The following is a 57,671-nucleotide window of genomic DNA, read 5'->3' on the forward strand; positions in this document are numbered from 1 at the left end:
TAATGGGTTTTTGGAATAAATTATTTTCTTCAAAAAAAGAGGAGGAACAAACAATGGCAGAATTAAATATCGGTATTATTATTGGATCAACACGTGAGGGACGTGTAAGTCCTCAGGTAGCACAATGGGTAAAGGAAATTGCAGATCAACGAGGCGATGCAAACTATACAGTGATTGATATCGCTGATTATAAATTGCCATTATTAGGAGAGCCAGGGCACGATGCTTCAGGTGCACAGGCTTGGTCTGAAATTATCGCTAAACAAGATGGCTTTGTGTTCATCGTACAAGAATACAATCACTCTATTACAGGCGCTCTAAAAAATGCACTAGATTATTTACGTGTTGAGTGGAATAACAAAGCAGCAGGCATCGTTTCATATGGTTCTGTAGGTGGTGCTCGTGCAGCAGAACATTTACGTGGCATCATGGGTGAGCTTTTAATCGCAGATGTACGTGTTCACCCTGCATTATCATTATTCACAGATTTTGAAAATGGTTCAGACTTTAAACCGCAAGCTGTACAAACAGATTCAGTCAATCAAATGTTAGATCAAGTAATCCCATGGTCAAAAGCTTTATACACTATTCGTTAAGCTTACGTGTTTGAGATAAGACGAAGTTGGATAAAGTGTGGGAGAGAAAAATAAGTCAGGAAAGGGCATGTTAACATGAAAAAACATACAGCAGGTATTCACCATATCACAGCTATTGTAGGCCACCCACAAGAGAATATTGATTTTTATGCAGGTGTGTTAGGTTTGCGTTTAGTGAAACAAACAGTCAACTTTGATGATCCTGGCACATATCATTTATATTTCGGTGATGCAGGTGGGAAACCTGGAACAATCATTACGTTCTTCCCTTGGGCCAATGCATATCAAGGGCGTATTGGTGACGGTCAAGTTGGTGTCACAACGTATGTTGTACCAGAGGGGGCACTATCATTTTGGATTAATCGTTTGGCAAAATTTTCAATTCCTTTCCAAAAAACTGAACGCTTTGGTGAGCAAGTCATTCAGTTTGATGACCCGCATGGTCTGCATATTGAACTCGTTGCGCGTGCTGCAGGCGAATTAAATAACTGGACATTTGGAGAAGTAACGCCAGAGGTTGCCATTAAAGGATTTGGTGGAGCTACTTTATATTCTAGCCACCCTGAAGAAACTGCTAAAGTTTTAACAGAGGTAATGGGTCTTGAACGAGTAGCGACAGAGGGTGACTATACTCGTTTTAAATCTAATGCGGAGATTGGCAATACAGTTGATTTAAAAATGGTTGTAGGCCAACGTGGACAAATGGGTGTAGGAACGGTTCACCATATTGCATGGAGAGCTCAAGATAATACGGATCATTTAGAATGGCAAGAGTATGTTATGAATCATGGACAACATGTAACGGAAGTCAAAGATCGTAATTATTTTAATGCGATTTATTTCCGTGAACCTGGTGAAGTTTTATTTGAAATTGCTACGGATCCTCCGGGATTTGCTCATGACGAAACAATGGAGACGATGGGAAGCCAATTAATGTTACCATCTCAATATGAGCAACAACGAGAGCAATTAGAAAGAACACTAATTCCAATTAAAGTCCGTGAGCTTGACTAAGAGGGGTGAGTCGCTTGATTTCGATTGATCCTACAAAAAATTCAGAACGTGAAAACTATAAATTATTGATTGGAAGTATTATTCCAAGGCCAATTGCTTTTGTGACAACAAAATCAGAGCAAGGTGTCATCAATGGCGCACCATTTAGTTATTTTAATATCGTGTCATCAAATCCGCCAATGATTTCTTTAGCGATTCAAAGACCTAATGGACATTTAAAAGATACAGCTAGACATATCCATTATCAGGAGCAATTTGTTGTGCATATTGTCGATGAGGATAATGTTGAACAGGTGAATGAAACAGCGGCTTCCTTACCTGTTACAGAAAGCGAAATTGATAGAGCGCAATTTACACTAATAGAGAGTCAACAAATTGCAGTTCCGGGAATTCAAGAGGCAAAGGTACGTATGGAGTGTCGATTAGTGCAGACAATTCCATTGATGAATGGTGAGGAGCAGACAGGCGATTTATTCATTGGTGAAGTCGTACAATATCATATAGATGAAACCATTTATAATGAAGGGCGAATTGATCCAAGAAAACTAAAAGCAATTAGCAGACTAGCTGGCTCAAATTATGCAAAAATTGGTGATATATTTGCGTTAGAACGTCCTGTTTAAAAATTAAATGCGAAAATGTTGATTTAACAGCATTTTCGCATTTTTTTTGGTTTCAAACTTATATTAAAATTCTCTCTATATTCATTAAATCTTCGTTTGTTAATAGGATATCAGTTGCTTTCACATTGTTAGCCACTTGTTTTTTATGTTTCCCACCTGGGATAACGGCATCAACGCCATCTTGAGCTAATAACCAGGCAAGCGCTAGATTTGGTAATGTCGTTTGCTTTTCCTCTGCAAGTCCCTTTAACGCTTCTATTTTTACTAATGTTTGTTCAAATAATTCGCCTTGAAATAAAGGGTTCGAAATTCGCCAGTCTCCAGTCCCAAGCTTAAAGTCTTTTGTATACTTGCCACCAAGTAGACCATATGCAAGTGGACCGTATGGAATAAATGAAATTTCATTTTTTATACAGTATGGCAATAAATCCTGTTCTCCTGAACGATTTAACATATTGTAAGGAGATTGTAGGACAGTAATATCATTATGCACATTTGCCTCTATAAGCTGCTCTAATGTTACGTTTGAAATGCCTATTGCTCGGATCTTTCCTTCTTCCTTTAATCGTGACAATTCACCAATTGACTCCGCAAGAGGAGTTTCGTTATCAGGGAAGTGTAGATAGTAAAGATCTACATAATCCATTTGTAGCCGTTTCAAGCTATTTTCGAATGCACCACGTAGATATTGCGGATGATTATCTGTTTTTACTGAACCGTCCTCAAGCCAATGTCTGCCGCCCTTTGTTGCTAAAGCGAAATCTCCCCTTGAGTATTTTTTTAATACTTCTCCAACAAGTTCTTCTGAACGGCCTTTTCCATAAATGTCTGCTGTATCAATAAAAGTTATCCCTAAATCAAGTGCAGCTGAGACTAGTTCCTTCCCATCTTGTTCATTTAAGTTTTCAAATAAATTATGTCCACCCACAGCATTCGTCCCAAGACCAATTTCAGAAATCTTGATAGTTGTTTTTTTAAAAGTATGAAATTTCATATTCCTACCTCCTCGTTATTCTGTAATCAGAATAGAGTAAAAAGGATGTTTTACCAACATACATCGTTATAGTTTCATATATAGAAACAATTTCATTTTAATTGCCAAGGGCCTTAACTTATGCTAAAAGATAATGAATTTCTTCCGTCAATTGCTGACTTGCCACTTCTAACTTTTTGACAAATGACCGAATGGCAGTTTTTTTTATTTGATTCGTCGAACCATACAAAGCAATGGAACCGATTACTTCCCCACTCACATAAATCGGAACGGCAATACAACATTTACCTTCATTCGTTTCTTCATTATCAACAGCATATCCTTGAGCTTTAATAACCTGTAAATGAGGAATCAATAAACCATAATCATAGAAGGTTTTTGCTGTAAAGGTATGGAGTTCAATACTATTTAAAAGTTCACGTTGTTTTGTAGGGGACAGATGAGCTAACACTACTTTTCCTAGCGCGCTTGAATGCATAGGTGTCCGAGTATCGATAGCATGAAAAGCAGGCTGTTCAAAAGGCTCTCTAATTACATTTTTTATTACCATCTCACAATTTTCTAAAATACCAATATAAGTAGTTATTTCTTCTTGGCGGGCTAATTGGTAGGGCGCTACGAGAGACGCCCATTGAATATCTTTATGCCAATATAAGTGCTCATCTCTGAAAATATGCGGATTTAATTGATAGTACTTATTATATTTAAGAACATAATTCATTTTTTCTAGCGTATAAAGCATGCGAAAAACCGATGTCTTATTCATTGATAATTCTTCCATAATTTCAGTTAATGTAAGAGAATGCTTTTGACGTAATATATCTAAAATCAAAAGACCTCTTTTTAATGTCGATACTTCATAGGAATCCATTTTGTCCTCTCCTAACTTCTAAAATAACTTAACCTGTACCTGTGAAATATTCATAGCTCTTTATTGATATTATAAAGACAATTTTTTATAACTTCTCAATTTTTATTTTAATAATAAACAACCTCAAATTTGTAAAATGGTAGACAATTAAAAAAATGTCAGTGTTTTTTTGTATTAAGTGCTTGATTCTCCTCTTACTGGAGGTAATACACTTTGATTTGAATCAGCAAGATCAAAAAAACAAGGAGGTTTTTATTATGAGGTTTATTGAATTGTTTTATGTCATTTTTAATATTGTTTTACTAGGTTGGTTAGTTTGTGGTAGAAATAAGTCACAGCGAGGAATGCTGATGGCTGGTAGCATGTCTATTCTATTTCTACTTGTCCATGGGATCATCGAAGGAATGCGGTGGCAAATGATGCCGACTTATTTGATGACATTATTTTTCCTCGCTATTGTTGTGATAAGGCACTTTTTTAACCCAAAAATTCAAAAAGAACAACGATCAAGTATGCGCCGATTACGCGTTGTTCTGAATTCAACATTAACTGTACTTTATTCTGCTATAGCAGTTAGTCTGCCTATTGCTCTTCCGGTATTTACCTTTGAAAAACCAGTGGGTCCGTACAAAATTGGAACGATCACCTACGATTGGAAGGATAATCAGAGAGAAGAGACTCTCACACCAGAGCCTGGCGACAAACGCGAATTAATGGTACAGATCTGGTATCCTGCTAATACAAATGCTAAGGGTAATACGGCTCCTTATATTTCCGATGCTGCTGTTTTTGCAGAGGGGTATAGTAAAATTCTAAATTTACCGAAGTTTTTATTCACAAATTTTGGTTATGTCAAGACACATGCTATTGAGAACGCTGAGATTTCTAATCAGGAAACAACCTATCCGGTACTCCTTTTCTCTCATGGCTTTAGTGGGCATAAAAATCAGAACACTTTTCAAATTGAGCAACTAGTCAGTCAAGGCTACATCGTGGTAGGTATAGATCATACTTATAGTAGCACTACTTCCGTTTTTTCTGATGGTCGTATAGCAAATTACGTCCCACAAAAAACGGAATCAATCGCATATTTAGATAAAGCAAATGAGGGTTGGGTTGAAGATGCTAAATTTGTGCTGGATCAAGTAGAGCAGTTGGCTCAAAACGATCCTGAAAACCGCTTTACAGGTCGAATGGATATGGAGAATATAGGTATGTTTGGCCATTCCTTTGGTGGGGCAACGAGCACCCAAATGCTAATGACAGATTCAAGAATAAAAGCAGCTCTTAATATGGACGGCGTTCTATATGGAAAACTCCGAGTTCCTGCAGATGGGCTGAAGAAGCCATTTATGATGATGAGTGCTGATGACTCAATCAGAGAAGCGAAGGAAACGGATGGTAAGGAGTTCATTGAGTTTGTAAACGAAACTCTACCACGGTATGAGTATGTAACTGTGGGTGGGAACTATTGGATGAAGATTAAAGATATGAAGCATATGGGCTTCTCTGATTTATATCTGTTTTCACCACTTTATGAACGGATGGAAGGGGTCGACATCCAAAAGGCTTACCGTTTGATTAACGACTATTCATTGGATTTCTTTAATCATTATTTAAAGCATCAGCCATTTAAACTATTAGAGCAAAATATTGGGGATTATCCAGAGTTTACGTTGCAGAAAGGTTGACTGCTAAAGAGAATAGTTGTGGGTGTTTAGCCCTCAATTATTCTCGTTCTGAGTTTTCCGTATGTTCAAGTCGCCATTCTATTCCTTGAAATAGTAATTGATTAGCTTTTGAGAGTTGGTAGTATTGTGGGCTTAGAATGGCACATAACGTTTCACATCGTTCGAGTCGTTTGGTTTTGGTTCTTTGAATATATTTTACAAAGTAATGGAAGTAATCTTCTTTATTGTCCAAATGCTCTGAGTTCGCATACAGCCTAGCAGTATCATCGACAATGGCCTGTACAATCGGACTGCTGGCAGGCGATTTTTGTTTCAACGCCTTATTCAATCGATCATGGATGTTTTCGAGCTTTCTGACCAGTGTCGTAGCATTGTATTTTGGCTGATGAACAATATTCATGTACAGAAATTCAGTATTTTTCAGGTCTTTTATAAACTGCGGATCATTTATGAGCTCCTGCAACTCATGCCAAGCAGCGGTTTGTTTGGCGGAGCCTTTCACCTGATTAATAATGTATTTGTCAAAATAATAAAAAAACGAATCTTTCCACTCTTTTGGAATGCCATTTAAGAATTGTATTTCTTGCACTTTTTTATCGATAAATTGTTTTTTATTTTCAGCTTTAATTGTTCGTGCATTCACTAAATCATGAATACACTGCAATGAATCCCCATTATGTTCCTTTGCTTGACGCAAAATTGATATCATATCCATAAGCGTATTAACCTGTGTTTCCATCGATTCAATCTGCCAATCAAGTGTTCTAGTGACTGATAGCTCCTCAGATATCATTTTGCTTATATCATCAATTCCAAAATCCAAATAACGCAGGTTTGTAATCATTTCAAGACGCCATATATCTTTCACCGTGTATAATCGATGTCCACCATCAGTATAACTTGTAGGTTTCAGCAACCCAATTTCATCATAGTAACGAACTGTTTTTATAGTAGAGCCTATTATTTTAGCTGTTTCACCTATAGTATATTTTTCTTCCAAATGATTACACCTCCTGATTGGATCACTTTATAGTAATTTTAACATCATAGTTCATTTGATGATAAAAAAAGTCATTATTTTATTTTACGATAAACTTGCCATAAATTGAGGAATTGGACTTGCATAGCTTTGAAGTTTTTATCAACAAAGTCATCATAACTAAATTGTTATAATTATAAAATGCGAAAATACCGTCAAAGCATTTTCGCATTTTAAATTTTCATATTCAAACATTCCAAGAGCAGCAACTTTCATTTAGAAAATTATGATCCTGCCAATTATGATTGCAACTGAACTCCTTAACGACTATGATAAGGGCTATTTCACATTCTCAGTAAGGTAGATTAAGGGTGAAGAGCGCGAGCCATTGCATCTAAATAGTTCTGACTTGCACGCTGACTTACCTCGGCTTCAGGTACAAAGACTTCAAAGCAATGAAAGCTACCAGGATAGAGATTCATCTCAACAGCTACTCCTGCTTGAGCAAGTCGTGCTACATAGTCGAGGGTTTCATCTCTGAATAAATCAAGTTGGCCTATACACGTGTAGGTAGGAGGTAGTCCTGCTAAGTTATCTGCTCTTGAAGGAACCGCATATGGAGAAAGTTCATGGGTGTCCTGTTCCTCTCCTAAGTACATACGCCAAGCGGTCAAATTATTTGTTCTATTCCATGTTGCGTGACTGTCAGTAATTTCATAGCTAGAAGGCGTTTTATTTCGGTTATCAAGCATTGGATACAGTGGCATCTGGAATATAATCGCGGGTCCTCCTTTATCACGAGCCATTAATGCGAGAGCGGCTGTTAACCCTCCCCCTCCACTTGCACCGGCAATTGCCACCCTTTTACTATCAATGCCTAGCTTAGGAGCTTCAGTTGTCATCCATACTAACCCTGCATAGCAATCTTCAATCGCAGCTGGATAGGGATGCTCGGGGGCAAGTCGATAATCAACTGATACGACAACGCAGTTAGCGGTCTGAACAAAACGTTCACATAAAAGGTCATCCATATCGGGGTGTCCCATCACGAAACCACCACCATGAATCCAAAACATAGCAGGAAGTTTATCATGGTTCCGTTTAACGGGTTCATATATTTTAACTAGCATTTCACCCCCATCACCTCTTAGGATCGTACGATTAGTAATCAATACAAGTTCTGACTCCTCTAATGGTAATTGGGCTAAGAGACGACGACTCCACTCTAAATCTTCGTCTAGGCGAAAGCCTGGAAATTGCGAGTAAGCCTGCCTTAATTCGGGTAAGATTCGTTCAATGATTGTCATATATATTCCCCCTTTAAAGTAACGAAATTTTAAATAAATGGAAGTCCTGCTACAGCCATTTCCGCCTCCCATTGAGCAACTTCTTCGCGCACACGAGGAGCCACTTCGGTTCCTAGAAGTTCTATAGCTTGCATGACTTGATCATGTGGCATTGTACTTAAAGGTACGTATAACATAAATCGCGTGATCCCTACATGTTTACGAAGATGAATGATTTTCTGAGCAACTGTCTCTGAATCACCAACATATAATGCTCCTTCAAAACTACGTGCAGCATCATAGCTAGAACGATCATAATACGGCCAACCCCGCTCTTTGCCCAGTTTATTCATGCCCGCCTGTGTAGATGGGAAAAATGTATCTGCTGCCCACTCGTTATTCGGGCCAACGAAACCTATCGAATGGGAGCCTACCCGAAGCTTAGATAAATCATGACCTGCATGAGCAGCAGCTTTTTTATAAAGTTGTACGATTGGAGCAAACTGCTTAGGACTGCCACCAATGATCGCTAGCATAAGGGGTAATCCTAAAATTCCTGCCCGAATGGCTGATTGTTGATTTCCTCCACTACCAACCCAAATTGGTAAAGACTTTTGAACAGGTCTTGGATACACACCTAAATTATTGATCGGTGGTCGATGCTTCCCTTCCCACACTACTTTTTCTTCCTCACGAATTTTAAGTAATAAATCTAAATGCTCTTCAAATAGTTCATCATAGTCATTTAAATCGTAGCCAAATAAAGGGAAAGATTCGATGAATGACCCACGACCTGCCATAATTTCCGCACGCCCATTTGAAAGTCCGTCCAAAGTAGAAAAATCTTGATAGACGCGAACCGGGTCAGCTGAAGAAAGGACAGTCACCGCACTTGTAAGTCGAATTTTTTCCGTTTGTGAAGCAGCAGCGGCTAGCACCATTGCTGGAGAAGATGCAGCATAGTCTTCTCGATGATGTTCGCCAACCCCAAATACATCCAGTCCTACTTGATCGGCAAGAATGATTTCTTCAACCACTTCACGTAAGCGTTGGGCATGACTAATCACTTCCCCATTATGAACATCTGGTTTTGTTTCTACAAAAGAGGTAATTCCTATTTCCATTTGTCATTCTCCTTGTCAATTTAATGTTTTGTAAATCGTAAAGTCGTTGCCCAAAAAAGAATTGCTATAGCACTAATTGAAGCTCCGAGGAAAGAGACCCCTTCCCAGCCAAAGTATGCATATACTTGCGTAGAAGCAATGGAGCCACTTGCACTGCCGATGGAATAAAAAATCATATATCCAGCAGTAAGTCGACTTCTTGCCTCTGTACGTAATGGAAGAATTAGCGCCTGATTCGTAACATGTACGGCCTGTACAGCTAAATCTAGCAATACGATCCCTACAATTAACGCAAATAACGATTGTTCTAGATAGCTAATAAACAACCAAGAAATTAATAATAGAGCTAATGCTATACCTGTTGTTCTTTGTGCGTATCCTCGATCAGCCAATCTCCCTGCCCGGGCCGCAGCCAACGCTCCGGCCACTCCAACAAGACCAAAAGCACCAATTACGCTATGTGAAAGGGCCAACGGGGGTGCACTAAGTGGAAGAACAAGTGATGTCCACAAAATACTGAAATCAGCAAAAATTAGCATGGCTAGAACGGCACGGATACGTAGTGTTCGTTCTTGTTTTAATAATGTGAACACAGATCTAATGAGTTGATGGTAGGGGAGTGATTTTACTTCGCGCTCTACTGTAGGTAACACTTTTAGAAACAAACAAACCATTATGAGCATTACGGCAGCAGAGACTAGATAGACAGTACGCCATCCCGCAAGGTCAGTTAATAGTCCTGCGAAGGTACGAGCGAGCAGTATGCCAATGACGATTCCGCTCGTGACAATCCCAACGACGCGACCACGCTCTGTTGGGGAAGCGATGGTTGCTGCAAATGCTACAAGCGTTTGTGTCACAACGGCAAGTAAACCTACTAAAGCCATACCTGTGAAAAGAACTATGCTATAAGAAGCGGTACCGACTATAACTAGAGCCGTTGTGGATAATAGCATCTGTCCGATAATCAAACGTCGCTGGTTAAGTAAGTCCCCAAGTGGCACTAGAAGTAATAGGCCTAACCCGTAAAAGATTTGCGTGATTGTAATGACAACACCAATAATCGATGGATCAATAGTAAACGCAATAGACAGTTGATCAAGCAGCGGCTGAGCGAAATAAATATTGGCGACTGACATTCCACAAGCTGTTGCGAATAATAATGTGACAGCACGAGGTATGGAAGGCGTTAGGTTTATCGCGGGTGCATCCCATTCTTGCTTGAGCTCTTCTTCCATCTTCTTTCCTCCATTCCATTTAGAATATCATTATAACATACCGAACGGTACAATATAATTATTGGTAAATATATCTTACTGTTATTGATAGTGTCAAGTATTTGTTTGGTATTTGTTTTAACCTTCTTACTGGAAATAGAGTGAAATTGACAATGGGACCAGCTGGATATACAATGATTACATACTGTTTGGTATTTTAATTTTTAAATGTATTCAAATGACGAACACTTATACAATGGAGGTGATTTTTATGGCAAGAACCCGTGAATTTGATGAGGAAAAAGTTTTAGAGGCTGCCATGCAGTTATTTTGGGAGAAGGGATATGAAGCTACTTCTTTAAGTGATCTTACTGCGAGAATGGGCATTCAACGTCCTAGTATTTACTCAACCTTTGGTGATAAAAAGGAGCTATTTGAAGCGGCACTGCGTAGATATACGACATCTAGAGCAGCTGATATACGGGCTAGACTTCAAAGTCATGTTTCTGTAAAGCAGGCATTTGCTACTTTTTTTGAAGAAGTGATTCAAGCTGAGTATACGAAAGACCTTAGTAACGGTTGTTTTTGTATTAATACAATGGTTGAACTCGCTCCTCATGACGAGAGATTTGAGATTTTAACGAGGGAACATCAACTTTATTTAGCAGTTATTTTTCAGGAGACCATTGAGAGAGGAGTCCAAACGGGTGAGCTTGAGGCTGATACGGATGCAAAATCACTTGCGCAGGCACTCATTGTATCGTTAATTGGATTAACCGTTATGATGAAATCACAGCCACAGCGTTCATTCGTTGATAATGCAATAGCCGCGACTCTGACATTACTTAAATAAAATTTTAAACTAGTAAAGAATAAAATATGAATGTCCATGTAACCCTTTAAAAATAATAATTTAAAGGGTTTTTTGACGTGATTTTTTATGATAAAAGAAAATGAATAATAATTTTGATTGATTTTTTGTGAAGGACAAATTATTCTAGGAAAAATGAATTATTATAATAATCTAATTGTTGACTATATTTAGAAAAATATATAATATACTAATTATTATTAAAAATGTATAAAAATGATAGATTATACTTTCTGTTGAAAAAGGGGGGCTAGTATGGCAAGTTTTTTACGAACAAAATCGATTGAACAAGCTAACAAAATAACTGAGGTAGAACGCTTCAAACTTAAACGTGAGCTGGGATCATGGCAATTAATGCTTTATGTTCTAGGAGCGACAATTGGGGCAGGAATATTTGTACTACCTGGAACAACAGCTGCCTTACATGCAGGTCCCGGGGTAATTGTTTCTTTCTTAATTGGTGGGATTGTGACAATTGCAGTTGGACTAGCCTATGTGGAATTTGCGGCAATGACCCCCGTCGCCGGGAGCGCCTATACCTACTCCTATATTGCATTAGGTGAAATTATTGCATGGATGATTGGGTGGGATTTATTATTAGAATTTACGGTTATAGCGAGTACCGTTGCAGTTGGTTGGAGCGGTTACGTAGATTCATTTTTACAATCTGTAGGCATTCATTTACCAGACGTTCTTACAAAGGATATAGCTCATGGAGGGATTGTTAATCTACCAGCTGTAATTGGTTGGCTTATTGTGGCCTGGATTGCGTTGAGTGGGATTAAGAATGTGGGGCGTTCGAATACATTATTTACGATTGCGAAGGTTGCAGCGATAATCTTATTCCTTGTTATTGGTACTTTCCATGTTAATCCTGTAAACTGGTCACCATTTACACCATTTGGATGGTCAGGTGTCATGGCTGGAGCAGCTTTAGTATTCTTTGCCTTTACAGGTTTTGACGGTGTGACAACAGTGCTGGAAGAAGTAAAAAATCCACAAAAAACAATACCAAAAGCTTTGATTGGTGGCTTGAGTGTTTTAACACTTATTTACGCTCTTGTGGCAGCGATTTTGACAGGAATTGTACCATTTCCTGATTTAGATGTTCCAAACCCTACAGTGTTCGCACTGCAATCTGTAGGTATTCAATGGGGAGGTGCTATCGTTGCAGTAGCAGTTATCTTTGGGTTGCTTGCTACAATGATTGCCAATACAACAAGTGCTACTCGTGTACTCTTTGCCATGAGCCGTGATGGACTTCTTCCTGAGCGTATTGCTCAAACTAATAAAAAGACAGGGGTTCCTGTCCTATCAACTATTATTGTTGTACTAACAGGTATTCTGTTGTCAGGATTCTTATCCATTGGAGAATTAGCTGAGTTTGCGAATATCGGAGGCTTAACGGCATTTGCCTTAACGACAATCAGTGTTATTGTTCTTCGTTACACACGACCAGATCAACCACGAGCGTTTAAAGTTCCAGCTATATGGCTGGTAGGAATCGTTGGTGTAGGAGGTTCATTAGCATTAATCTTTAGCCTGCCATTATTTACGATTCTACGCTTTTTCATTTGGTTGCTAATTGGGTTAGTTATCTATATATTGTATGGATACAAACATGCAAAAATTGGCTCTACCCATGAGAAGCAATAATGAAAGATTCCATCCCCCTTTAGTGCATCTAGAGGGGGATTTTCTATGTTTAAATTCAAATCACATATTTATAAAGCTCTACATAAAATAAATTTATACTTCTTTACAAGCCCAAGCATCAATCTCGACCTTTATAGCCGGAGCAGCCAGTGCTACTACGTACAGTAAGGTTGTACATGGAAGATGTCCTTGTAAAAAATCATTAATAATTTCTTTTCGTTGTTGAGCCTCCATATCGTCTACCAAGTAAAACACGAGCTTTGTAATATCTTGAATATCCATATTGGCATGATCAAGATTTTTCCGAATATTATCTAGTGCTATCTTCAATTGGGCGACCGGATTCTTAGGTATTGATCCATCAATCTCCATGCCAATTTGTCCAGATAATGTTAACCATCTGTTTGTTCCTGTAACTTCGATCTGATGTACATAAGGGGCAACAGGTAGATGAATGTTTTCAGGATTTCTACTAATTTTCATTGAATACATCTCCTTTTCTATTATTCATTTTCATCTCTCCATTAAAATAGCATAGAGTAATCATAGATAAAAGTAATACAAATACCATTATAAATGAACTTACAAATTGGATATGTCGATTCAAAGAGTTATAATAGATTCATAAAATATAGGCTTATACGCTGATAAAGCATTCAAAATAGATAAAAGTATTAACTTTTTAATTTGACTAGACATACAATTCACTTCACACCCTTAGGTTTTATACAGATACTTCTAAAGAAACATGAATTTCGTCTTAATTTGAAGGTGGATGGCTATACTCATTAAATGAGAGGGAAATTTTTACATAAGAATGATGCGTATTGATGTAAATTAATGTTTACTACTGATGTTTAGTTATTAGTGCAACCTTAGGTGGCAAAGGCAGCGAGGCCGTTTTGTAGAAGGAGTGAATAAATGAATAATTTCTTTCGGAGTAATGGATTTAAACGTTTTATCATTCTAGTTGGAATTGCTGTTGCATTATATTTAATGCGAAGTATGATCAACTTAATTTTGCTTACGTTTATTATTACCTATTTGATGAATCAGCTTACTACGAAGACAACGAAAAGCATAAGAAAATACACACCGATGAATGAAAAAGCTGTTACTGTAACACTGTATTTGTTACTTGTCGCTGGTATTGTCGCTGTGATTTATAAATACTTGCCAATTGTCACGCAGCAAATCACACAGCTTTTTGATCTTATTGCCAGCTTTAACCTCGATCCAGATGACAATGAGATTGCGAGATATTTGGCTCCAACTTTTGAGAAGATTGAGCTTGGCAAGTATTTAGAACAGGGTGTGGATATAACTCTTAAAAATATTACGAATATTGGTAAAATCATTATGCAAATTTTGATTTCCCTAATATTGAGTTTGTTCATCTTGTTGGAGAAGAAACGAATCATTGAATTTACGGCAAAGTTTAAGGATAGTAAAATAGGACCTCTTTACGATGAACTGCATTATTTTTCAAGAATTTTCATCCGTTCATTTGGTAAAGTAATTGAGGCACAGTTCATCATTGCTGCTGTTAACTGTGTATTATCAGTGATTGCCCTTTCGATTATGGGCTTTCCACATCTAATTGCTCTTGGGATTATGCTCTTTATCCTTGGCTTAGTGCCAGTTGCGGGTGTTATTATTTCATTAATCCCCCTCAGTATTATCGCCTATAGTATTGGTGGCTTAATGTACATTGTCTACATTTTAGTAATTGTTATGGTCTTACATGCGATTGAAGCCTATTTCTTAAATCCAAAGCTTATGTCAGCCAAGACAGATTTACCGATTTTCTACACATTCATGGTCATCCTTTTCTCAGAGCATTTCCTTGGTGTATGGGGATTAATCATCGGTATCCCATTATTCATGTTCTTACTTGATATTCTAGGGGTTACTTCCTCAGAAGAATCTAAACAGAAAATGGACGTTGATGAGGATAAAAAATTAATGGAGTAAAAATAGCTTTACATAAGGGATCATCTTGTACGAAGAGATGATCCTTTTTTACTTTCAGGCTTAGCTCATTTAAGATAAGTAGGGGGGTGTTTTACAATGATGGTAAAGGGACAGAAGGTATATTTAAGGGAAATTTCTGTTAATGATAGTGAAAGCATTGAAAGATGCTTTCAAAATGAGGAAATCATGTATATGACAGGGACTCGTAACTTGCTAACAAAAGAACAAATTAAAGAGGCTATCTACCGCTTTAAAAAAGATTCTACTCGTTATGATTTTGCTATTTGTTTAGTAGATAATGATCAAGTAATTGGCGATTTAGCTATTATGGAAGTGGATTTGGAAAATAAAAAGGCAATGTTTCGTATAGCCTTACATGAGTTAGAGGATTGTGGCAGAGGTCTTGGATCAGAAGCAGTTCAACTTGCTCAAAAATTTACTTTTGAGGAGCTATGTCTGAATCGTTTGGAACTACAAGTTTATTCTCATAATATTAGAGGGATCAAATCCTATGAAAAGGTTGGCTTCAAAAAAGAAGGTGTATTGAGGCAGGCATTATTTATGAATAATACTTTTTCAGATGAAATCATTATGAGTATTCTTCTGGAAGAGTATAGGGAAATATCAAAATAGAAACTAAGCCAGCACAGAGAATATATGTGCTGGTTTTAATTTTGCTAAAAAGAAAAAAATGTTAATAATGTATAAAAAGGTATGTTATTATAGTTATGAATCTTTGTTACAGGAGGCGGTCATTATGACAAATTCATTTATTTTTATCGTTCAATACTGGGGGAAAACGCCCTATTAACAAAGTGTTTAGCGTTTCCCTAAATTAGGAAGGGGACCATATATGTCTAGCAATACTGTAAGAATTGAAGAGGTAAATAATAATAATTGGTATGATTGCTGCCTGTTAGAAATATCAGAAGAGCAAAGGGATTATGTTGAATCCAATGCTATTTCTATTGCGCAATCAAAGTTCGAACCGACTTTAAAGCCGTATGCCATTTACAATGAAGACAAAATTGTTGGGTTTTTAATGTTCAATGCTGTAAAGGAAGAGCTTGGCGGGTACTGGATCTATCGCATAATGATTGATCGGCACTTTCAAGGCAAAGGTATTGGCAAAGAAGCCACAAAGCAAATAATAAATGAAATAGCTAAGTTACCGGATGCTACAAAGGTTGTAGTAGGCTATCATCCAGAAAATAAAGCCGCGCATCATTTGTATGCAAGTTTAGGCTTTGTCGATTATGGTGATCGTTTCGGTAAAGAAATGGCTGTTATTCAATATTTAACTGAATAAGTTGAGGAAAGGGACCTGTATAAGTACAAGGTCCCTTTCCATTTAAGCATCGCCAGAAGAGGCAATTATTCGTGGGTTTTTTTTAATATATCCGTAAATAAGCAAGGCTGTAATACCCTCTGCCACTGGGAAGGTCCACCAAATTGCCTGAGAGCCAAACACTTTAGGCAGGAGAATAAGTGTTGGGATAAATAAAATAATACTCCGAAGTAACATAATAGTTGTGGCAATACGAATTTTTTCGATAGATTGAAAGAATTCGGCAAGTACCATATTGATACCTAAAAATACATAGCCTATAGCAAAATGAACAAAGCCCTGAGTTGCCATATGACGAATTTCGAATGAGCTATCTCCGAATAAAGCCATAAGCTGTGAAGGGAAAAGCATAGCTATAAGGGCTGTTGTTAATCCTAAAATAAAAGCCGTAGCTAATCCAATTTTTAGTAATGCTGTTAACCTCTCAAGTAATCTTGCCCCATGATGATAGCTAACTAATGGCTGTAGAGCCATGCCAATACCTAAGAAAATCATTAACAAGACTGTATGGATATAGTTGACCATTGCATAGGCAGTCACACCGTTTGCCCCTAAATAGTGTAAAAAGGTCACATTATATAAAATAATAATAACCGCTACAGAAGCCTCGACAATAAAACTAGGTAATCCGATAGCGAAAATTTTTCTTAAATTTGTCTTATTGAAGAATGAAGAGACAAATTTTAATTCAGACTGTGGGCGGAAAAAATGAAGACATAGTACAGCTGTACCTATAATAGTAGCTATTGCTGTTGCTAAAGCACAGCCTGTTACACCATAATCTAGAACGAAGATAAAAATATAATTTAAGATAATATTCAATACAGATGTTGTAATTAAACCCAGCATAGCTAGCTTTGGATTACCATCATTGCGAATAAAAATACTTAAAAGATTTTCAATTGTATAAAACACTCCAAATAACAAAATAACGTGTAAATACTCTTGCACATATGGATAAGTATCATCACTTGCCCCGAATATATAAGAAATATCTTTTAAATTAAGCGCAAGGAACCCGATAATTGTTAACACGACCACAAGCATTGTAGTAAACGCCAACGTAAAGAGCTGATGGGCTCGTTGCTTATTGCCTTCCCCAACAGAAATGGAATAGAGTGTAGCTCCACCCATCCCAATCCAAAGAGAAATAGACAGTAGAATAGAGAAAATCGGAACAGCAATATTAACGCCTGCTAACGCTGTAGGGCCCACGCCGTGACTGACAAAAATCCCATCCACTAAAATATTCACTGACATTAGGAGCATGCCAATCATTGCTGGGAATAAATAGGATAAAAACAATGGTTTGAGCGGCCTTGTTTCAATTGGATTAATGGTTGTCATGGACATGCACCTCCAAGACCATTACTTTTTCCCCTTTATCATCCAGTTCACCATTAAATATAAAGCCAAACTGTTTATATAGCTGAATAGCTACTACATTATTGTCATAAACACTTAAATATATTTTGTGACAGCTGAATTTTTCTGTTAAGTAATGTATAAGCTGCTGTAAAAAATGTTTACCCAAACCTTGTCCCTGATAGCGTTCATCAATTAAATAACGATCAAGCCAAACTCGTTGACTATGATCATCATGAGGAAATACGCCATACATAGCGAAGCCTGTTACGGTGCTATCCTTATACAAGCCTAAAGGTGTAAAGCGCCGATCCACCTCCGCCTCTGCTAAGCATTGGTCTGTACTTTCGATAAAATTTTGCTGATTGTCAGCAATACGTAATGCTAATATTTCTTGTTTGTTAAAAGCTGTAATGTCACGAATCTCCGTGAACATAATGTCAAAACCTTTCTATTTTTATTGTGAATAGGTACAATCTAAAGTATATAGTTACTATATAGTCAAGAGAGGATACTCAAAAAATGCTTAATAAAAATGTAAAATATTTTACAACTGGCGAATTTGCTAAAATATGTAAGGTTAATAAACAAACTTTAATTTATTACGATCAAATTGGCTTGCTATCTCCCGCTATGAAGGATAGCAAAGATTACCGGTATTATTCACTCGCACAATATGACTTTTTTGACGTCATTGAGTTATTAAAGGCTGTTGGCATGTCTTTGAAAGATATACAGCAGTATATGGCAGAGAAGTCACCTGAAAATTTTTTAGAATTGATGCATCAACAAAAGGAAATTGTCGCGAAAAAGCGGCGAGAACTGGAGATGATTGAAGGCATTATTGATGTCAAAATTAATTTAACGGAGGAGTCTCTACAACTAGATTTTGATAGCATTACAATTGAGCATTTTCCAGAGGCAACCTTGTATTTAAGTCGAAATATTGAGGACTCAACGGAAGAACAATTTGTTAAGGCTGTCTCTGATTTTATTGATGAATTGGATCGCTCTCACTTAGACACGGGTTATCCCATTGGTGGCATTACCAAAAGGGAGCAGGTATTAGCAGGTAATTATGATAATTATAGTTACTTATATATTGAGCAACCACACCCGCAGGAAGGTCATCCTTATTTTAAAGCGATTGAAGGAAAGTTTATTGTTGGATACCATATAGGAACGTCTACGACATTGGGCGAAACCTACAAGCGTTTATTCCAGGTCATGAGAGAAAAAGGTTATGAACTGGGGCAATATGTTTATGAGGAATATATTTATGATGCGGTTATTAAAAATCGTGAAGAGGAATATATAACAAAAATTATGGTAGAAATAAAAGAAGGTTGTTGATGCATCTCTGCCTATCAACAACCCCAAACATACTTAATGCAAAGTTAAGTTTATTTCCGGATGTGCCTTTTGTATTTTATTTAATTTATTGTCTTGGATTCCTTTTAAATTTTTATCGAAAAAGCCAAGTGATAATTCATTAATCAATTTATAAATTGCATTTACATCTGCCCCAGATTCATTAATAATCGGCGAAACGGCCGCTAAATCTGTAAAACTTCCGTGATTTGTTTTTGGAATAATAGCTGTGTAGACACCAGGCTTTTCTATTGTTTTATTTCGTAGATAAGCTTCTGCAAACAATTCATCACGATTACCAGGTTGCTGGTTATATGCTTCTTTCATAAAGTTAATGGATGCCTCAGCATTCATCAGCATAAAAGGCTTTTCAGGACCATTCTTTGGCATTGAATCGCCATATACCCCACCATCCATATTAATGGCTGCTTTAATACGATTATCCTTTACTAGCATTTGAGCTGAAGTAGCACCGCCAAAAGAATGACCTAGCATACCAATGCTATCATAGTCAATTAGTGAGGCTATTGCACGAAAGTTCTTATCAAAATCGCCTTTAATGACTTCATCTAAAACAAATGATGCATCCTGCTCCCAAAGATGGATTCGATTATTCAAGAATGTAATGGTGTTTTCAATTGGTGTAAAATCAACCCGATCACCATCGGGGAATATTGTTGTTGCCGCATCACCTGTAAAGTTAAGAGCAACGACAATATAGCCATGACTCACTAATTCTTCTAGTTGGAAGGTATTTTGTCGACTATATAAACTCATACCGTGTGCAAATAATAAAAGTGGAAATTTTTCTTTAGACTTTATAGCTGTCGCATCTTGATAAGAATGGGTTTTCGTCAGTCCTAAATGCGTTGTTGCGATATTGGGAAAACCCTGTGTCGCTGCTAACTGTTGTGTTAACGCATCTATATCTTTAAAGTAGGGTGAAGGTTTTCCTGTCTCTTTTTCAGCAGGATAATAAACTTGAATCATCAGTTCGCGATTCACCTGATGATTAGGTACAACAAATTCTTTGCGATTCTTATCGGTCAGGTGAAATGTCTGTGTTCCTACTGTGTATTTTCCTGTTGGTTCAGGAAAAGACATGATTGGAAATAACGTTGGTAATGTGAACATTGTAATAGTGGCCACAACAATACCTGAAGTTTTAATTATTTTCATCCTTAATTTTTTTGAAACAATTGTACTTTTTGGCTTCACAAAAACTTGCAATGTTAATAACATCAAAACAAAATAAGCAGGGATCATGCGCCAGTTAGCACCAATAGTCATAATTGTTCCTATTAACAAAACATAATTGATAGCTATCATAATAAGATTTATTGTAGTTACCCCACGTTGTCTAAAAGTTAGTGAGATACTCGATAGTATTAAAATAAGTGTAAATAGTACTTCTAAGGTTTTCATCATTTATCTCCTTTTTCATACATACGAATGTATGTATTAGATTAAACATATTTTTAAGTATATATACATACGAATGTATGCATTAGATTAAAATAATAAACTACATATAGTAGTTTATTATTCCTGCACTTTATCAAATAATGCTAAAAAAACATCTTTCAATTCATCATTCATAATTGGTATGCCAATTCCTTTGAACATCAAACTTATATGTTCAATTTTATGAATAAATTCGGCTCGGCTTACACGAAATATTTCAGGATTCATCCAAATGTCAAAAAGCATTGTAAAAGTTTCAGCTGCTTGCTTCGGGAAAGCAACTTGCAGTGAGCCGTCTTGATTACCCTCATCAATAATTTTTTGAATTCCTGGTGCAACAACCTGAATTCCTTCTGTGATGCGGCTATAAACAAACTCGGCAGAATTCATTTTCAAATGAATCGAGGATAAGTTTTCTTCCTTTCCGCTTTGAGAAATTGAGAAAGAAATGCCTTGTCTTAAACGCTCTAAAGCATTTAAGTTTTCCAAATCTGAGATGTCATTAAAATAATTATTTGCTGTTAGCATTTCCTTTGTGATGGCATCAATAACATCAGCACGCGTTTTAAAATGATGATAAAATGCTCCTCTAGTAATATCCCCTACATCATCGACAATTTCTTGAATCGTTACATTATCCCAACCATTTAAAGTAAATAATTTAACAGCTGATTCAATGATTCTTTTTCTCGTAACTTCTGGATATTTATTTCTGGCCATAAAATATCTCCTTATAGATACATTCGAATGTATTTATAATAATAGGCGCACCCTTCCAAATTGTCAACATGATACGATTTATGAGAATTGCTGAAGAAAACTAGAAAAGAACTAGTAAAGTAAGTAATTTATCATATATTTTGAATTTAAATAGAAGTAAAATCCGAGTGTTTTTAGGCAAAGTAAAACCAAACTCTAATACATAAATGACTTCTTGACGATACATTAGTAGAGAAAAAAGTAGAGCATTATCCGATATATTTTTCTAAGCTTGGAGGAATAGATATGCAAATATGGGTTGATCGATGGACGCAATTATTAAAACAGCTTGAACAGCAAGGTGCTTGGACTCATCCACTGGAGATAAAGCCTATGGCTACTGTGCATGAACTATCAATGGTAGAGATGCGGCTCGGCGTTCCGATTCCTTCTGAGTTCCGTGATGTATTACTTCATTGTTCTCGACAAGTGGGGGTATATTGGTCTTTACCTGACGAGGCACTACTTCCTATTGAGCTGGAAGACACACCTTTAGGTGATTTTGGCTGGAGCTTGGAAGAACTCGAATTCCCTGATTTTGGCGGAGACAGTGATAATGCAAAAGAACAACTATACCTACAATTTCATACGGCTGGCAATGGTGATGCGCTTCTTATTAAGATTGAGGATGGTTCCGTTTGGTATTGGAGTCATGAGGGGGGTGAGTATGACCTTCTTGCCTTTAATTTTAAAGATTATGTAGAGAGAGCTACAACTTTAGGATGCATAGGGGCAGATTGTGGATTGTATCTACAGTTTTGTAGTGAAGGTGGACTAGATTTAAGTTTGACCACTTCTCAAATCTGGCTAAAGTGGTTTGAACAATATTTAACTTCAACGTGGGAGAACGTTATGTATCAACTGGATACTTTACTCATATATGTATCGATGCATGGCATGGGGGATACTAGGGTTCGAGAAGCATTTACACGGTTAAATACTGGGGAAGTGTTTGCCGCACTTCAAAATCAAATTGAACAATCACGGCGTTTAGCAGATAAAGAAGTATGGTGCAAAGTGCTAGTAGAGGTTTGTGCAACAGAGGCAAGTCATTGGGTGATGACACTTTGGGAAGACCAAAATGATTTGCCTAATAGTATTAGAGATTATTTAACCGCCTACTGTCTACCAGAAGAGGTGGGGTTGTCACTTGTTCTTCAAGATATTGAAAAAAGGGGAATTGAATCTTATACAGCTTTACATCGACTACGTGATTTTCATAACCCAAGAACAATAGCATGGATGAAACGTTATGTTTCTTTTCCGATAGAGGGGTGGGATACGCTTTTAGTAGAATCACAGCCGAGTGCAGAAACTTTATTTGAGTGGTTGAATGGTAGGGAAGTAGAGCGTCAAATAGCGATACGAGCCGTATGCCAAATGTTGCAGCAAGGAATTAAACCGACAACTTCAGTGGATATGGAGAAATGGCTGTCATTGCTTACGTTTTGGAAGGACAATGAAGTACTACGAAAACATAAACAATTTTTTAGCCAAGCTCTAGAGGCATTGAACTTTGGTGAAATCTAATAATTGTAAGGGGGAGAAATAATTGAACAATTTCACTATATTCGCTTCTATGAATAATACAAAAGAAATCGAATGTAAGATTTTCGATGTTTTTAGTAAAGGTTTTGCTATTGAAAAAAACGAAGATAACTATCTTATAAAATCTAAAGCATTATTTAACAAATATAAATTGATGGTTAGGGTGATGTCTGAAGATACAAACTCAGAATACTTTGTGAATAATATCCCTGGAATGATGAGCTATTACAACAGTATTCCATTTGAAGATAACCATTTAAAAGAATTAGTTTTAACGCAAATTTCTGTGTTAAATATAGTAATTGCGATCGAATGTGAAAAAGAAATAAAGGATGAACAAATGCAGTTATGTTTGAGCCTGCTATTAACCATTGGAGGAATTGGATTTTTATCAAATGGTACCTTGTTAGACAAAGAAGGTGCAGTCATTGTTTATCCTGATGGGCAATCAGGGCCATCCAACTTTAGGCCTTATGCTTGTACACAGAAGGTGAGGGGACAAGAGGCGACATCGGAAGAAGGTCATCAAAGAAAGAATAAAACGATAGCGTATTTAAAAGAAAACGGTATTCCATACACAGATTCACTCCCGCAACTTCCGCTAATTGGAGCTTGTCAGCTTAAAGCCAAAGAGGATATTGCTAGGAGAGCTGTAGCTTTACTAATTGTTATTCAATTTGCTTGTGATGTGGCACAAGGAGAAAATGTTGAAGAATCAAGAGATTTCTTCATCAATATGTTGCATAAATATGAAGTGGAGGCAAATCTAACGGACAATGAAAGGGCCTTTTTATATGATCAACAACCAAATGCACAAGAAGCCATTAATATTTCATGGCAATATGAAGCTTATTGGATACTGATTTGGGTACTGGGATTTGTTAAAGAGCTTGATTTTCCTGATGAAGTATGTGATTGTGAGTACGCTATTCAAGTTATTTCTAACTGCGAAACGTTTGAGCAATTTTATCTTCAAATTATGATGCGTAGTCAGAAAGAAATAATGGATGAAGCCGACAAGATATTCAGATTACACTGGGCGTGCGTAGATAGTCGTATACAAGAACGACCGGCTCCTGTTGGAATGAATGAAAGTATTGTTATGGAAAGACGTAGAGCCTTATTCTGGTTGATCGGTCATCAAAACGAAGAGTGGGAAACGATATCAATGGATACTTAGAAAGTAATAGCAAACTAGGATACTAGTTTGCTATATTATAAAGGTTATTTTACATATGTTGGTTTATTCACCTTATCAATTAAAAGAATACCATCATATTGATCACGTGGAACAAGGCTTTCTTGTATAACTCCCCAGCTATAGGATAAGCGAGGTTCAAACATCCATGAATTACCACGTTCATTTTGACGACTACGTAAATCAATGAATGTGTAAGGTTTGTTGGCTGAAGATACAATATCTTCGATAGATCCTTTTATAGGTGGTAAAACGGCCATCGTCTCACCCATATTATTGGCAGTTTCTCCGCTTGTCATATATAGACCTAATACATAGCTATATTTTTTGTAGATATCTGGTAAACGTTCACCCATTAATTTAACTGGATATGGGGAGCCCATTAGGTCTGATTGTGCCTTACGAACATGGTCATTATGCGCCCAAACGATAAACTTTTCTGTTGGATAAACTTCTTCAGCTAGCCAAAGTAAATTCTCCATCATCGCCTGATCACGCCACTCCATTGTTGTTAAAAATGATTCATATTTATTTTGCTCCATCTCAATATTGGACTGAATTGTTAGCTCTACATATTCGTCTGCCAAACGGATACGGTCCGCTAAAGTGCGTTCCATTAGTTTTACAATGTGAAGTTCATTCGGATAAGCCTTTTGAAGCTCCTTTTCTTTCGTCTGAACTTGAGATTTTACTTGTTTATACACGTTGATAATAGCTACTTTTTCTTTCTGATAGCCTTTTAGATCTTTACTAGAGCTCCATTCTGCGAGTTGCTTCTCCGCGTCACTGAATTGCTGAGCCAATTGAGGGTTTTGCAGCCAATCCCCATTCGTAAATACCCCTTGCTGTTGAATATCAAATCCTGCTAGAACAAGAGGTTTCTCTGTAGCTTGAGTTGTTTTTGCGTATTCAAAAAGAGGCAATGTTTCCTTTGTCCACCATACTCCAAAAATAGCATCCTTCATCGTTTGTAGTGCAGCTTGTTTATCAATTTTTCCTTGGGCATTCATGACATCGCCCAGACCACTTTCGAAGGCTAAAACATTGTAACCCATTTCCTGATGTAAAAATTGTATTAAACGAGTTTTAGCGAGATTAAACTGTGCGACCCCATGAGAGCTTTCACCTAAAAAAACAATACGTTTATCGTGTAATAACGGTTTTAGCATTTCTAAATCCTCAAATTTACTAGATGGGATTTTCTGCGCACTAATTGCTTCAGGTTGGATGGAAGACAGGCTATACGCATGATCGTTCGCCCATTTCTTCCAATCCTGTAATGTCTCATTAGAAGTCCTAGTCTGTTGAACCACTCCGTATTTTTCCTGCTCTTTTACCGCAGGGGCAGCTGCTGAAGCACTAGTTATGCCACTGAATACGATTAGACTTGTCAGTGCTGTACTTAATAAAGCTTTCCTTTTTCTATAATGTTTCATTGAAAATCAGCCCTTTTCTTTATGTTGATCCTAAGTATAAGGGGCAAAGTTTAAAGCACAGGAGGAATTTGTTTAAATTTTGTTTAAATTTGGATGGATTGTTAAAAAAGAAAGCATCTCCATTTAAATGGAGATGCCCAATAGCTATTTATAATGATACGTACTAGCTCTAACATGGTTACGTTGAATCTGGTTGAACCACGCACGATCCTTTTCCTCTTGTTTTAGGGTACCAATAATGGAGGAGGAGCAGCTCACACAAATTTTTGCTTGTGTTATTTGTCCACATCTTTCACAAGGTGCACCCAAATTAGGGAAAATTGAATTTTTTAACTTTCCGGTTTTGACCCATTTATACAGTAGCTCAGATGATACACCTGTCAAAGTCACAACCTCTTCGTTTGTTAAATAACGATTATTTTTTCTTAATAAAAAATGATGCAGTTCTGAAAAAATATCCTCTTCTCTCACATCTATCTTTTTTTGAAATAGCAACATAACTAGTCCTCTCCTCGTCACATCAATTCATGCTTTCTTTAATGGTTATAGGTTGTTCATCATATTTATAATTTTCCCAACGATTCCGTGCTAGCTTTCGATATTTTGGCGAGACATTCTTATCGGCAATTAATCTTGAAAATCCTTTTTTAGCTTCTGTCATATCACCAAGTCGGAGGCTTAGCTCGGCATGTAAAAATTGAATTCGCTCTCCACCTTCCTGGTTAGATGCAAATGATTTACTGTAAAAATCTCTAGCGGCAAAAAGGTAGCGTTTTTCTGATTCTTCGTCGTTTTTTAAACGATATAACCAGGCAATTTTTAATGCGAAATTTGCCATCAAAAGTGATTCTTCCATTGATGCGCGAGATACTAGGTAGGCCAGCTTAAAGCTTATAATGGCATCATCGATTGTACGTTCCTGACAGATATTCATAGGTTTCTGTAACTCTTTAATGTATAGTTCATCTATGAGCTGCATGAAAGGTCCGTATGTCCGCGTCATGGATTTATGGAAAGCAAACCCACAATGTGGGCACACAGCAACTTCATACAGCAAAGGGTTTAGGCCATCATAGACGGGCATGAAATCTGTTTGTTCCTCGATAATTTTATATCGATTTGGGCGTACTTTATACGTTGTAAAATGCTTTTTGCAAAATTTACAATCTACGCTACTTTCATAGTAGTAGATGTTAAATGCCATAAGAATCAACTCCTTTGCATGCTCTAGAATTATTATTTCTTTTGTTCTATTTATACGCAATCGATAATCGTTCAATGTATTTAATTCATTATCTATCATTTTAACAATTCTGTGTTCTTTGGTATACTCCTTTAGAATTATTAAATTAAAAATAATTCTTACATTTTTAGTTAAATATCATTAGAAATAAGCATGTAATAGTATTTATCGGTGTACTTAAAGTAAGTTATATAGTTCGAGTGGATTTTGTCGAATTATATACAATTTATTTTATAGACAATTCGAATTGTATAGTTCAAAAGTTTGGTGTGAAAGGGTGGAGGAAATGACATATAAAATAGTATTTTTTGATGTGGACGGTACTCTGATCAATTATGAGAATGGCGCTGTGGAAGAAAGTACAAGGCAGGCCATTCACCTACTACAGGATAAAGGGATTCATCTAGTGGCTGCGACAGGAAGGCCGTTATCCATGTGTGATGAGCTGAAAAGTTTGGGGATTGAAACCTTTATTACAGCAAATGGAGCATATGTAAAGCACAAGGATGTTGTCATACATAAAATTCTGATTGATAAGGGCATTGTTCAAAATGTTCAAGCTTTTGCACAGCAACAACAGCATTCCTTAACTTTTTTTACCGAACAACTTACGATGAATGCTATACAAAATCCGTTAGCCTTAAGTGCGATGCAAGAGACATTGTCTTTACGTGATTTTCCCGTTAGAAATGACAGCATTATAGATGAAGAGGTTTTTCTTATGTGTCTCTATGCGGATGAACAGGCTGGAAAAAGATTAGCTTGTCAATTTTCGAATATATTACAGCAACGATGGCATCCTTATATTGTGAATGTCTTACAGCATGATGTGTCCAAATCGATAGCTGTAAAGGCTGTACTAGATTATTTTGAGATTAATTCTAAGGATGCAATTGCTTTTGGAGATGGAGAGAATGATATAGATATGCTAGAGCAGGTTGGCCTCGGAGTTGCCATGGGAAATGGTAGCCAAGCTCTAAAAAATGCTGCAGATTTTGTTACAAAGAAATCCATTGAAGGTGGCATAGATTTTGCTTTACGTCAGTTACACATTATTTAACGATATATAAGGTAGTAAAGTGGATGCTTGAGAAACTCTTTGGATGATGGTTATGAATGTATAGAACAATGTGTTAGGTGGTTGGATAATGGCACAGCATGTGCAATCTCTAATTGAACATTACGGGTATTTTGGCATCATTGTGATCCTAATTGGAGGCATTGTTGGGTTGCCACTTCCTGATGAAGTATTTTTAACATATGTAGGTTATAGTGTTTATCGAGAAAGTCTTGAACATATCCAAGCGTTAGTAAGCGCTCTGATTGGCGCAATGGGAGGTATTACGTTAAGCTACTATATCGGCCGCCGATTTGGTTTACCGCTCTTGCAGAAATATGGGCCAAAGATTCATATAACTGAGCAAAAAATTGATTTTACTAAAAAATGTTTAAGAAAGTGGGCCCTTTTTTATTAATCGTTGGCTATTTTATTCCAGGTGTACGCCATCTGACAGCCTACATTGCGGCTATTAATAATTATCCATATAAGAAATTCGCTTTCTTTGCTTATACAGGAGCATTTATATGGACTTTCACATTTATAACATTAGGAAAAGTATTGGGGGAGAAGTGGCGTTTTGTTGGCTACTATTTGTCCCATTACAGTATTTATGTCATCTTATTGTTTGTCCTTGTCATGTTAATGGTTTATTATCTATTAAAAAAAAGAAACGTACAAAAGTAAAGTCGGTATGATTCATACCGACTTTTTGTTATGGCAAAATGGCAAATGATCGTACGGGGAATCCAGATGCTTTTTCAGGCTTAGGTACAATATTAAAAATAATAGCCCCTTTTGGAGGAAGCTTGTCCAAATTAGTCATAAGCTCAATTTGATAAGTGTCTTGATCAAGGACAAAATATTCTCCATCCAATTTGCCGCTTTGACGAAAATCAGTAGCAGAATCGGTATCAAAAGTTTCGTGACCGATTGCACTTACTTTACGTTCCTTAAATAAAAATTGTAATGTCTCCAAGCCCCAACCCGGAATATGATTATGGCCATCCACATCTTTATTACTGAAGGCTTCTTTATCGGGCCAACGCTTACTCCAATCTGTTCGCATTGCCACAAAAGTACCTTCTTCTATTTGTCCATATTGTGCCTCGAATTCTAGAATATCTTGTACACTGAGCGTAAAGTCATGATTACTAGTAGCCTCTTGTGATTTATTAATAACGATAAGCGGGAGAACGAGCTCCTTAAGCTCTAGTTCATCTAGAAAACGAGTATCTCTTACAAAGTGAATAGGTGGGTCAATGTGTGTTCCATATTGTCCGGGGAAAGTAAACTGCTGTGCGAAAAACCCATCATCATGAGAGAATAATGTTTCAAATTTAGCATCTTCAAACATGAAAAAATGAGGTGAATTTGGGCCGAAGGTATGTGTCAAATCGACCCATTGTTTTGATTTTAGTAAGTGCAATGCTTGTAAAAGTTCGTTAGACATTTAATTTCCTGCTTCCTAAAAGTAATGGTAAATAAAAAAGAGTCCTCTATAGAAGAGGACTCCCGGAATCAAACATGGGTAGTTCGCCTTCTCATCTTTCAGGCTTAGATTTTGCCAGAAGGAATTAGCACCATACTGATTGAGCTGGTTGCTGAGACTTCATCGGGCCGATCCCTCCGTCTCTCTTGATAAGAAATAGAATATAAGAATTTTCAGAAATAATATTACGATTACTTTAGCATATATTTTTATAGTTTACAACTTTGATAGGATTACAGGGTTAAAAATTTTATTTACCAATTCAAAATTAACGTTACTCTACAGCAACCACTATCCATGAGCTGTATTCTAAAATTGTCTGGTGTATAGTTGGTTTCGAATTTTGTAGTGATGCCTGTGGATGTAATCAATTTTTCGACCTCTGTTTTATTTGAAAGTTGTGCAGCATTTTTTAAATCATGCGCAAATTGTTGAGAACTATCAATTTTATCCGTAAGTAATTGCGCTTGCTGCATAATCGCCTTTATCCGCGTAGCTGAAGATATTAGTTTTTGTGTATTTACAGGGGGAAAGGGACTATTACTGGTCGGCATTGCTAAATGTTGAGAAAAAGGTCTAGCTGCAAGGTGATGGGCTGTCGACGGTATTGGGTAATGGTAGGGGTGAACAAAATACGGATAAGGATTATAATACAATTCAGTTCCTCCTATCCAAAAGCTGATATCTTATCTTATGTATCATGATCTTTTTAGGTGTTTGGATAAAAATATTCCTGTACAGGGTGTAAAATATAATATGTTAAATGACATGCTAAACAAAAAAGGAAACCATGGCGTGCTTCCTTTTTGTACTTTAACCAAGAACATTTAAAACATCATCTATTTTTTTGCTATGTGATAGGATTCCATAATTCATCCACGTTAAAAAGTCGACCTCATAAACACAGCTAGTCTTAACTGCACTTAGGTTTTTCCACACAGAAGATTTTAAAATAGTACGCTCTTCATGTTCATAAAAGGAGTGCTGCTTGTCAAAGGTGATAAATAAATGATCAGCGTCTAGTTGTAGCAGCTGATCTAATGTCAGGTGAGCTTTACGCTGATTAAGCGGTATTTTCCATACTAATGGATGAGGCGTTAAGCCTAAGTCTCGGTATAGGATTGGCCCTGTATAACCGCATTCAGGGCCGGCATACAGCGTAATGCCAATGGCTGAAATGCGAAGAAATGCCACACTTTGCCCGTAAACGGATTTACCGAGAATTCGTCGAGCCTTTTGTACCTTATCCTCATATTCCGTGATAATATCTTGCATCATAGCGGTTTTCCCTGTTAAGTCAGCAATTTTAAATAGGGTCGATTGCCAATCCTCCCCAGGGTGGTTTAGGTGACAGATTGGGGCCAGCTTATTTAAATGTAGGCAAGTTTCCCAACGCTCTATACCAGCATCTAACATAATTAAAGTTGGTTTATAGTGAAAGAGGCGATCCACTTCTCCGTACTGTACATCAATATCGGGCACATCCTGCAAACCTAAATAGTCTTGTTTTCCCCACTTGGAATGACTGAATTGAGCAATGGGTGTAATACCTAAAGCTACAAAGAAGTCCTCTAAGAACGGTGCGAATACACGTACATTATTGCTCTTACTTCGTCGGTATTGTCCTGGGGAAATTCCTACATGCTCTTTAAAACGACGATTGAAATAATATTCGTTATTAAAGCCAATGGACTGACTAATTTCAAATACACGATCATTAGTTGTCATTAATAACTGTTTGGCTTTTTCAATACGTATACTATTTAAATAATGAAGAGGAATCTGCCCCGTAATATCTTTAAAAATACGAGAGTAACTCCATCTTGGCACATCTGCCAGCTCTGATAACTGTTCAACAGTCCAATCTCTTCCAAAGTGTTTGTGCAAATATTGGATAGATTGCTTTACAGATTGACGATCATTTTGTAGAATGGGCTTCGATTGGTTTTGTTCAAAAATAAATAGCATCAATTCTTGGAAACGAACATGCTGCTCAAAAATAGTGTGTTCATCCTTTGCTTGACGACACTGATAAATAGCCTCTAATAGTCTATTGCATTGAGAAAAGGGAAGAAGTTGTAGTTCTCTAACACTTGTAAAGAGACTATGAGGAGCATGGGATTCACTTAGATAGATCGTGTTAAATGTCAATTGGTATAAACAGAGAGGTTCATCAGCAGTGTGAATTTCGACATGGCTATTAGGTGGAATAACCACACATTTTTCTTTCATAAGATGGATAGTTTCATGATTTGTCTTAAGTGTTCCGTTACCACTAATAAGGATGAAAAGCGAATAGTATGTATGGCTATATGGCTGCATATTCACTGAAAGAATAGTATATGAAATAGATTGTAAATGATAGATTTGTGTTAAATTACCCATTGTCCACGCACTCCTAAGTAAAGTTTGAATTTGGAAAACAACACAAAGAAAGCCCCATGAAGAGCTTTCTTTTGTAAATTATTTCACAAACCATTTCTCAAGATCATCATATTTTAGTAGGTTTGCAGTAATGGCACCAGACTGCCAATAAGTTCGATCAGCAATATAAACTTGCCCATTTTTTACAGCAGGAACTGTTTTCCAAAGTGTACTATTCAACCATTTAATCGCCTCTTGATTTTCCTCGGTTTCCCAATTGCCATTTGAAGGGAAGAGTATAATATGATCAGCATCTAATTCTGGAATAGCTTCTTCAGACAAGACTTCGTGGAACTCTGTCATATCACGAGCTAATGGATGTGGAGTTAAACCAGCTTCCGTATAAATGTATCCCGTGTAGCGATTTTTCATACCGAATAATGCCAATGTTTTATCTGCAACATTTAGACGAACAACGGCTACAGTTTCGTCACCAACTGATTCATCTAACTTATCTTTTAAATTAGTAACACGTTCCTCATATTTATCAACGATTTCAGTTGCTTTCTCAGGGATATTTAAAACATCAGCTATCGTTTTCACAATTTCACGTGGATCTTGTAGTATTTCTTCTTTTAAGCGATAAGTAGGTGCAATCTTTGAATATTCTTCATACTTTGCCTTATCTGCTGCACCATCTACAATGATTAAATCCGGCTTAGCTTGAAGTAACGTTTCTATACTACCTGTAACGTCAAACTCAGGTACGTCTAAGCCTAAATAATCTTGTTTACCCCAGGAAGGGTGATACCATTGCACAACAGGCTTGACATCTAAGGCAGTTAAATAATCTTCCATATAGATGGCTGCTACTCGCTGTGGATTTGTTGGAATTGTTATTTCTCCAAATTCATCCTCTACAACTCGTGTATTTTCTTTTGTTGGATTCTCACTCTCAGATTTTTTTTGTGCTTCATTTGAACCACAGGCACTTAAAACGAACATCAGTACAAGGAAAAGTACAAATGTAAAATATCGACTGATACGCATGGCAATTCACTCCTATAAATTTACTAAAACAGATTGAATGTTATCTTAATTTGGAATGATAATCATTCTCGTTTTATTCAAATAAATTATAGGATACAACATAAAAACAAACAATACATATTTTCTACATCTTTTTTATACAAAATGAAGTTTAGAGCACTATTGTTTCTTTTTATCAAAAAGTAGCCATAAGAGTGTAACGACCGCTGCAAGCATAACCATAAAGAATCCATAAAGAGGAGTGTGTGCTAATGATTGATGACGAATAATAAAGCCTCCAATATATGAACCTAAAAAGATGCCTACGTTAAAAGCAGAAATATTTAATGCTGAAGCCATCGAAATGGCAGATGGCACATATTTTTCGGACAGGAGAACAGCATATAATTGCAAACCTGGGACATTCATGAACATAAATAACCCCATTGTCAGTACCATGATTAGCCCTATAATCGGTGATTCAAGAGTGAAACCAATGCCAAGTAACGCCAAGGCAAGTCCCACAAAAATAATAAAGATGGAGCGTAATGGCTTTTGGTTAGCAAAATGGCCGCCTAGTGTATTACCAATAGCAACGCAAATACCATAGACAACTAGAATAATGATTACGGTATGTGGCGAGTAACCCATATATTGTTCTAAAATGGGTGAAACATAGGTGTAGACAACAAAAGCACCACCATAGCCGATTGCAGTAATGAAAAGTATTAATAACATGCGGATATTGCCTAATACTTTGCCAATATCGTGTAAAGAAATCGGATTACCTTTAGATAATTGATTAGGTACTAACAAAGCATTACTTATTAAACCGATAATTCCAATCATGACAATAAAAATGAACGACATACGCCAGTCAGTTACTTGACCAATAAATGTACCAAGTGGGACACCTGTCACAGTAGCTAATGTTAACCCAGTAAACATAAAGGCAATGGCACTTGCTCGTTTATTTGGTTCAACTACATCAGCGGCTATAACAGAAGCGATCGACATAAACACACCATGTGCTAATGCAGAAATAATACGACCTATAATCAGTATGGAGAAAATAGGTGCGATAGCTGCAGTTAAATTACCGATAATAAAAATGGTCATAACGAGTAATAAAACAGTTTTTCTACTTAGGCGAGATGTGAAGGCAGTTAATAATGGAGCCCCAATAGTAACGCCCAGTGCGTATATTGAAACAGTTAAGCCAGCTGTGCTTAAAGATATACCGAAGTCATCCGTAATTAATGGTAGAAGCCCGACACTGATAAATTCAGTGGACCCTATACCAAATGCACTGATTGCAAGTGCTAATAAAGTTAATGTAGCATTTGGCTTTTTTGATTGTGACATACTAAAACGATCTCCTTTGATTTTTTTCATCGTGTGTAGTACTATTCATACATACCAAAAAGGCACGTAGAGTACTTTTAGTTACTTTTGAATATTACAGGGGGTTTACGATGCAAAAAGTTTATAATATTGGTGTTGAAGCTACGCTTGAAGTTATTGGTGGTAAATGGAAACCGATTATTCTTTGTCATTTAAACCACCATGGTAAAATTCGTACAAATGAATTTCGGCGATTGATTCCGGGGATTTCACAAAAAATGCTCACAAATCAATTGAGAGAATTGGAGCAAGCCGGATTAATCCATCGAAAGGTCTTTAATCAAGTACCACCAAAAGTTGAATATTCCTTAACGTCTTATGGACACGGTATGGAACCTATTTTGAACATGCTTTGCACTTGGGGCGAAAAGCATGTTGAATTATTACAGGATAAAGGTGAAGATGTACTGTTAAAACAACGTGATGAAGATATCGCCATGCAGCAAACATCGTAATGAGGGGAGAAAGAGACTGTCATATTGAAGACAGTCTCTTTTCCTTTTTGCACAGCTTATAAAGCAAAGTCAAATTCATTTGGATTAGGTCCGACACGTTGTTCAAGATTCATCGCATTGATAATAGCCATGTCTTCATCTGTTAGCTGAAAGTTGAAAATATCAGCGTTTTGCATCATACGTTCTCGACGTACAGATTTAGGAATAGTGATAATCCCATTTTGTACATCCCAGCGTAAAATAACTTGGGTATTTGATTTACTATATTTTTCTGCTATTTTTGAAATGGTTGCATCTTCAAGAAGTCCACCTTGCATTAATGGTGCCCAAGCCTCAAGTTGAATTTCGTGCTTGTCGCAAAATGAACGAAGCTCAGCTTGCTGTAAGCGTGGATGGAATTCCACTTGATTCACAACCGGCTTCACACGTGCAAATGATAGTAGGTTTTCCAAATGCGCAACAGTAAAATTACAAACACCAATTGCTTTGATCTTACCTTGATCATATAGGTCCTCTAGCGCTTTCCAAGATTCAGCATACTTATCTTTCCCAGGCCAATGAATAAGGTAAAGATCTAGATAATCCAGCCCAAGTTTTTCTAGGCTTTCCTCATAGGCAGTAACGGTTTCCTCATAGCTTAGTTCGTCGTTCCAAACTTTTGATGTTATAAATAAATCTTCACGTTGCAGGTTAGTTGATGTTAGCGCCTGTTTAATACCTTCCCCGACACCAGCTTCATTGCCATAAATTGCGGCAGTATCAATGCTACGATAACCAACTTCAATAGCATCTTTAACCATCTCAGCTGTAGCATCATTCTCTACTTGAAAAACACCTAACCCCATTCCAGGCATTTGTAGCCCATTATTTAATGTGATTGTATCTTGTAAATGAGTAATCATTTTAAATCCTCCATGTTTTGTTATTGCTTTTTCATTATGCTGCCAATATACCTTCAAAAAAAGTACGCACTTTTTTGTGTCATAGAAACGTAGAGGTAACTTTTGTGAGCTAACAATGGTTAGAGGGATAAAAATATTGGTCATTAAATTAGTTAAGCCCCTTTAATTGACCACATCTACTAGTAGCTGTGCCAAGATAATGGCCATGCATGGCTTTATTTCAGTAATAAAAGGAAATGTTTGTTCGATGGAGAATATATGTAGTAATACTATAAAAAGGGGTTTGGCAGATGAATCGTTTAAATTTAATTACATTAGGTGCTAAAGATATGGTGGAGTCTCTCGCTTTTTATCGAGATGGTCTAGGTTTTGAGGTTGTAGTTTACGGAGAGGAAACAAATCCTGATGTTATGTTCTTTAATAATGGAGGGACAAAAATATCACTATTTCCAATTGAAAGATTGGCTAAAGATATTAATGAAGCAAACCCACCTGAAATTGGCCATGGCTTTGGTGGAATCACTCTTGCTTATAATGGTAAATCAAAAGAAGAGGTGGACAGTATTTTTGCATTAGCCAAAAAGGCTGGCGCAAAAATTGTTAAAGAGCCCGAAACTGTATTTTGGGGTGGTTATAGTGGCTACTTCCAAGATCCGAATGGCTTCTATTGGGAAGTTGCTTACGGCGATATGTGGCAGTTCGATGAGAACGATATGCTAATTATTCAATAATGGTCATATGTAATTCACATAATAAGATCGTTTATTTTGGAATAAGTGGGGGATTCCTATAAGGCGACGACTCCAGAGAAAAGCGACAGTGTTACTATATTTCATTGTAGAGAAGACTGTAGACAAGCTCAATATTTATAAGAGTTTGTCTACAGTCTGAAAATAGCTTGTTGTTGAGCGATATAGTGATGCATTTAACAATAATTTCTTCTCATTAAATCCACAAAGTTTTGAGCGGCTTTTGATAAGTAATGATTTTTCAACCATACGAGTCCTACAGAGGTGGATAATTCTTCTGACGGTATTTTGTATGCATGAAGTGGTAAATCTCCATATTGCTTTAGAATAGTTTCGGGTACGATAGAGGCGCTAAATCCCGTAGCAATTAAATTCATTAAAAGTGTGGTATCTGAACATTCACCCACAATGTGGGATTGTAATTGGAAGCGGGAAAAGGCTTCTAATATTGAATAGTGAACGCCTAACCCTTCAGTACTTGGTAAAAGGAGTGGCCAGTTTTGAATTTCTGCCAGTGTCACCTCATGTTCAAGCCGATCATTTTTATCGGATTGAATAAAGTAAAATGGCTCTGTATACATATGAAGAACAGAGAAATCATCCAATTCTAAAGGTAATCGAATGATAGCCAACTCTACTATACGGTCTCTTACAAGCTTACATAGATAAGAGGATTCATTTTGCTGGATCTTATAAGTTACCTTGGGATATTGTTGTTGAAATTGATGTAATAATGGAGGGAGCTCAACTACCGAAAACGTATTAATGCCTAATGTTAATCGTCCATGAATGCCTAAACCTACATCTTTAACTTCCGCATCAGCTTCCTTCATTAATTGAGCAATCTGAAGTGCGTATTTATATAAGGTTTTTCCAGCCTCAGTGACTTCGAAATATTTTCCGCTTCTCTCCACTAGTTTTGAGCCTAGTTCTTCTTCCATCGCTTTTAAATGCTGGCTTAATGGAGGCTGGGAAATATGTAGCCTTTCAGCCGCAGCAGAAATCTTTTTTTCCTCTACAATCGCAATAAAATATCGTAGTTGTCGAATATCCAATTAAAAGTACACCTCCCTATTATTCGAAAAACCTAAGTAAAACATATTTTTTTAATATTTTTCATATAGTTAGTGCCATGTTAGCATATTTGTATAAAAGAAAAAAGGAGATACATTTCCTTTTTCTCGCACCTACCAATGTGTGAAAGGGACAACCACTATGACAACTAAAACCATATTTCCACTTCTATTAGTTTATATGTTTCTCGCTATGCTTGGTGCAGGACTTGTCATACCGATTCTCCCACAGTTACTGATCGAGTTCGGTGCAAATGGTAAAGCAGCAGGGTATTTAGTATCTGCTTTCGGAATAACTCAATTTTTATTTTCGCCTATAGCTGGGGGGCTTTCTGATAAGTATGGTCGGAAGCCAATGATCATTGGTGGTCTTATTTTGTTTGCGTTATCCAATTTAGTTGGAGCTTTAGCAAGCGATTTCACCATTTTTCTTATTTCACGTTTTATTGGGGGAATGGGATCAGCAGCATTGGTTCCTTCTATAATGGCTTACATCGTAGATATTACCATCGAAGAAAAACGATCGAGGGCGATGTCGTTTTTAGGAGCATCCATGTCTTCAGGATTTATCGTTGGACCAGGCTTAGGAGGGCTGTTAGCTGAATTAGGTACAAGAGCACCATTCTTTACTTCAGCTATTGTGGGTGTTTTAGCAGCCATTAGCTGTTTATTTTTATTACCTGAATCACAAAGGACTACACGATATGTTGAATCAAATTTAAAAAAGGAAAATATATTTCAACAGCTTGCACAATCTATTAAATCTCCCTATTTTATTTTGCTATTTATGGTATTTTCACTGACGTTTGGACTTGCTCACTTTGAAACAGCTTATCCGTTAGTAGTCACGCAGAAGTATGGTTTTACGACTAGACAAATTTCTATTTTATTTATGGTTTGTTCCTTCGTTGGAACAGTGAATCAATTATTATTAACAAGCTGGCTTACTAAAAAGTTTGAGGAAAAGCATATTATTAGTAGTATGCTTCTATTTTCGGCTACGGCGCTTGTTCTCTTACTGCTGTCCGCTAATTTTTACTACATCATGGTAATAACGATGCTATACTTCTCATTTAATAATATTTTACGGCCAACCATTAATACTCTTTTATCGAAAGAGGCAGGGAATGAACAGGGCTTTGTGGCAGGTTTAAACAATGCTTATATGAGTCTCGGGCAAATTTTTGGGCCAGTACTTGCCGGAATATTATTTGATCTTCATTTGAATCTCCCGTATTTATTTGGAGCATTGGTCCTAATCGTAAGTAGCGCTATCTCTATGAAACGAATAGGAAAGAAGCGGAGAGAGCCATTACAACACAAAAGTACGATGCAATAGCAAATTCTGCATCGAAGTAGGAGCTGAACATCTACATGATAAAAAAATAGATCATAGTATGTTTAGGAATCGTGTTACTCCTCCAAGAATAACAATCCATTTTTATATGCGGGTGCAGAAGGCAATATGGATATTTTAAAACTCGCAAATCATGCAGGAGCTGATCTGACGCTAACCAATCGCTATAGGAGAACAGCTTTAATTCACGCATCAGAGCATGGTTATGTAGAGAATGTTCGAGAAATTCTGGAGCATACAAATCTCGATGTAAACCGTATGAATAAACCAGGCTGGACGGCATTGTTAGAAGCAATCTATGGGGATGGTGGTTCAAAATAACAGGAAACTATTCAAGCGGATGTTCATTTGGCAGATGTAGCATGCACAAACTCGAGATTCCGTTCAAGCTGGGGCAAAATAATAGATATGTCTACAGATTGGAATGTTCGATTCGGGCTACAACGTTTTGTAAACAGAAAGCGCAACTTTTTCAAGCGATAAAAAGTTGCGTTTTTTTCATGCTCTCATAAAAAAATAGGAAGAAAATAAGTTGAGGATTACCATATAATAACCATGTATGGAATTTATCTTGTACTTCATTTTAAGATAAATGTATAATGCAAAATATGGTATTTTAGTATATCTTTCAAATAGACAAAGGAGGGTGAAACATTGATTCGTATATTATACATAGAGGATGAAAAGGAAATAGGACATTGGGTTAGTAAAGAGTTAACTGAAAGGGGCTATGAAGTAACATGGCTAGAGTCTGGGGACGGTATTGAACAACATATTGCCTCAAAGGATATTGCTATACTGGATGTGATGTTACCTGGGTTAGACGGCTTTTCCATCGGTAAAAGAATTAAACGGGAAAATAAAGAACTGCCGATTTTAATGCTATCGGCGAGAACTGCAGTTGAAGATAAAATAGAAGGTTTAAATTTCGCAGATGATTATTTAACAAAGCCTTTCCATCCAGATGAATTAGTAGCAAGGCTTGAAGTATTACTGAGAAGATACCAAAAAAATGATGATGTGCTAGAACTACAGCATCTTAAAATGTATACAAAAGATATGAGAATTATTAATACATTGATTGATGAAGAAATTCTCTTGACGGGTAAACAGTTTTATCTTTTACAGTATTTTATTCGCCATCTCAATCAAATTTTAACGAAAGAGCAACTTTATGAGGGCGTTTGGGGTGAAAGCTATATCGAAGGTGATAAAACATTGATGGTACATATTCGGTATTTAAGAGAAAAGATAGAAATAAATCCCGCAAAGCCTATGATTATCGAAACGATTCGAGGGATTGGGTATAGGGTGAAACTATGAAATTCTTTCGATCACTATTAGCTAAATATATGTTGATCATTATATTAGCCTTATCGATTGTTCAAATTTCTTATATGGGAACAGCTATGTTTGTATTAGGAATTACGAAGACAGGGGTAGGAGAGTTTTCTAGTGAGGTCCTTTTGGAAAGTGAAATTGAGGAGCAATGGCACGCTCAGTCTAAAAATATAAACAATGTATCAAATGATGCCATTACCCAACTTTTTCAAAAGTGGCAAGAGCACTTACCTACGGCTTCTATGTTCTGGATAAGTGAAGACGGGACATTATTGACTACGGTAAATGTACAGGAGGAGCTTCCAGCAAAGTGGACTCCTGCATTTACTACTAAATTTATAAAACAGCGGTATGGAGGAGACCCATTTACCGTTATTGCTTTCTTAGGTGATGATGTATCCAATGGCTTTATTGTGTTAGAAGTTCCAAGAAACGTATTTAATCCGCCACTTATCAATATTTATGAAAACTATGGTAACCTCTTATTTTTTGGTGTTATTGCGATTATTTTATTTTTCATTGTCGTATCATTGTTATTTTTCAAAGGAATCCGAAAGAGACTTTTACATCTTCAAGATGCCATGGAAATACGGGATGTAGATGGTTTACCTATTGAAATCCATGTGAAAAAAAAGGACGAAATTGGGCAACTGGAGCATAGTTTTAACAGAATGGTTTGTGAGCTGAGAGAAAGCAAACAGCGTCAGCAAAAAGAAGAGCAACTAAGAAGAGAGCTAATTGCGAATCTTTCACATGATTTGCGAACACCTTTAACAAAGGTAAGAGCTCAATCTTACTCCATTAGCAAAGAAACATTGTCAGAGGAAGGTAAGCAGGCGTTACGGGCGATGGAAACATCTATCGTGAATATTGATGCTTTAATTGAAAATCTAATGTCCTACACATTGCTAATGGCAAGTAAATATAAATTTGAACCGAAAGAAATCAATGCTATTCGTTTTGTTCGAGAGCACCTGACGACATGGTACCCAGTTTTTGAGCGAGAGGGATTTACCATTGATATTGAGCTACAAGCATTTGAACATCATGAATGGTGTGTAGACCCCATTTGGTTAGGACGTATATTAGATAATCTTTTCCAAAATGTACTGCGACACGCCAATAGCGGGAAATATATAGGTGTGAAAACAGAGTCGACAGCAAGTTATACGGCATTTATTATCGAGGATCATGGAAATGGTATGAAAAATGAATCAAATGCAAAGGGTGCAGGGATTGGCTTATCCATTGTAGATGTTATGGTAAAGGGCATGCATTTAGATTGGGATATTTGTTCAGATTCATCGGGTACAAAAATTATAATAAAACATGCAAATCCATCTGCGAAGCTTGATCAGTAAAAAGCTCGCAGATTTTTTTATGGAAAAAATACTTTTTTTAAACAAAATTTAAACTTAGCCCTTACCTGTTTTTAAACTTCTATTCTTATGATAGTTAATGAGGTGAGGATATTGGAATATATCGTACAAACACAAAATTTATCAAAATACTTTGGAAAAGAACAAGCTGTATCAAATATAAATTTGCAAATACGCAAAGGTGAAATTTACGGATTTTTAGGACCTAATGGAGCGGGGAAAACAACAACGATTCGCATGCTTCTTGGTCTAATGAAACCATCCTCAGGGACAATAAAAATTTTTCAAAAGGACATTGCGAAGGACCGTATTCAAATTTTAGCGAACGTAGGCTCATTAGTTGAAAATCCATCGTACTATCCACATTTGACAGCCTATGAGAACTTGGAGGCACTACGAAAAATACTAGGTGTGCCAAAAACTAGAATTGATGAAGTTCTACAAATTGTTCGTTTGAAGGAAGTTGCCAACAAGAAAGTAAAGGGTTTTTCACTAGGAATGAAGCAACGTCTTGGTATTGCGGCTGCTTTATTGCACAACCCAGAGTTACTCATTTTAGATGAGCCGACGAATGGTCTCGATCCTTCAGGTATTATTGAAATTCGCAATTTGATTAAAAGGCTACCGAAGGAATACGGCATGACCATTATTATTTCCAGCCATTTATTATCAGAAATCGATCAAATGGCTACACAGGTAGGCATTGTTTCTAGGGGAACATTGATTTTTCAAGATTCCATTGAAGAAATGCGTAAATTTGCACAACCAAAAGTTATTTTTAAAGTTAGCAATAGCGAAAAAGGATGGCGTTCTCTTCTAGCAAATGGCATTAAGGCTGACTATCAGGATGGTGTCATTTTCTTAGAGGAATGCTCTGACGAAAAAGTAGCCCATATTGTTCAGGTACTTGTTCAGGAGGGTGTTTCGGTATTTCGAGTAGAGGAAGAGAAACGCTCATTGGAGGATATTTTCCTGCAAATGACGGCGGGAGAGCTAGTGCTATGATGGGTAAATTATTAACTGCTGATTTTTTAAAGATTAAACGCAAAGGTTTATGGTTTTTAACGCTTTTAGGTCCCGTTGGCGTAGTTGCTCTGCAAATGGTCAATTACGGTGTGAGGAAAGACTATCTTTTACAGCAGAGCGAGGATGATTGGGGTTATTTTTTACAAAATATTCATTCCTTTACACCGCTGGCTGTTGTACTAGGTATTGCTATCCTCACGTCATTCATGGCGAGTATTGAAAACGAGACAAATGCGTGGAAACAGCTCATCGCCTTACCTGTTTCTAAATTATCCGTGTATTTATCTAAATTTACAGTATTGGCGATTCTGTTATTTTTGTTTTCAACACTGTTGATGCTTTTCACACTGAGTTACGGACTATTTTTAGGCTTAGGTGAACCGGTACCTTACTTAGAGCTCGCCAAGTATAGTTACTTCCCAGCTCTAGCAGCATTGCCAATTCTTGCTCTTCAACTGTGGATTGCAAGTGTTTGTCATAACCAAGGTATTCCTATTACTGTAGGTATTTTCGGAGTCATTTTTGCTTATTCCTCCTATGTTTTACCGGATTGGATGATATGGAAGTGGCCTTCGTTGATGAATCAATGGGATGAGCCGATCATCAATGTCATGTTAGGAGTAGGAATTGGTATCTTCCTCTATATTGTTGGCATGATTGATTTTGCAAGAAGGGACGTGAAGTAAATGACGGCTATACTGGGAGCTGAATGGTTTAAGTTACGTAAGTCAAAAATGGTACCGATTATTTTAGCAGCACCAATTATTGGGCTATTTATCGGATTATCCGCCAATTTAGAGGATAATATGGCAGGAGTACCAATCAATGAATGGTATATTGCATTGTTCTCCATGAATTTAACATATGCTTTATTATTTTTACCACTTATTACGGGGGTTTTTGCTAGTCTCATCTGTAGGTATGAACATCAATCTGGTGGCTGGAAGCAGCTATTAGCATTGCCTGTAACGAGGGGGAAAGTATTTGTCGCTAAATATGTGTTGATTGTACTGCTTGTTATGGCGATGCAGTTATTGTATTTATGTTCAGTTTTTGCTGTTGGGATGATCAAGGGCTATACGGATCCTTTTCCAATGGAGATTGTATGGAAAAGCATTGTTGGGGGATGGGTAGCGACATTGCCTTTAATAGCCCTTCAATTATGGATGTCGATCATGTTTAAAAGTTTTGCTGCTCCTTTTGCAGTCAATGTGGTATTTACATTACCCTCTATTTTTGCTATTAATTCTGAACGTATTGGACCTTACTATCCTTGGGCACAGCCCTTTTCAATGATGTATATTGGTGACAGCAGAGACGATGTATTTTTTGTGCCATGGGAGCAATTGTTAACAGTTGTCGGTGGTGGCTTCATCCTATTTTTCCTTGGTGGGTATTTCTACTTCCAACGAAAAGCCATTTAACCTTAAGGGAGAATTAACATGAAAAAGATGAAAAGAAGTTTGAGATTATTAACTACATGTATGCTACTAGCTGTTTTAGCTGGCTGTGGACAGGGGGAGGCTGTGAAAGATGCCTCACAATATAGTAGTGAAATAAAAGATATTACTATACCTGATGATGTAAAAATTATTGGCTTTGGAGAGGCAACACACGGAAATGTTGAATTCCAAGCGTTAAAAAAAGATCTATTTGAAGCAATGATTAAAAATGAGAATGTTCATGTCTTTGTTTTAGAAGGGGATTTTGGGGGTGCCCAGCAAATTAATCAATTTATTGTCAATAGTGTTGGCACGGCGCAAGATGCTATTAAAGCACTGGATTACGGCATTTATCAAACTGAACAAATGGTAGACTTTGTACAATGGATGCATGACTATAACTTAACAGCCAAGGAAGAAGATAAAATTTATTTTTATGGTAATGATATGCAACGCTATGATGATAGCAAAAAGGGCCTGCTTGATTATTATGCGGATATCGATGCTGAAACGGCAAAGCAGTATACAGCTCAGCTAGAACATGTGTCCAACAAAACAATGAGAGATTTATCAAATAGCCAGTTAGTAGAGCTTGATAAAACAATCGATGCCATCATCAAAGATCTACAATCAAACAAGGAAGTCTATGAGAAAAAGTCATCAAAGGATGCCTTCTCTTTTGCGGCGCAATACGCACAAATTTTCAAGCAACGTACACAATTATTTTTAAATGATGGTAATTACATGAATTTACGCGATGAATACTTAGCTAAAAATTTACAATGGATTGTTGATTTCGAAGCGACTAAGGGCCATGATAAAGTACTGATGTCTGGTCATAATGGTCATATAGATAAAACGTCTGCTACAATGGCCGGTTATAAGTCGATGGGACAATATTTAAATGAGCACTATAAAGATCAGTACTTTGCCATTGGTACGGACTTTGTGAGAAATACATTCCAAGCACAAAATGGATCTAGTGAACGTAAGGAGTATACGATAGAACATCATAATGCTCTAGTGGATGCCTTTAGTGATATTCCAGACAACATCTTCTATGTGGATTTTGTAAATGCTAGTCATTCAGAAGAGCTATCAAATATTCTTTCAAAGGAGCAAAGAATGGGCAATATAGGCGATGATTTTCGTCCTTGGTATAAGCTTACAAAAATGCTCTATACCATTAAAATGACACCTGCAGATGCATATGACGGTTTGATAATTGTGCAGGGAGCAACACCAACAAAAGTAACGGATTAGTTAAATATAGCAATTTCCATCAAAAAATCTCTTTTCTTCTCCATTATTATAAAAGTGAGGTGAGAGTAATATGGAGTATAGTCAGGCAACACAAAGGATTATTACTTATATCGAGGGCCAATTGATGGAAGAAATTGCGCTTGAGTTTATGCCAAATATTACGGGCTATTCGAAGTTCCATCTAAGTCGAATCTTTAAACAAGAAACAGGGCTTACAATGGGTGAATATATTCGGATGCGCCGATTAGCTATGGCTGCCAGTTGTTTAATATACTCCAATGCATCGATAATAACGATTGCCTTTAAATTTCAGTTTCAATCTCAAGAGGCTTTTACAAGAGCTTTTAAAGAAGTGTATGCTTTGCCACCAGGAAAGTATCGAAGATTGATGCAATCACTGGCTATGTTGGAGGAGGAAAAGTTGATGGAATTAAATGAACAGGTAACGGGTTGGATGCTAAGTGGCGCAAATCCAGAATTATATCAATTTTATACGGATGATAAGGTATTTCATTCAGGAAAGCGCTCTGGTGTATTATTTTCCACCCATGCATCAGCCAATAATGGGCAATTCGCTACGATGATGCAGGGCTTTCAGGCAGCTGACTATAAAGGTAAGCGGCTCAGGATGTCATGTTACTTAAAAACGGCTGAAGCTACAAAATGTGGAGCGTGGATGCGTATAGACAATGCTACGGGTGATACCATTCAATTTGATAATATGGATCAGCGCTCTGTGACAGGAACTACTGAATGGAATCATTATTCTATTGTTCTAGATGTACCCGAGGAAGGGTATTCCATTTATTTTGGTGTGTTGTTAATAGGCTCAGGAAAAGTGTGGGCAGATGGCTTCCGTTTTGAAGAAGTCTCCGATAATGTACCCACAACCAATATGCTTACGCAGGAACGATTACCAAAACAACCAGCAAATTTAGACTTTAGCATGGAGTGAATTGGATACGCTACACTCGCGTGTGGACCGAGAATTGACTTCGTTGAACAACGTATTGTTTACCTCTAATTTGTTAAAGCTAACATAGAGGAGGTGTGAAACGATGGCACAAGAAATTCTTTGTGAAGTCAATAACTGCACATTTTGGGATTCTGGAAACAAATGCACAGCAGAAAAAATTTATGTTGTCAGCCAGAAGGGACAACATGCTTCCAACAGTGAGGAAACTGACTGTAAAACATTCGAACCTGAAACGCATTAATGAAAAAAAGGGTAGCCACTTATATGGTTACCCTTTTTCCCTGTCTTTATTAATAAGCATCGACCTTTTCTTTGCTAAACAAAAGTTCATGGGCAGTTTTTACTTTTTCCTCTACATAATCCAATGAGTACTTACCCACCGAATCTGTTAAATCTCCAATTGCCCGCGACAAGTTATCAATGATAGGGATTAATTTATGCATTTCGTTGCGGTCTTTTTCTTTGTGCATCTCATCCATAATTTCATATGCAAGACGCTGAATTTTCCTTAGTCGCAATTTCTCAGAGTGCATTGAATCCTCCTTATTGAACCAATTTATGATGTCTAAATATATGAAGAACAAGAAGGTTTCATGAATGACTTTTAATAAAAGTAATTGTTAGGATCGTTAAGAGATAAGGAAATTTCCTTTATACCCAGATCAATTTTTGACTCTTCCACATTGGATACATTTAATTTCAATATTCGTTCATGATAAAATTCCTCTAAATAATTGCGGTTAATTGAATCTAAAAGTATATGTCTTTGTTTCAAATGCTGGATCAGTTTATCGGTATTAACCTGTCTTGGTAAAATAATGTGGCTATGCATACAGATTTCCTTAGAAGCCCTATACTTTGCCAAATGGGTTGTTACCGATTGTTGAAGTATGTTAGCTCGTATGGCATAAGACTCGCTGACCTTCTTTTGATAACGTTCAAACATACCACTTTTTAGGTATAGCTCTAAAGCTGCCTGGGAAATCATCGAGCTATCAATATCAGTGGTATTTTTATATTGTTGAAATGTCTGGATGAAGATGTCTGGTAAAACGGCTAGCCCAATACGTAAGCCAGGAAACATGATTTTAGAAAAACTTTTTAAATAGATGACATGCTGCTGTGTATCATCTGTAACAATGGGATCTATTTTCGAATTTTGCTCGAAATCCGCTAAATAATCATCTTCAATAATGTATACATGGTATTGATAGGCAAGTTTACGGATCATATCTTTTTCCTGCTTGCTGTATGAAGTCCCTAAAGGATTGTGCAAGCGAGGCATCGTGTAAAAAAACTTAATGTCGTGATGACTAAAAATGCGCTCTAACTCAAAGAGATCAATGCCATCCGTTGTTCTTTTAATGCCGATAGCGGGAATTCCATAGGTTTTCAAATAATCCATATACAAATGATAACTAGGCTGCTCCACTAAAATGGTTGAGCGACCATTTGGGAATGGCATAATACTTAGCAAGGATAGGGATTGTTGGACGCCCGAAGTGATAAAAATATTTTCTTCTTTTGTGAATACTTGATAATTTGTTAATAGTTTTTTTGCTTCTTTTATGAGGGAGGGTAAGCCTTTCGGTGTCCCGTATCTAAATAGGTCTGCTTGGTATGTATCGATTGCCTTGTTGATGCAATGTTGAAAATCTTGGTACGGGAAAGCATGCCAGCTAGGTGAGGAGGTAGCGAAATCTATATGATCTTGAACCTGTGGCTGGAAGGGTACCTGATGGTCAACAACATAGTAGCCGCTTTTCGGTAATGCATAGATAAGATGCTGCTCCTCAAGTTTTTTTAAAGAAGTTAAAATAGTACTTTTACTACAGGAGTATTGCTGTGATAACTGGCGGATTGAAGGTAGCTTTGCCCCTGATTGAAGAGTGCCAGCCTGTATTTGAGTCATAAGCTGTGAATAAATCCATTCATATTTAAACATATATAACCTCCAACGCATCTGTATCGGTACAGATGTGTTTTTTTCATATCGTCAAATGGTGCTACTTTTTATACGATAACCATACCGGCCGGAATTGATGGAGAAGGAGCATTATCGTATGTCCCAAAAAAGAAAAGCCTATATAGCAGCGATTTCGTATGCATTGATCATTGGGCTTTCATTCCTATTTGTGAAAGTTACATTAACAGTAGCGAGCCCTATGGATACATTAGCTCATCGTTTTTCAGTTGCTTTCATCGGCATTGTTATTTTACTAGTATTTACGAAAAATAAGCTAACAATAAAAAAACATGATTTATTAAAAATTTTACCTTTAGCCATATTGTATCCCATCGTTTTTTTCACGTTTCAAGTGCTGGGGCTTGCTAGAATTTCCTCGTCAGAAGCGGGAATTATTCAAGCAACGATTCCTGTTTTTACATTAGCACTAGCAGGTTTATTGTTAAAGGAAAAAGCTACACGTGGACAGTTTGTAGCCATTGTGTTTTCTGTACTTGGTGTGATGTATATGCTAATGATGAACGGGGCAAATGCTACTAATGGAAATGTTATTGGCAGTGGGTTTGTTTTACTTTCAGCAATTGCGGCATCGATTTATAACGTCTTTGCAAGAAGGCTTACAAAGCAATATTCTTTACTGACATTAACATATGTCATGACATTATGTGGATTTGTCATTTTTAATGGGATAGCTATTGGAAATCATATGATGAAGGGCACTATCCATGAATTTTTTAAGCCATTTCTACATGTTGATTTTATTATCGCCATTTTATATTTAGGCCTGTTATCCTCGCTCGGCACGTCTTATTTATCAAATTATGCTCTATCTATATTAGAAGCCTCTAAAATGAGTGTTTTTAGTAATTTAGCTACGCTTATTACTATACTAGCGGGTATTTTATTTTTACATGAATCCTTCCGCGCGTACCATTTAATAGGGGGAGTGATGATAGTTATGGGTGTAATAGGAACAAATTATTTCGGCATGAAGAGGGTAGCAAACAATGAGGAAATATAGCCTTTTATTATTGATAAGTTGTATTTGGGGATCTCATGTTGACATTTAAGTAATCCAGATATTTTTTTATTACAGGTAAAGCACAATAATGTCGTAATTGAGAGGGTATGGAATCTACAGTAGGAGGAAGCCTTCTGGCATTGTTTCGCTGAAGGCTCACGTGTCATCATTCAATACTGAAAGTTCACGCGGACAGAGGCATTTATGTCGATTTGCCCTTGTTCTATAGGTGTCATATCGGGGGAAATTGCCATTGAGCGATATAGAATAGGCGTATGAACTTGTTCTTCTACAATTTCAGTGGGGAAGAGCTGCAAAGGTAAATGCATAGTTTCTGCAATGGTTTTCGCCTTTGCTTGTGCATTGTGCAGAGCTAAACTCAATGCTTGCTGATAGTAAGCATCTGCGTGGTCAACTTTGAATTGAATGTTGCTGATACGATTTGCCCCGTTTTCTACGGCTGTATCAGTGATTAAGCCAACACGTTCAGGATCTGATACATGGACCGTGATAGCATTCGATACTTCATAACCAGTAAAAATTTGTTGGCCTTCTTCAAAATGATAAAGTGGGGTAATCGTATAGGCAGCTGTTTGGATTTGTTCGCTTGGAATTCCAAGGGCTGTGATGGATTGAATGACTTGATTCATAGTTGCCGCATTCTCCTGCTGTGGCCCTTGTACATTTTGGCCTTGAGTTTGAACCTCTATTTGTAGTTGGATGGAGCTTGGCTTCGCTGTTACCTGCCCATTGCCCGTTACACTTATAACACGTGAGGGAATGGATGCCTGATGATTGAGCTGTGCATAGTACATACAATACATTCATCATACTATGCAAAAAATAAATTTTATTTGTTTAGTTTCTTTAAATATTTATCATGGAGCTTTGTCAATAAAAGTAAGGTAATGATGGAACCTAGCAAAGCTAAAAACATGTCCCATTGAGCGTCCCAGCGATCTCCCTGCATCCCTACAAAATCTTTTGCCCCTTTACTGCCCTTCGAGATTCTTGTGCTTAACCATTCAATGATTTCATAAAATGCAGCGATCGCAAGTAAAATACTAATGGAGATACCTGTTAGCCAAGGTCCTTTTGTAAGGGGGGTTTTTCGAATTAAAATTTCCCTTATTACAATGGCCAGCAAGCCTTTTAAAAAATGACCGAAGCGATCATAATTATTGCGATGCAAATCAAATTCTTCTTTTATCCAATTAAATAGTGGCACTTCCGAATACGTATAATGCCCACCTATAAATGTTAGAATTGACAATAGGGCAATGATCAAGTAAGAAATGGTCGTGAATCGAAATTTAGGATAGATACAGACTACAATAATTATCGCAACAATTCCTGGGCTAACTTCAGCAAGCCAATCTAAGTAGGAAGATGGTTTAATAACAGACCAGATAAAAACGATTAAAGTGATCGCAAGGAAAGTTACATGTATTTTAAAATGCTTATTATTATTCATGACAACACGCTCCCTTTGTCCCACAGTATGGGGAAGAGAGAGTTTGCTTATTCAACCGAGGTAGGGGTTCAAAAAAAAAGGAAAAGCGTCTAGTCATTTGTTGTAAAACTGACGCTTTTTTATACATTAAATCATTTTTAAAAGTGCCTCGACGCCACTCATTCCTTCTGTAATGCCAAGTTGTTCGGCTTCATAAGTCACGGATTCTAACGGAGCCGTTAATAGCTCATCAATCGTTTTCACACCAACTGCCCGACCAGCAATAATTTTTCGGTCAACTAAGCGACTATTTAAAAGACCTACATCTAATGCGCCGCACATAATGTAGCCAGTATTATTGGAAATGGTCAGTAGTGTTGTTTTAGGTAATTGAACAACTACTGCAGTGAAGAAATGCCCCTTAATCATGATAGGTTCAATTGTCACCATTGAAATCACTCCTTTTCTCTATATACATATGGCGATAACTATCAAGGTGTTCGACATTTCTAATAAAAAACTCTTCGTAATAAAGAAAAAAGTCCAATATCAAAATAATAAAAAGGAATCTACTCTTGGCGAATAGATTCCTTTTAGCATTTAATTTGTATAAGACAATAGAGCGGTTTGTTTACATTTATGTAATGCAATGGTTGCTTCACTTTTAGAAGTATATTCAAACATCCGATACGTGTTTTCTTCAAATACGGTAATTATCCACATTTATATTATCCCCTTTATATGTGTTACATAACATTTATTGAAATTAATTAGTTGTTATATATCAGTGATGATTTTATTTTACATGAATAAAGAAAAAAAGAAAGGAATATGAATGATGTTTCACATTTCGTTCAAATTTATAAGTTTTTTTGAAATAATTAAAACAGGAAAACAGACGATCCCTCACAAGTATAATTCACGGTAATTCGCAAATAGTAAGTTGACGGAGTTCTGTGAATGTGGACTTGGGAGGTGATGCTATGACACGTAAATATGTATGGGTTTTAACGGTTTTCGTTTTAATCATCTCGGGATTTTTTGTAGGGTTCAAAGCTCATGCTAATAAAGGACGTCCGTATTATGAGGAGACAGGAAAAGTTGTGTGGGATATTAACACGGAGGATAAAATAGTGGCACTTACCTTTGATGATGGCCCACATCCTAAATACACAGCGGCGGTGCTTGATTTATTAGCTAAATATGATGCCAAAGCTACTTTTTTTATTATTGGAAAAAATGCTGACAAATATCCAGAGCTTGTTTTACGTACTTATACAGAAGGGCATGAATTAGCGAATCATACGTATACACATCCGTTTAAAGTTTCCATCAATAAATTGCAAGAAGAGCTTCGACAGACGAATGACACGATTTATGGTATTACTGGTTTTTCCCCAGTTTTATTCCGTCCTGTTGGTGGAAATTACACAGATGCTATGATAAATGCCGCTGTTAAGGATGGCTACAAGGTCGTGATGTGGTCTTGGCATCAGGATACTCAAGATTGGAAAGAGCCTGGTGTAAAGAAAATAGTACAAAAGGTTATGAAGGGCACAAAGCCTGGCGATGTCATATTATTTCATGATGGTGGTGGAAATCGTACACAAACGATTAAAGCATTAGAGGAGATAATACCGACATTAAAAAAGCAGGGCTACACATTTGTTACAATATCCGAGTTGATTGAAAGTAAACAGCAGCAAGAGCAAGTTCAATAATGAAAAATGAGCCATCTCAACAATGTTTGAGTTGGCTCGTTTTTCACATCAATAAAATCTAGAAGAAAATAATTGGAGCTAGTGCAATACCTAGAACAGTTCCTAGTGCAATACCAACCCCAAAGCCTCCTCCACCATATCCCCAAAAGCCTAGGCCATAACCACCATATCTTCTATCAGGTAGAATCCATACCTGTCTTCTGTCTACCCTCGTGATTTCCCCAACATGTACTCTACCAGATGTATCCGAAATTCTAACTCGTTTACCGTGATATTTACAACAAAGATTGTAAGCATCAGTTGGATTCACAAATATCCCTCCTTTCTACTTCATTACAAGCTAATATATGCTAATTATTGCATTTATCTTTAGCCGATTGTCTATTCATCACATATACTGTCAAGAGGTGATGACATGGCAGTTGTGTCTACAGATAAGTGGCTTGAGGAGTATGAATTTGCCAAAAGATCTAAGAGCAGTGATGAGCTATATAGCTTACAATGTTCGATTCTATGTGATCGTTTGGTTAAACTATTTCAAGAGGGATATACAGAGGAGATACACTTCGAATTACAGCAGCAGGGTCTTTTTTTACCAGAGGAAGAGATTGATCTAGAGAGACTGAAAAAGATGAATGTGTGGGGCTGTGTGGAGCAAGAGTTTATGTACTTACAGCAGAAGTGGGATGGTCCAACTATACCTATTTATATATTTCCAATTACACGACAACAAAATATCACTAATAAAAATGGTGTGGCTTATCCTCATTCACTTTTTTTATTTGTGGGAGAAGTAGAAAAACAGGAGCTTCAAGCATTACTCGCCCATGAATATAACCATGTTTGCCGTTTACATTATCTTAAAAAGTCCTTAGACAAAATGACTTTGTTGGATTCCCTTATATTAGAGGGTTTAGCAGAGTGTGCAGTGAAAGAACTTTACGGAGAAAAATGGCTATCACCATGGTTAACTAACTATACATTCGAGAAGGTTATAAAACTATGGAAATCACGATTTTTGCCAAACCTACAACTTCAGGGATTGGAAAAGCATAGGCCATTTTTATATGGTGGAGAACTTCCGCCATGGATAGGCTATTGTATAGGCTATGAAATTGTTCGGTCGTATGTGAGGAATCATTCATCTCAGCTTCCTTTATTAATACCAAGCCAAGATATACTTGCCGGATCGGATTTTCCGCTACAATAGAGAAAAGGAGTGATTGTTGTGTCTAGTGAAATAAAAAATGTATTATTACCAATTGTAGATTCATCCACAAGGGTGCTAATTGTTGGCTCCATGCCGGGAAAGCAGTCATTAGAAAAACAGCAGTACTATGGTAATCCACGCAATCACTTTTGGCCCATCATTGGCGAGTTATTACAGATTAAAGTTCCTAACGATTATAGTGAGAGAATAGCTTTATTAAAAAAGCATGCAATCGGTCTTTGGGACACAATTGAAGCCTGTGAGAGAAAAGGTAGCTTAGATGCGGCGATTCGTAATGAAAAGCCAAATGATTTTCAAACCCTTTTTCAAAGCTACCCGAACATCGAGTTAATACTCTTTAATGGGGCGAAGGCATTTGATGTTTTTAAAAAGCATATTGGATTAGAGCTTTTAGCTGGACGAGCCTATAAAAAAATGCCGTCAACGAGTCCGATACCAGGGAAAAATATTAAATCCTTTGATGAAAAAGTAGGGGATTGGCGAATTATGCAGTCATATTTATCTCAATAGTATTGTTTTGTACATAATATGAGCCATACTCTTCCGATGCGATGTATACTTTACTAAAGTGTGCTGCCAGCGGTTATAGCATGAGGGAAAATACTCTGTTATTATCTTCAGCTAGGTAGGCAATGGCTCAACGGTTAAATGCCCTAATACATATATTGAATTATGTAAAAGGAGGGCTTGTGTGTACAATAATCCATTTAGAGAAGATAATTTTAGAAGACCTGGCTGGGGTGACAATGAGAATTTTGAAACACCGCCATTTGGTCCACCTAATTTTGGTCCGCCTCCGGCAGGACAAATGCCAATGAGTGCACCACCAGGCTTTTCGCCACCAGTGCCAGCACGGCGAGAAGGATCAAGTGGTATTCGCTCCTGCTTATTTAGAAACACCTTTATTTGGTTGAATACAGGTAGGAGCTTTTGGTTTTTCCCAACTGTTATAGGAAGAGAATTCATTGCAGGTTTTCGTTGGAGTAGTCGGTATGGCTGGTATTTCCGTACGATAACGAGAAATCAAATTCGTTCATTTGAATGTTTCAGATAATGTCACACAAAGAAAGTTTCATTTTCAAAAAAATGGTGTTACAATGACGGTAATAAAAGATGAAGGGACGATGGGTGGCTAATGAATAACTAATCTTATTTTTTTACAGATGAAATTTAAATTTCACGAACAATAAAAATAGGATTAGTCTGCCCATTTTCCATAATTAATGCTTGTATTGGTCTTAATATGCCAATATAACGCGATTCCGCAAGCTTATTTTACTATGTCTAAAATAAGTAATGGAGTAACAAATATAGCTGTTTCAACAGTTAATTTGTGTATATGTAGCGATGACTAATCCTTCCAAAATACTTGGAGGGATTTTTTTGATTCCTCCAACTGGAGAGGATGGATATTATGAAGGAGCTTTTAAAATTACAGGATATTAGTTATGAAATAAAGGATACATTCCTATTTGAACATGTGACTGCTACCGTAAAGCAAGGTGAGGTAATCGGCATTATTGGTAGAAATGGTGCTGGAAAATCCACATTGCTTCAATTCATACGAGGGATGTTAGTGCCTACGGCAGGAGAAATAGTAGGGTTACAAACTGTAAAAACGGCAATTGTAGAGCAGGAACTAGCTCATTTTAATAGGTTGGAAATAACGGCTAGAGAGGCAGATTTGTTATCTAAATGGAAGGTACCCAATGTGCCATTTGCAGCTTTAAGTGGTGGGGAAAAACTGAAAATGCGCCTGGCAGAGGGTTTTTCGCAGGGTGCTCAAATTCTAATGCTGGATGAACCAACCAATCATTTAGACGAACAGAGTACCTCATTTTTGATTAAACAAGTACAAAACTATAATGGAACGATTATTGTTGTCTCACATGATCGTTACTTTTTAGATAGCGTAGCGACAAAAATTTGGTCGATTGAGGACAAGAGACTTATTGAACATAACGGCAATTATTCAAACTATATGGCTGAAAGAGAGCATCGAAGATTAACACAACAACGTGCATACGACAAGCAGCAAAAAAATATTGAACGTATTGAGGCACAGATGCAGGAACTGACAGCATGGTCTCAAAAGGGCCATGCTCAGTCTACCAAGCTAGAAGGTTTTAAGGAATATCACCGAGTGAAGGCAAAGCGTCTTGATTCCCAAGTAAAATCTAAGAAAAAGCGATTAGAAGCTGAGCTTGAGAAGGCAAAGGTCAAAGCTGTGAAGCCTGAGTTAGAAATACGCTTTTCTTTAGGCACCAATCAACGTGTTGGTAAACGTTTTTTAGAGACCAAAATTGTTTCCTTATACTTCGATGACAGATTGTTGTTGAAGGATGTGAACGTCACTGCGCAATTTGGGGATAAAATTGCCATCACAGGAAAAAATGGTAGTGGAAAAACAAGTTTTTTAAAAGTCATCTTAGGTCAATTAAAAGCTGAGGGCGAAGTATGGGTATCTCCTGCTGCTAACATCGGTTATTTAACACAGGAAGTCTTTGACCTACCGCTTGATCAAACACCAGAGCAGTATTTTTATCAAGAAACATTTGAAGAGCGAGGGAAAGTTCGCAATCTCATGAAAAACCTAGGCTTTACTTCTACACATTGGACATCTTTGATTGGGGAGATGAGCATGGGTGAGCGGGTAAAATGTAAACTGATGGCTTATATATTAGCAGACAAGAACGTTCTTATTTTAGATGAGCCAACGAATCATCTTGACTTGCCTTCCCGTGAGCAGTTAGAGCAAACGCTTGCCCAATACAATGGAACATTACTTGTTGTCTCACATGATCGCTACTTTCTGGAAAAGGTAACGAATAGTGTATGGGAGGTTCATGGTCAACAGATAGAGAAAAAATGGAGAAAAGAGGTTAAGCAAGACGAGGATGTAATGACACTTCGTTTAAAACTAGAAACGGAGCGGCAAGAAATATTAGGTAAACTAAGCTTTCTCACAGCTAAGAATAAGGATTACGCCAAGCTTGATGAACGATTTAATGAGTTGACGAAGCGAATTAATGAGCTAAAATAGATAACGTTTAAGTTGGTTTTTACTAGGGAAAAATACTAAGAGAAGGAAATTAATAGATGGAGGTACACGCAATGAAAAAAATGCTATTTCTCCTTTTTTTGAGTATTTGCTTTATAGGTGCCTGTTCTAATCGTGAAGAAAATCACCAAGCACATGAAAATGAGACCCAGATATCTGTAGAACAATCTAATCATCATAATAATGGAACACTAATGGAACAAACAGAGGCCCTGCAACAAATCAAGGATCAAATACATGCTGATTTCACCATAAAAACGCCAACAACTTTACCTATTCCAGAGGGTGCTTTTTTATCAGCTACTACAAGGACTGAAGGGAACCAGGTGGAAATTGTCTTTTATGAAAGTAAAGAGAAGATACCTATTAATGATATTCGATTAAAGAAATCAGCAACCGTCATAGGGCGATTGCTCGTTAAGCAATACAATAATGCAGAAGGGGCCAGCACTCAAATAGCGTTTGATAATTTTAATCAAAATGGTGGACGCAAAGTGGATCTTGGTTACAATATTAAAGGTTACCAAGATGCGGGAGCCGGTTCCTTATGGATTGGATGGAATGAAGGATGTTGGGCAATTGCTACACATACCCGAACAGAAAATCCAGAGGCTGGTGTCAAGCTTGCAAAGCAGGTAGTAGAATATTTAGAAAATCATATGCTCCCTATTCCAAAGCAATATGGCATGGCTCAATTGGACGTTTATCAAACAGGCAATTTAATCGTATGGCAGGATGAAAAGCTTGTGTATACACTCGATTCCATAAAGGACCCTCTAAAGGCCATAGAAATAGCTACAGCGTTTTACCAATAATAAAAAACCTAGAGTCATTGTGAAGTGACTCTAGGTTTTTTTAGTCGTTTACTTTACTGAATCTACAAGGCCCTTGTAGTCGTGGAATCGCTGTTGCCAACTCTCCATTGGGAAAGTTAGCTGTTCCTTACCATCTAGCAAGTCAGCCAGCAAGTCCAGACATATATGCCACCCTGCTAAATCCTTTGGTGTATGCTCCGTTAAAGCTTGAAGTGTCTCCACTAATAGTAGTATTGTGCCCTCGTCAGTAGAAGAAAGTTCGAATCGTACAGTATCCGTACCCCAATCAAATTCGAGAGTTTCATTCTCTGCATAATCAGTAATGCCTATTGTTTCATAGGCATCTGTTCCATCGTTCATATTAAAATGCATCTTACCATTGTTACGAAGATCAATGATTTCTAAATTACTCATCCACTTTTGCAGCTTGTCATTATTAGTAATTGCTGCCCAAACAACCTTTATT

At 37.0% G+C, this 57,671-nt stretch carries 60 protein-coding genes, 2 pseudogenes and 1 riboswitch (1 of these 63 only partly in view); of the genes and pseudogenes, 33 read left to right on the forward strand and 29 right to left on the reverse strand.

All coding sequences use genetic code 11. From position 1 onward, the window contains the following. Positions 1 to 2: 2 nt before the first annotated feature. The 3 genes from B3D94_RS01715 to B3D94_RS01725 all read left to right on the forward strand — a co-directional run bounded on the left by B3D94_RS01715 (position 3) and on the right by B3D94_RS01725 (position 2,233). A complete protein-coding gene (locus B3D94_RS01715; RefSeq protein WP_291754002.1) occupies positions 3 to 596 on the forward strand; it encodes an NADPH-dependent FMN reductase in 594 nt (197 codons plus the stop codon). Between the two features lie 75 nt (positions 597 to 671). Beyond that, on the forward strand, positions 672 to 1,610 hold the full coding sequence (locus tag B3D94_RS01720; RefSeq protein ID WP_291754005.1) for a ring-cleaving dioxygenase: 939 nt from the start codon (positions 672 to 674) through the stop codon (positions 1,608 to 1,610). A 14-nt stretch (positions 1,611 to 1,624) separates the two neighbouring features. Continuing rightward, positions 1,625 to 2,233, forward strand: coding sequence for a flavin reductase family protein (locus B3D94_RS01725; protein WP_291754008.1), 609 nt, complete (start codon positions 1,625 to 1,627; stop codon positions 2,231 to 2,233). Between the two features lie 58 nt (positions 2,234 to 2,291). Here B3D94_RS01725 and B3D94_RS01730 read toward each other — a convergent pair whose 3' ends face one another. Further along, a complete protein-coding gene (locus tag B3D94_RS01730; protein ID WP_291754011.1) occupies positions 2,292 to 3,227 on the reverse strand; it encodes an aldo/keto reductase in 936 nt (311 codons plus the stop codon). A 118-nt stretch (positions 3,228 to 3,345) separates the two neighbouring features. Then, positions 3,346 to 4,098: an IclR family transcriptional regulator gene (locus tag B3D94_RS01735; protein ID WP_291754013.1), complete on the reverse strand. Its 753-nt coding sequence runs from the start codon at positions 4,096 to 4,098 to the stop codon at positions 3,346 to 3,348. Positions 4,099 to 4,355: 257 nt separating this feature from the next. Here B3D94_RS01735 and B3D94_RS01740 point away from each other — a divergent pair, with 257 nt between their 5' ends. Further along, positions 4,356 to 5,789 carry an alpha/beta hydrolase family protein gene (locus tag B3D94_RS01740; RefSeq protein WP_291754015.1) on the forward strand — a complete coding sequence of 478 codons (1,434 nt, stop codon included), beginning with the start codon at positions 4,356 to 4,358 and terminating at the stop codon, positions 5,787 to 5,789. A gap of 37 nt (positions 5,790 to 5,826) precedes the next feature. Here B3D94_RS01740 and B3D94_RS01745 read toward each other — a convergent pair whose 3' ends face one another. From B3D94_RS01745 to B3D94_RS01760, 4 genes are all read right to left on the reverse strand, one after another. Further along, entirely contained in the window at positions 5,827 to 6,789 is a 963-nt protein-coding gene (locus B3D94_RS01745) for a MerR family transcriptional regulator (protein ID WP_069482989.1), read from the reverse strand. 344 nt (positions 6,790 to 7,133) lie between these two features. After that, on the reverse strand, positions 7,134 to 8,075 hold the full coding sequence (locus B3D94_RS01750) for an alpha/beta hydrolase (protein ID WP_069482988.1): 942 nt from the start codon (positions 8,073 to 8,075) through the stop codon (positions 7,134 to 7,136). 29 nt (positions 8,076 to 8,104) lie between these two features. Continuing rightward, the gene (locus B3D94_RS01755; protein WP_069482987.1) at positions 8,105 to 9,178 is read right to left on the reverse strand and encodes an LLM class flavin-dependent oxidoreductase; all 1,074 of its coding nucleotides are present in this window, start codon (positions 9,176 to 9,178) and stop codon (positions 8,105 to 8,107) included. A 20-nt stretch (positions 9,179 to 9,198) separates the two neighbouring features. Next, on the reverse strand, positions 9,199 to 10,416 hold the full coding sequence (locus B3D94_RS01760; protein ID WP_291754024.1) for an MFS transporter: 1,218 nt from the start codon (positions 10,414 to 10,416) through the stop codon (positions 9,199 to 9,201). A 250-nt stretch (positions 10,417 to 10,666) separates the two neighbouring features. Between B3D94_RS01760 and B3D94_RS01765 the strand changes: the two genes are divergently transcribed. Both B3D94_RS01765 and B3D94_RS01770 read left to right on the forward strand, forming a co-directional pair. Continuing rightward, positions 10,667 to 11,248: a TetR/AcrR family transcriptional regulator gene (locus B3D94_RS01765; protein WP_069482985.1), complete on the forward strand. Its 582-nt coding sequence runs from the start codon at positions 10,667 to 10,669 to the stop codon at positions 11,246 to 11,248. A gap of 273 nt (positions 11,249 to 11,521) precedes the next feature. Continuing rightward, positions 11,522 to 12,922 (forward strand): amino acid permease, encoded by a 1,401-nt coding sequence (locus B3D94_RS01770; protein ID WP_193833368.1) that lies wholly within the window; start codon positions 11,522 to 11,524, stop codon positions 12,920 to 12,922. A 93-nt stretch (positions 12,923 to 13,015) separates the two neighbouring features. On the opposite strand, the gene B3D94_RS01775 is transcribed toward B3D94_RS01770, so the two are convergent. After that, positions 13,016 to 13,405, reverse strand: a complete 390-nt coding sequence (locus B3D94_RS01775) for a RidA family protein (protein ID WP_291754028.1) — start codon at positions 13,403 to 13,405, stop codon at positions 13,016 to 13,018. A 438-nt stretch (positions 13,406 to 13,843) separates the two neighbouring features. Here B3D94_RS01775 and B3D94_RS01780 point away from each other — a divergent pair, with 438 nt between their 5' ends. From B3D94_RS01780 to B3D94_RS01790, 3 genes are all read left to right on the forward strand, one after another. Continuing rightward, positions 13,844 to 14,896, forward strand: coding sequence for an AI-2E family transporter (locus B3D94_RS01780; protein WP_069482982.1), 1,053 nt, complete (start codon positions 13,844 to 13,846; stop codon positions 14,894 to 14,896). A 96-nt stretch (positions 14,897 to 14,992) separates the two neighbouring features. Further along, positions 14,993 to 15,529, forward strand: coding sequence for a GNAT family N-acetyltransferase (locus B3D94_RS01785; RefSeq protein ID WP_291754035.1), 537 nt, complete (start codon positions 14,993 to 14,995; stop codon positions 15,527 to 15,529). Positions 15,530 to 15,749: 220 nt separating this feature from the next. Next, entirely contained in the window at positions 15,750 to 16,205 is a 456-nt protein-coding gene (locus B3D94_RS01790; protein ID WP_258269381.1) for a GNAT family N-acetyltransferase, read from the forward strand. A gap of 42 nt (positions 16,206 to 16,247) precedes the next feature. Here the strand turns inward: B3D94_RS01790 and B3D94_RS01795 are convergent, their stop codons facing one another. Both B3D94_RS01795 and B3D94_RS01800 read right to left on the reverse strand, forming a co-directional pair. Next, the gene (locus tag B3D94_RS01795; protein WP_291754045.1) at positions 16,248 to 17,591 is read right to left on the reverse strand and encodes an MATE family efflux transporter; all 1,344 of its coding nucleotides are present in this window, start codon (positions 17,589 to 17,591) and stop codon (positions 16,248 to 16,250) included. After that, the gene (locus B3D94_RS01800) at positions 17,578 to 18,045 is read right to left on the reverse strand and encodes a GNAT family N-acetyltransferase (protein WP_291754048.1); all 468 of its coding nucleotides are present in this window, start codon (positions 18,043 to 18,045) and stop codon (positions 17,578 to 17,580) included. The genes B3D94_RS01795 and B3D94_RS01800 overlap by 14 nt, the downstream gene beginning before the upstream one ends. A gap of 86 nt (positions 18,046 to 18,131) precedes the next feature. Between B3D94_RS01800 and B3D94_RS01805 the strand changes: the two genes are divergently transcribed. Beyond that, entirely contained in the window at positions 18,132 to 18,962 is an 831-nt protein-coding gene (locus tag B3D94_RS01805) for a MerR family transcriptional regulator (RefSeq protein WP_291754051.1), read from the forward strand. 33 nt (positions 18,963 to 18,995) lie between these two features. Here the strand turns inward: B3D94_RS01805 and B3D94_RS01810 are convergent, their stop codons facing one another. Then, entirely contained in the window at positions 18,996 to 20,405 is a 1,410-nt protein-coding gene (locus tag B3D94_RS01810; RefSeq protein WP_291754437.1) for an alpha/beta hydrolase family protein, read from the reverse strand. A gap of 117 nt (positions 20,406 to 20,522) precedes the next feature. After that, positions 20,523 to 21,164, reverse strand: coding sequence for a TetR/AcrR family transcriptional regulator (locus B3D94_RS01815; RefSeq protein WP_193833358.1), 642 nt, complete (start codon positions 21,162 to 21,164; stop codon positions 20,523 to 20,525). 285 nt (positions 21,165 to 21,449) lie between these two features. On the opposite strand from B3D94_RS01815, the gene B3D94_RS01820 reads away from it, so the two are divergent. Then, positions 21,450 to 22,733 (forward strand): SMI1/KNR4 family protein, encoded by a 1,284-nt coding sequence (locus B3D94_RS01820; RefSeq protein ID WP_291754056.1) that lies wholly within the window; start codon positions 21,450 to 21,452, stop codon positions 22,731 to 22,733. 22 nt (positions 22,734 to 22,755) lie between these two features. After that, positions 22,756 to 23,931, forward strand: a complete 1,176-nt coding sequence (locus B3D94_RS01825) for a DUF4272 domain-containing protein (RefSeq protein ID WP_291754058.1) — start codon at positions 22,756 to 22,758, stop codon at positions 23,929 to 23,931. Between the two features lie 44 nt (positions 23,932 to 23,975). Here B3D94_RS01825 and B3D94_RS01830 read toward each other — a convergent pair whose 3' ends face one another. The 3 genes from B3D94_RS01830 to B3D94_RS01840 all read right to left on the reverse strand — a co-directional run bounded on the left by B3D94_RS01830 (position 23,976) and on the right by B3D94_RS01840 (position 26,589). Continuing rightward, entirely contained in the window at positions 23,976 to 25,385 is a 1,410-nt protein-coding gene (locus B3D94_RS01830) for an erythromycin esterase family protein (RefSeq protein ID WP_291754061.1), read from the reverse strand. A gap of 144 nt (positions 25,386 to 25,529) precedes the next feature. After that, positions 25,530 to 25,883 (reverse strand): hypothetical protein, encoded by a 354-nt coding sequence (locus B3D94_RS01835; protein WP_069482973.1) that lies wholly within the window; start codon positions 25,881 to 25,883, stop codon positions 25,530 to 25,532. 22 nt (positions 25,884 to 25,905) lie between these two features. Next, positions 25,906 to 26,589: a DUF2225 domain-containing protein gene (locus tag B3D94_RS01840; protein WP_291754065.1), complete on the reverse strand. Its 684-nt coding sequence runs from the start codon at positions 26,587 to 26,589 to the stop codon at positions 25,906 to 25,908. Between the two features lie 325 nt (positions 26,590 to 26,914). Here B3D94_RS01840 and B3D94_RS01845 point away from each other — a divergent pair, with 325 nt between their 5' ends. Both B3D94_RS01845 and B3D94_RS01850 read left to right on the forward strand, forming a co-directional pair. After that, positions 26,915 to 27,688, forward strand: coding sequence for a Cof-type HAD-IIB family hydrolase (locus B3D94_RS01845; protein ID WP_069483442.1), 774 nt, complete (start codon positions 26,915 to 26,917; stop codon positions 27,686 to 27,688). An 88-nt stretch (positions 27,689 to 27,776) separates the two neighbouring features. After that, positions 27,777 to 28,372 (forward strand): annotated as a pseudogene (locus B3D94_RS01850) (DedA family protein). Positions 28,373 to 28,400: 28 nt separating this feature from the next. On the opposite strand, the gene B3D94_RS01855 reads toward B3D94_RS01850, so the two are convergent. The 5 genes from B3D94_RS01855 to B3D94_RS01875 form a co-directional block, all read right to left on the reverse strand. Then, positions 28,401 to 29,138 carry a cyclase family protein gene (locus B3D94_RS01855; RefSeq protein WP_291754068.1) on the reverse strand — a complete coding sequence of 246 codons (738 nt, stop codon included), beginning with the start codon at positions 29,136 to 29,138 and terminating at the stop codon, positions 28,401 to 28,403. 88 nt (positions 29,139 to 29,226) lie between these two features. After that, a riboswitch (SAM riboswitch) is annotated at positions 29,227 to 29,333 on the reverse strand. Positions 29,334 to 29,431: 98 nt separating this feature from the next. Beyond that, on the reverse strand, positions 29,432 to 29,833 hold the full coding sequence (locus tag B3D94_RS01860) for a hypothetical protein (RefSeq protein WP_069482969.1): 402 nt from the start codon (positions 29,831 to 29,833) through the stop codon (positions 29,432 to 29,434). Between the two features lie 157 nt (positions 29,834 to 29,990). Next, positions 29,991 to 31,562 (reverse strand): helix-turn-helix domain-containing protein, encoded by a 1,572-nt coding sequence (locus B3D94_RS01865; RefSeq protein WP_291754070.1) that lies wholly within the window; start codon positions 31,560 to 31,562, stop codon positions 29,991 to 29,993. A gap of 78 nt (positions 31,563 to 31,640) precedes the next feature. Continuing rightward, complete coding sequence (locus B3D94_RS01870) at positions 31,641 to 32,591, reverse strand: ABC transporter substrate-binding protein (RefSeq protein ID WP_069482967.1); 951 nt, start codon at positions 32,589 to 32,591, stop codon at positions 31,641 to 31,643. A gap of 159 nt (positions 32,592 to 32,750) precedes the next feature. After that, on the reverse strand, positions 32,751 to 33,935 hold the full coding sequence (locus B3D94_RS01875) for an MFS transporter (RefSeq protein ID WP_069482966.1): 1,185 nt from the start codon (positions 33,933 to 33,935) through the stop codon (positions 32,751 to 32,753). A 110-nt stretch (positions 33,936 to 34,045) separates the two neighbouring features. On the opposite strand from B3D94_RS01875, the gene B3D94_RS01880 reads away from it, so the two are divergent. Continuing rightward, positions 34,046 to 34,429, forward strand: coding sequence for a winged helix-turn-helix transcriptional regulator (locus tag B3D94_RS01880; RefSeq protein WP_008175386.1), 384 nt, complete (start codon positions 34,046 to 34,048; stop codon positions 34,427 to 34,429). 56 nt (positions 34,430 to 34,485) lie between these two features. Here B3D94_RS01880 and B3D94_RS01885 read toward each other — a convergent pair whose 3' ends face one another. Then, complete coding sequence (locus B3D94_RS01885; protein WP_291754081.1) at positions 34,486 to 35,331, reverse strand: aldo/keto reductase; 846 nt, start codon at positions 35,329 to 35,331, stop codon at positions 34,486 to 34,488. Between the two features lie 290 nt (positions 35,332 to 35,621). On the opposite strand from B3D94_RS01885, the gene B3D94_RS01890 reads away from it, so the two are divergent. Beyond that, complete coding sequence (locus B3D94_RS01890; protein ID WP_069482964.1) at positions 35,622 to 36,062, forward strand: VOC family protein; 441 nt, start codon at positions 35,622 to 35,624, stop codon at positions 36,060 to 36,062. 194 nt (positions 36,063 to 36,256) lie between these two features. Here B3D94_RS01890 and B3D94_RS01895 read toward each other — a convergent pair whose 3' ends face one another. Next, positions 36,257 to 37,135, reverse strand: a complete 879-nt coding sequence (locus B3D94_RS01895; protein ID WP_291754084.1) for a LysR family transcriptional regulator — start codon at positions 37,133 to 37,135, stop codon at positions 36,257 to 36,259. 160 nt (positions 37,136 to 37,295) lie between these two features. Here B3D94_RS01895 and B3D94_RS01900 point away from each other — a divergent pair, with 160 nt between their 5' ends. The 10 genes and pseudogenes from B3D94_RS01900 (at position 37,296) to B3D94_RS01945 (ending at position 46,178) form a co-directional block, all read left to right on the forward strand. Continuing rightward, positions 37,296 to 38,492: an MFS transporter gene (locus B3D94_RS01900; RefSeq protein ID WP_291754087.1), complete on the forward strand. Its 1,197-nt coding sequence runs from the start codon at positions 37,296 to 37,298 to the stop codon at positions 38,490 to 38,492. 90 nt (positions 38,493 to 38,582) lie between these two features. Continuing rightward, positions 38,583 to 38,828, forward strand: a pseudogene (locus B3D94_RS01905) (ankyrin repeat domain-containing protein); the annotation flags it as partial. Between the two features lie 336 nt (positions 38,829 to 39,164). Further along, on the forward strand, positions 39,165 to 39,833 hold the full coding sequence (locus B3D94_RS01910; protein WP_069482960.1) for a response regulator transcription factor: 669 nt from the start codon (positions 39,165 to 39,167) through the stop codon (positions 39,831 to 39,833). Next, positions 39,830 to 41,212, forward strand: coding sequence for a sensor histidine kinase (locus B3D94_RS01915; RefSeq protein WP_291754089.1), 1,383 nt, complete (start codon positions 39,830 to 39,832; stop codon positions 41,210 to 41,212). The genes B3D94_RS01910 and B3D94_RS01915 overlap by 4 nt, the downstream gene beginning before the upstream one ends. A 111-nt stretch (positions 41,213 to 41,323) precedes the next feature. Then, positions 41,324 to 42,235, forward strand: coding sequence for an ABC transporter ATP-binding protein (locus tag B3D94_RS01920; RefSeq protein ID WP_069482958.1), 912 nt, complete (start codon positions 41,324 to 41,326; stop codon positions 42,233 to 42,235). Continuing rightward, complete coding sequence (locus B3D94_RS01925; protein WP_291754095.1) at positions 42,232 to 42,942, forward strand: ABC transporter permease; 711 nt, start codon at positions 42,232 to 42,234, stop codon at positions 42,940 to 42,942. The genes B3D94_RS01920 and B3D94_RS01925 overlap by 4 nt, the downstream gene beginning before the upstream one ends. Next, positions 42,943 to 43,680, forward strand: a complete 738-nt coding sequence (locus tag B3D94_RS01930; protein WP_291754097.1) for an ABC transporter permease — start codon at positions 42,943 to 42,945, stop codon at positions 43,678 to 43,680. A gap of 18 nt (positions 43,681 to 43,698) precedes the next feature. Continuing rightward, positions 43,699 to 44,961, forward strand: coding sequence for an erythromycin esterase family protein (locus B3D94_RS01935; protein ID WP_291754100.1), 1,263 nt, complete (start codon positions 43,699 to 43,701; stop codon positions 44,959 to 44,961). A gap of 70 nt (positions 44,962 to 45,031) precedes the next feature. Further along, on the forward strand, positions 45,032 to 45,916 hold the full coding sequence (locus B3D94_RS01940) for a helix-turn-helix transcriptional regulator (RefSeq protein WP_291754101.1): 885 nt from the start codon (positions 45,032 to 45,034) through the stop codon (positions 45,914 to 45,916). A gap of 103 nt (positions 45,917 to 46,019) precedes the next feature. Next, positions 46,020 to 46,178, forward strand: coding sequence for a DUF1540 domain-containing protein (locus B3D94_RS01945; RefSeq protein WP_004231699.1), 159 nt, complete (start codon positions 46,020 to 46,022; stop codon positions 46,176 to 46,178). Between the two features lie 49 nt (positions 46,179 to 46,227). Here the strand turns inward: B3D94_RS01945 and B3D94_RS01950 are convergent, their stop codons facing one another. Both B3D94_RS01950 and B3D94_RS01955 read right to left on the reverse strand, forming a co-directional pair. After that, entirely contained in the window at positions 46,228 to 46,470 is a 243-nt protein-coding gene (locus B3D94_RS01950; protein WP_069482953.1) for a group-specific protein, read from the reverse strand. A gap of 71 nt (positions 46,471 to 46,541) precedes the next feature. Then, positions 46,542 to 47,882: a PLP-dependent aminotransferase family protein gene (locus B3D94_RS01955; protein ID WP_291754132.1), complete on the reverse strand. Its 1,341-nt coding sequence runs from the start codon at positions 47,880 to 47,882 to the stop codon at positions 46,542 to 46,544. A gap of 118 nt (positions 47,883 to 48,000) precedes the next feature. On the opposite strand from B3D94_RS01955, the gene B3D94_RS01960 reads away from it, so the two are divergent. After that, positions 48,001 to 48,924, forward strand: coding sequence for a DMT family transporter (locus B3D94_RS01960; protein WP_291754135.1), 924 nt, complete (start codon positions 48,001 to 48,003; stop codon positions 48,922 to 48,924). Positions 48,925 to 49,094: 170 nt separating this feature from the next. Here the strand turns inward: B3D94_RS01960 and B3D94_RS01965 are convergent, their stop codons facing one another. The 4 genes from B3D94_RS01965 to B3D94_RS01980 form a co-directional block, all read right to left on the reverse strand. Then, positions 49,095 to 49,739, reverse strand: coding sequence for an SIMPL domain-containing protein (locus B3D94_RS01965; RefSeq protein ID WP_291754138.1), 645 nt, complete (start codon positions 49,737 to 49,739; stop codon positions 49,095 to 49,097). Between the two features lie 35 nt (positions 49,740 to 49,774). Next, positions 49,775 to 50,398: a DUF2238 domain-containing protein gene (locus B3D94_RS01970; RefSeq protein WP_291754141.1), complete on the reverse strand. Its 624-nt coding sequence runs from the start codon at positions 50,396 to 50,398 to the stop codon at positions 49,775 to 49,777. 126 nt (positions 50,399 to 50,524) lie between these two features. Next, a complete protein-coding gene (locus B3D94_RS01975) occupies positions 50,525 to 50,827 on the reverse strand; it encodes a YunC family protein (protein ID WP_008175342.1) in 303 nt (100 codons plus the stop codon). A 150-nt stretch (positions 50,828 to 50,977) separates the two neighbouring features. Then, positions 50,978 to 51,100, reverse strand: a complete 123-nt coding sequence (locus B3D94_RS01980; protein ID WP_258269408.1) for a hypothetical protein — start codon at positions 51,098 to 51,100, stop codon at positions 50,978 to 50,980. A 260-nt stretch (positions 51,101 to 51,360) separates the two neighbouring features. Between B3D94_RS01980 and B3D94_RS01985 the strand changes: the two genes are divergently transcribed. Continuing rightward, positions 51,361 to 52,098: a polysaccharide deacetylase family protein gene (locus tag B3D94_RS01985; RefSeq protein ID WP_069482948.1), complete on the forward strand. Its 738-nt coding sequence runs from the start codon at positions 51,361 to 51,363 to the stop codon at positions 52,096 to 52,098. A 58-nt stretch (positions 52,099 to 52,156) separates the two neighbouring features. Here the strand turns inward: B3D94_RS01985 and B3D94_RS01990 are convergent, their stop codons facing one another. Further along, on the reverse strand, positions 52,157 to 52,408 hold the full coding sequence (locus B3D94_RS01990) for a hypothetical protein (protein WP_069482947.1): 252 nt from the start codon (positions 52,406 to 52,408) through the stop codon (positions 52,157 to 52,159). Between the two features lie 105 nt (positions 52,409 to 52,513). Between B3D94_RS01990 and B3D94_RS01995 the strand changes: the two genes are divergently transcribed. The 5 genes from B3D94_RS01995 (at position 52,514) to B3D94_RS02015 (ending at position 57,205) form a co-directional block, all read left to right on the forward strand. Beyond that, positions 52,514 to 53,308 carry a DUF2268 domain-containing protein gene (locus tag B3D94_RS01995; protein WP_291754152.1) on the forward strand — a complete coding sequence of 265 codons (795 nt, stop codon included), beginning with the start codon at positions 52,514 to 52,516 and terminating at the stop codon, positions 53,306 to 53,308. An 18-nt stretch (positions 53,309 to 53,326) separates the two neighbouring features. After that, positions 53,327 to 53,839, forward strand: coding sequence for a DNA-deoxyinosine glycosylase (locus tag B3D94_RS02000; RefSeq protein ID WP_069482945.1), 513 nt, complete (start codon positions 53,327 to 53,329; stop codon positions 53,837 to 53,839). A 181-nt stretch (positions 53,840 to 54,020) separates the two neighbouring features. Continuing rightward, entirely contained in the window at positions 54,021 to 54,383 is a 363-nt protein-coding gene (locus B3D94_RS02005) for a hypothetical protein (protein WP_069482944.1), read from the forward strand. 360 nt (positions 54,384 to 54,743) lie between these two features. Beyond that, positions 54,744 to 56,372 carry a ribosomal protection-like ABC-F family protein gene (abc-f, locus tag B3D94_RS02010; RefSeq protein ID WP_291754157.1) on the forward strand — a complete coding sequence of 543 codons (1,629 nt, stop codon included), beginning with the start codon at positions 54,744 to 54,746 and terminating at the stop codon, positions 56,370 to 56,372. A 71-nt stretch (positions 56,373 to 56,443) separates the two neighbouring features. After that, positions 56,444 to 57,205: a hypothetical protein gene (locus tag B3D94_RS02015; protein ID WP_291754159.1), complete on the forward strand. Its 762-nt coding sequence runs from the start codon at positions 56,444 to 56,446 to the stop codon at positions 57,203 to 57,205. Positions 57,206 to 57,253: 48 nt separating this feature from the next. Here B3D94_RS02015 and B3D94_RS02020 read toward each other — a convergent pair whose 3' ends face one another. After that, positions 57,254 to 57,671: the 3' portion of an SRPBCC family protein gene (locus tag B3D94_RS02020; RefSeq protein ID WP_291754162.1), read on the reverse strand. Its footprint extends 68 nt past the window's final position; only the last 418 of its 486 coding nucleotides appear in the window; its start codon lies off the right edge, out of view; it ends in the stop codon at positions 57,254 to 57,256.

The organism is Lysinibacillus sp. UBA5990 (genome assembly GCF_002429815.1).
Taxonomy (GTDB): Bacteria; Bacillota; Bacilli; order Bacillales_A; family Planococcaceae; genus Lysinibacillus; species Lysinibacillus fusiformis.

What these genes read in the sequence shown, in the direction of transcription:
- B3D94_RS01715 (WP_291754002.1), top strand. Translation starts at nt 3, where the DNA reads ATGGGTTTTTGGAATAAATTATTTTCTTCAAAAAAAGAGGAGGAACAA.
- B3D94_RS01720 (WP_291754005.1), top strand. Translation starts at nt 672, where the DNA reads ATGAAAAAACATACAGCAGGTATTCACCATATCACAGCTATTGTAGGC.
- B3D94_RS01730 (WP_291754011.1), bottom strand. Translation starts at nt 3,227, where the DNA reads ATGAAATTTCATACTTTTAAAAAAACAACTATCAAGATTTCTGAAATT.
- B3D94_RS01735 (WP_291754013.1), bottom strand. Translation starts at nt 4,098, where the DNA reads ATGGATTCCTATGAAGTATCGACATTAAAAAGAGGTCTTTTGATTTTA.
- B3D94_RS01740 (WP_291754015.1), top strand. Translation starts at nt 4,356, where the DNA reads ATGAGGTTTATTGAATTGTTTTATGTCATTTTTAATATTGTTTTACTA.
- B3D94_RS01750 (WP_069482988.1), bottom strand. Translation starts at nt 8,075, where the DNA reads ATGACAATCATTGAACGAATCTTACCCGAATTAAGGCAGGCTTACTCG.
- B3D94_RS01755 (WP_069482987.1), bottom strand. Translation starts at nt 9,178, where the DNA reads ATGGAAATAGGAATTACCTCTTTTGTAGAAACAAAACCAGATGTTCAT.
- B3D94_RS01760 (WP_291754024.1), bottom strand. Translation starts at nt 10,416, where the DNA reads ATGGAAGAAGAGCTCAAGCAAGAATGGGATGCACCCGCGATAAACCTA.
- B3D94_RS01765 (WP_069482985.1), top strand. Translation starts at nt 10,667, where the DNA reads ATGGCAAGAACCCGTGAATTTGATGAGGAAAAAGTTTTAGAGGCTGCC.
- B3D94_RS01770 (WP_193833368.1), top strand. Translation starts at nt 11,522, where the DNA reads ATGGCAAGTTTTTTACGAACAAAATCGATTGAACAAGCTAACAAAATA.
- B3D94_RS01775 (WP_291754028.1), bottom strand. Translation starts at nt 13,405, where the DNA reads ATGAAAATTAGTAGAAATCCTGAAAACATTCATCTACCTGTTGCCCCT.
- B3D94_RS01780 (WP_069482982.1), top strand. Translation starts at nt 13,844, where the DNA reads ATGAATAATTTCTTTCGGAGTAATGGATTTAAACGTTTTATCATTCTA.
- B3D94_RS01785 (WP_291754035.1), top strand. Translation starts at nt 14,993, where the DNA reads ATGATGGTAAAGGGACAGAAGGTATATTTAAGGGAAATTTCTGTTAAT.
- B3D94_RS01790 (WP_258269381.1), top strand. Translation starts at nt 15,750, where the DNA reads ATGTCTAGCAATACTGTAAGAATTGAAGAGGTAAATAATAATAATTGG.
- B3D94_RS01795 (WP_291754045.1), bottom strand. Translation starts at nt 17,591, where the DNA reads ATGACAACCATTAATCCAATTGAAACAAGGCCGCTCAAACCATTGTTT.
- B3D94_RS01800 (WP_291754048.1), bottom strand. Translation starts at nt 18,045, where the DNA reads ATGTTCACGGAGATTCGTGACATTACAGCTTTTAACAAACAAGAAATA.
- B3D94_RS01805 (WP_291754051.1), top strand. Translation starts at nt 18,132, where the DNA reads ATGCTTAATAAAAATGTAAAATATTTTACAACTGGCGAATTTGCTAAA.
- B3D94_RS01810 (WP_291754437.1), bottom strand. Translation starts at nt 20,405, where the DNA reads ATGAAAACCTTAGAAGTACTATTTACACTTATTTTAATACTATCGAGT.
- B3D94_RS01815 (WP_193833358.1), bottom strand. Translation starts at nt 21,164, where the DNA reads ATGGCCAGAAATAAATATCCAGAAGTTACGAGAAAAAGAATCATTGAA.
- B3D94_RS01820 (WP_291754056.1), top strand. Translation starts at nt 21,450, where the DNA reads ATGCAAATATGGGTTGATCGATGGACGCAATTATTAAAACAGCTTGAA.
- B3D94_RS01830 (WP_291754061.1), bottom strand. Translation starts at nt 25,385, where the DNA reads ATGAAACATTATAGAAAAAGGAAAGCTTTATTAAGTACAGCACTGACA.
- B3D94_RS01835 (WP_069482973.1), bottom strand. Translation starts at nt 25,883, where the DNA reads ATGTTGCTATTTCAAAAAAAGATAGATGTGAGAGAAGAGGATATTTTT.
- B3D94_RS01840 (WP_291754065.1), bottom strand. Translation starts at nt 26,589, where the DNA reads ATGGCATTTAACATCTACTACTATGAAAGTAGCGTAGATTGTAAATTT.
- B3D94_RS01845 (WP_069483442.1), top strand. Translation starts at nt 26,915, where the DNA reads ATGACATATAAAATAGTATTTTTTGATGTGGACGGTACTCTGATCAAT.
- B3D94_RS01855 (WP_291754068.1), bottom strand. Translation starts at nt 29,138, where the DNA reads ATGTCTAACGAACTTTTACAAGCATTGCACTTACTAAAATCAAAACAA.
- B3D94_RS01865 (WP_291754070.1), bottom strand. Translation starts at nt 31,562, where the DNA reads ATGGGTAATTTAACACAAATCTATCATTTACAATCTATTTCATATACT.
- B3D94_RS01870 (WP_069482967.1), bottom strand. Translation starts at nt 32,591, where the DNA reads ATGCGTATCAGTCGATATTTTACATTTGTACTTTTCCTTGTACTGATG.
- B3D94_RS01875 (WP_069482966.1), bottom strand. Translation starts at nt 33,935, where the DNA reads ATGTCACAATCAAAAAAGCCAAATGCTACATTAACTTTATTAGCACTT.
- B3D94_RS01880 (WP_008175386.1), top strand. Translation starts at nt 34,046, where the DNA reads ATGCAAAAAGTTTATAATATTGGTGTTGAAGCTACGCTTGAAGTTATT.
- B3D94_RS01885 (WP_291754081.1), bottom strand. Translation starts at nt 35,331, where the DNA reads ATGATTACTCATTTACAAGATACAATCACATTAAATAATGGGCTACAA.
- B3D94_RS01890 (WP_069482964.1), top strand. Translation starts at nt 35,622, where the DNA reads ATGAATCGTTTAAATTTAATTACATTAGGTGCTAAAGATATGGTGGAG.
- B3D94_RS01900 (WP_291754087.1), top strand. Translation starts at nt 37,296, where the DNA reads ATGACAACTAAAACCATATTTCCACTTCTATTAGTTTATATGTTTCTC.
- B3D94_RS01915 (WP_291754089.1), top strand. Translation starts at nt 39,830, where the DNA reads ATGAAATTCTTTCGATCACTATTAGCTAAATATATGTTGATCATTATA.
- B3D94_RS01925 (WP_291754095.1), top strand. Translation starts at nt 42,232, where the DNA reads ATGATGGGTAAATTATTAACTGCTGATTTTTTAAAGATTAAACGCAAA.
- B3D94_RS01930 (WP_291754097.1), top strand. Translation starts at nt 42,943, where the DNA reads ATGACGGCTATACTGGGAGCTGAATGGTTTAAGTTACGTAAGTCAAAA.
- B3D94_RS01935 (WP_291754100.1), top strand. Translation starts at nt 43,699, where the DNA reads ATGAAAAAGATGAAAAGAAGTTTGAGATTATTAACTACATGTATGCTA.
- B3D94_RS01940 (WP_291754101.1), top strand. Translation starts at nt 45,032, where the DNA reads ATGGAGTATAGTCAGGCAACACAAAGGATTATTACTTATATCGAGGGC.
- B3D94_RS01945 (WP_004231699.1), top strand. Translation starts at nt 46,020, where the DNA reads ATGGCACAAGAAATTCTTTGTGAAGTCAATAACTGCACATTTTGGGAT.
- B3D94_RS01950 (WP_069482953.1), bottom strand. Translation starts at nt 46,470, where the DNA reads ATGCACTCTGAGAAATTGCGACTAAGGAAAATTCAGCGTCTTGCATAT.
- B3D94_RS01955 (WP_291754132.1), bottom strand. Translation starts at nt 47,882, where the DNA reads ATGTTTAAATATGAATGGATTTATTCACAGCTTATGACTCAAATACAG.
- B3D94_RS01960 (WP_291754135.1), top strand. Translation starts at nt 48,001, where the DNA reads ATGTCCCAAAAAAGAAAAGCCTATATAGCAGCGATTTCGTATGCATTG.
- B3D94_RS01965 (WP_291754138.1), bottom strand. Translation starts at nt 49,739, where the DNA reads ATGTACTATGCACAGCTCAATCATCAGGCATCCATTCCCTCACGTGTT.
- B3D94_RS01970 (WP_291754141.1), bottom strand. Translation starts at nt 50,398, where the DNA reads ATGAATAATAATAAGCATTTTAAAATACATGTAACTTTCCTTGCGATC.
- B3D94_RS01975 (WP_008175342.1), bottom strand. Translation starts at nt 50,827, where the DNA reads ATGGTGACAATTGAACCTATCATGATTAAGGGGCATTTCTTCACTGCA.
- B3D94_RS01980 (WP_258269408.1), bottom strand. Translation starts at nt 51,100, where the DNA reads ATGTGGATAATTACCGTATTTGAAGAAAACACGTATCGGATGTTTGAA.
- B3D94_RS01985 (WP_069482948.1), top strand. Translation starts at nt 51,361, where the DNA reads ATGACACGTAAATATGTATGGGTTTTAACGGTTTTCGTTTTAATCATC.
- B3D94_RS01995 (WP_291754152.1), top strand. Translation starts at nt 52,514, where the DNA reads ATGGCAGTTGTGTCTACAGATAAGTGGCTTGAGGAGTATGAATTTGCC.
- abc-f (WP_291754157.1), top strand. Translation starts at nt 54,744, where the DNA reads ATGAAGGAGCTTTTAAAATTACAGGATATTAGTTATGAAATAAAGGAT.
- B3D94_RS02015 (WP_291754159.1), top strand. Translation starts at nt 56,444, where the DNA reads ATGAAAAAAATGCTATTTCTCCTTTTTTTGAGTATTTGCTTTATAGGT.